The organism is Myxococcales bacterium, from assembly GCA_012517325.1.
Lineage (GTDB): Bacteria > Lernaellota > Lernaellaia > Lernaellales > Lernaellaceae > JAAYVF01.
This window is the reverse complement of sequence record JAAYVF010000113.1, coordinates 1-54,560: the sequence shown is the minus strand read 5'-3', so window position 1 is coordinate 54,560 and position 54,560 is coordinate 1. Positions and strand designations below refer to the sequence as shown.

At 63.6% G+C, this 54,560-nt stretch carries 39 protein-coding genes and 2 tRNA genes; 19 read left to right on the top strand and 22 right to left on the bottom strand.

Annotation, left to right across the window (positions count from 1 at the left end):
* Positions 1-306 precede the first annotated feature (306 nt).
* Positions 307-489, top strand: coding sequence for a hypothetical protein (locus GX444_19125; protein ID NLH50693.1), 183 nt, complete (start codon positions 307-309; stop codon positions 487-489).
* Positions 490-493: 4 nt separating this feature from the next.
* Positions 494-934, top strand: coding sequence for a hypothetical protein (locus GX444_19120; protein ID NLH50692.1), 441 nt, complete (start codon positions 494-496; stop codon positions 932-934).
* 6 nt (positions 935-940) lie between these two features.
* On the opposite strand, the gene GX444_19115 is transcribed toward GX444_19120, so the two are convergent.
* The 7 genes from GX444_19115 to GX444_19085 form a co-directional block, all read right to left on the bottom strand.
* Positions 941-1,177: a hypothetical protein gene (locus tag GX444_19115; GenBank protein NLH50691.1), complete on the bottom strand. Its 237-nt coding sequence runs from the start codon at positions 1,175-1,177 to the stop codon at positions 941-943.
* A gap of 96 nt (positions 1,178-1,273) precedes the next feature.
* Positions 1,274-3,163 carry a B12-binding domain-containing radical SAM protein gene (locus GX444_19110; GenBank protein ID NLH50690.1) on the bottom strand — a complete coding sequence of 630 codons (1,890 nt, stop codon included), beginning with the start codon at positions 3,161-3,163 and terminating at the stop codon, positions 1,274-1,276.
* Positions 3,160-5,157 (bottom strand): hypothetical protein, encoded by a 1,998-nt coding sequence (locus GX444_19105; protein NLH50689.1) that lies wholly within the window; start codon positions 5,155-5,157, stop codon positions 3,160-3,162. Before GX444_19105 ends, GX444_19110 begins: the two co-directional genes overlap by 4 nt.
* Positions 5,121-7,028, bottom strand: a complete 1,908-nt coding sequence (locus GX444_19100; GenBank protein ID NLH50688.1) for a glycosyltransferase family 39 protein — start codon at positions 7,026-7,028, stop codon at positions 5,121-5,123. Before GX444_19100 ends, GX444_19105 begins: the two co-directional genes overlap by 37 nt.
* On the bottom strand, positions 7,021-9,120 hold the full coding sequence (locus GX444_19095; protein NLH50687.1) for a hypothetical protein: 2,100 nt from the start codon (positions 9,118-9,120) through the stop codon (positions 7,021-7,023). The genes GX444_19100 and GX444_19095 overlap by 8 nt, the downstream gene beginning before the upstream one ends.
* Positions 9,121-9,122: 2 nt before the next feature.
* The gene (locus GX444_19090) at positions 9,123-11,111 is read right to left on the bottom strand and encodes a B12-binding domain-containing radical SAM protein (GenBank protein NLH50686.1); all 1,989 of its coding nucleotides are present in this window, start codon (positions 11,109-11,111) and stop codon (positions 9,123-9,125) included.
* Positions 11,112-11,801 carry an outer membrane beta-barrel protein gene (locus GX444_19085; protein ID NLH50685.1) on the bottom strand — a complete coding sequence of 230 codons (690 nt, stop codon included), beginning with the start codon at positions 11,799-11,801 and terminating at the stop codon, positions 11,112-11,114. It abuts the gene before it with no gap.
* 123 nt (positions 11,802-11,924) lie between these two features.
* Between GX444_19085 and GX444_19080 the strand changes: the two genes are divergently transcribed.
* The gene (locus GX444_19080) at positions 11,925-13,514 is read left to right on the top strand and encodes a hypothetical protein (GenBank protein ID NLH50684.1); all 1,590 of its coding nucleotides are present in this window, start codon (positions 11,925-11,927) and stop codon (positions 13,512-13,514) included.
* Between the two features lie 7 nt (positions 13,515-13,521).
* Here GX444_19080 and GX444_19075 read toward each other — a convergent pair whose 3' ends face one another.
* Positions 13,522-15,276 (bottom strand): hypothetical protein, encoded by a 1,755-nt coding sequence (locus tag GX444_19075; protein NLH50683.1) that lies wholly within the window; start codon positions 15,274-15,276, stop codon positions 13,522-13,524.
* Positions 15,277-15,457: 181 nt separating this feature from the next.
* Between GX444_19075 and GX444_19070 the strand changes: the two genes are divergently transcribed.
* The gene (locus GX444_19070) at positions 15,458-17,575 is read left to right on the top strand and encodes a hypothetical protein (GenBank protein NLH50682.1); all 2,118 of its coding nucleotides are present in this window, start codon (positions 15,458-15,460) and stop codon (positions 17,573-17,575) included.
* On the opposite strand, the gene GX444_19065 is transcribed toward GX444_19070, so the two are convergent.
* Positions 17,508-19,535, bottom strand: a complete 2,028-nt coding sequence (locus GX444_19065) for a hypothetical protein (protein ID NLH50681.1) — start codon at positions 19,533-19,535, stop codon at positions 17,508-17,510. The genes GX444_19070 and GX444_19065 overlap by 68 nt on opposite strands.
* Positions 19,536-19,776: 241 nt before the next feature.
* On the opposite strand from GX444_19065, the gene GX444_19060 reads away from it, so the two are divergent.
* A complete protein-coding gene (locus GX444_19060; protein NLH50680.1) occupies positions 19,777-21,807 on the top strand; it encodes a hypothetical protein in 2,031 nt (676 codons plus the stop codon).
* 1 nt (position 21,808) lies between these two features.
* Here the strand turns inward: GX444_19060 and GX444_19055 are convergent, their stop codons facing one another.
* Genes GX444_19055 through ispD form a run of 3 tightly spaced genes read right to left on the bottom strand, consistent with a single transcriptional unit; the run spans position 21,809 to position 24,410 of the window.
* Positions 21,809-23,233: a glutamate--tRNA ligase gene (locus GX444_19055; protein ID NLH50679.1), complete on the bottom strand. Its 1,425-nt coding sequence runs from the start codon at positions 23,231-23,233 to the stop codon at positions 21,809-21,811.
* Positions 23,230-23,712: a 2-C-methyl-D-erythritol 2,4-cyclodiphosphate synthase gene (locus GX444_19050; GenBank protein ID NLH50678.1), complete on the bottom strand. Its 483-nt coding sequence runs from the start codon at positions 23,710-23,712 to the stop codon at positions 23,230-23,232. Before GX444_19050 ends, GX444_19055 begins: the two co-directional genes overlap by 4 nt.
* A complete protein-coding gene (gene ispD, locus GX444_19045) occupies positions 23,709-24,410 on the bottom strand; it encodes a 2-C-methyl-D-erythritol 4-phosphate cytidylyltransferase (GenBank protein NLH50677.1) in 702 nt (233 codons plus the stop codon). The genes GX444_19050 and ispD overlap by 4 nt, the downstream gene beginning before the upstream one ends.
* Positions 24,411-24,523: 113 nt before the next feature.
* On the opposite strand from ispD, the gene GX444_19040 reads away from it, so the two are divergent.
* The 3 genes from GX444_19040 (at position 24,524) to GX444_19030 (ending at position 29,017) form a co-directional block, all read left to right on the top strand.
* Positions 24,524-25,366: a sugar phosphate isomerase/epimerase gene (locus GX444_19040; GenBank protein NLH50676.1), complete on the top strand. Its 843-nt coding sequence runs from the start codon at positions 24,524-24,526 to the stop codon at positions 25,364-25,366.
* The gene (locus GX444_19035; protein ID NLH50675.1) at positions 25,363-26,355 is read left to right on the top strand and encodes an NAD(P)-dependent oxidoreductase; all 993 of its coding nucleotides are present in this window, start codon (positions 25,363-25,365) and stop codon (positions 26,353-26,355) included. The genes GX444_19040 and GX444_19035 overlap by 4 nt, the downstream gene beginning before the upstream one ends.
* A 109-nt stretch (positions 26,356-26,464) precedes the next feature.
* Positions 26,465-29,017, top strand: coding sequence for a glycosyltransferase family 1 protein (locus GX444_19030; GenBank protein ID NLH50674.1), 2,553 nt, complete (start codon positions 26,465-26,467; stop codon positions 29,015-29,017).
* On the opposite strand, the gene amrB is transcribed toward GX444_19030, so the two are convergent.
* Positions 29,004-30,248 (bottom strand): AmmeMemoRadiSam system protein B, encoded by a 1,245-nt coding sequence (gene amrB / locus GX444_19025; protein NLH50673.1) that lies wholly within the window; start codon positions 30,246-30,248, stop codon positions 29,004-29,006. The two genes, GX444_19030 and amrB, sit on opposite strands and share 14 nt — an antisense overlap.
* 332 nt (positions 30,249-30,580) lie before the next feature.
* Here amrB and GX444_19020 point away from each other — a divergent pair, with 332 nt between their 5' ends.
* Positions 30,581-31,024 (top strand): hypothetical protein, encoded by a 444-nt coding sequence (locus tag GX444_19020; protein ID NLH50672.1) that lies wholly within the window; start codon positions 30,581-30,583, stop codon positions 31,022-31,024.
* Between the two features lie 102 nt (positions 31,025-31,126).
* Positions 31,127-31,867 carry a DUF1573 domain-containing protein gene (locus GX444_19015; GenBank protein NLH50671.1) on the top strand — a complete coding sequence of 247 codons (741 nt, stop codon included), beginning with the start codon at positions 31,127-31,129 and terminating at the stop codon, positions 31,865-31,867.
* Positions 31,868-31,870: 3 nt separating this feature from the next.
* On the opposite strand, the gene GX444_19010 is transcribed toward GX444_19015, so the two are convergent.
* The 3 genes from GX444_19010 to GX444_19000 form a co-directional block, all read right to left on the bottom strand.
* Positions 31,871-32,695: a hypothetical protein gene (locus GX444_19010; protein ID NLH50670.1), complete on the bottom strand. Its 825-nt coding sequence runs from the start codon at positions 32,693-32,695 to the stop codon at positions 31,871-31,873.
* A 2-nt stretch (positions 32,696-32,697) separates the two neighbouring features.
* The gene (locus GX444_19005; GenBank protein ID NLH50669.1) at positions 32,698-35,085 is read right to left on the bottom strand and encodes a PBP1A family penicillin-binding protein; all 2,388 of its coding nucleotides are present in this window, start codon (positions 35,083-35,085) and stop codon (positions 32,698-32,700) included.
* Positions 35,086-35,182: 97 nt separating this feature from the next.
* A tRNA-Thr gene (locus GX444_19000) sits at positions 35,183-35,255 on the bottom strand.
* A 298-nt stretch (positions 35,256-35,553) separates the two neighbouring features.
* Here GX444_19000 and GX444_18995 point away from each other — a divergent pair.
* From GX444_18995 to GX444_18975, 5 genes are all read left to right on the top strand, one after another.
* Positions 35,554-36,363, top strand: coding sequence for a hypothetical protein (locus tag GX444_18995; GenBank protein NLH50668.1), 810 nt, complete (start codon positions 35,554-35,556; stop codon positions 36,361-36,363).
* 111 nt (positions 36,364-36,474) lie between these two features.
* The gene (locus GX444_18990; GenBank protein NLH50667.1) at positions 36,475-37,752 is read left to right on the top strand and encodes a hypothetical protein; all 1,278 of its coding nucleotides are present in this window, start codon (positions 36,475-36,477) and stop codon (positions 37,750-37,752) included.
* A 96-nt stretch (positions 37,753-37,848) separates the two neighbouring features.
* Positions 37,849-37,921 (top strand) — tRNA-His (locus GX444_18985).
* 174 nt (positions 37,922-38,095) lie between these two features.
* Positions 38,096-39,499, top strand: a complete 1,404-nt coding sequence (locus GX444_18980; GenBank protein NLH50666.1) for a hypothetical protein — start codon at positions 38,096-38,098, stop codon at positions 39,497-39,499.
* Positions 39,500-39,696: 197 nt separating this feature from the next.
* Positions 39,697-42,495, top strand: a complete 2,799-nt coding sequence (locus GX444_18975; GenBank protein ID NLH50665.1) for a PAS domain S-box protein — start codon at positions 39,697-39,699, stop codon at positions 42,493-42,495.
* Positions 42,496-42,513: 18 nt separating this feature from the next.
* Here the strand turns inward: GX444_18975 and GX444_18970 are convergent, their stop codons facing one another.
* Both GX444_18970 and GX444_18965 read right to left on the bottom strand, forming a co-directional pair.
* Positions 42,514-43,644 (bottom strand): hypothetical protein, encoded by a 1,131-nt coding sequence (locus GX444_18970; GenBank protein ID NLH50664.1) that lies wholly within the window; start codon positions 43,642-43,644, stop codon positions 42,514-42,516.
* A 60-nt stretch (positions 43,645-43,704) separates the two neighbouring features.
* Positions 43,705-44,373, bottom strand: a complete 669-nt coding sequence (locus GX444_18965) for a PilZ domain-containing protein (GenBank protein ID NLH50663.1) — start codon at positions 44,371-44,373, stop codon at positions 43,705-43,707.
* Between the two features lie 258 nt (positions 44,374-44,631).
* Here GX444_18965 and GX444_18960 point away from each other — a divergent pair, with 258 nt between their 5' ends.
* From GX444_18960 to GX444_18945, 4 genes are all read left to right on the top strand, one after another.
* Positions 44,632-45,030 carry a hypothetical protein gene (locus GX444_18960; GenBank protein NLH50662.1) on the top strand — a complete coding sequence of 133 codons (399 nt, stop codon included), beginning with the start codon at positions 44,632-44,634 and terminating at the stop codon, positions 45,028-45,030.
* Between the two features lie 281 nt (positions 45,031-45,311).
* Positions 45,312-46,625, top strand: coding sequence for a hypothetical protein (locus tag GX444_18955; protein NLH50661.1), 1,314 nt, complete (start codon positions 45,312-45,314; stop codon positions 46,623-46,625).
* A gap of 112 nt (positions 46,626-46,737) precedes the next feature.
* Positions 46,738-47,112: a helix-turn-helix transcriptional regulator gene (locus tag GX444_18950; protein NLH50660.1), complete on the top strand. Its 375-nt coding sequence runs from the start codon at positions 46,738-46,740 to the stop codon at positions 47,110-47,112.
* A gap of 3 nt (positions 47,113-47,115) precedes the next feature.
* Complete coding sequence (locus GX444_18945; GenBank protein NLH50659.1) at positions 47,116-49,233, top strand: heavy metal translocating P-type ATPase; 2,118 nt, start codon at positions 47,116-47,118, stop codon at positions 49,231-49,233.
* A gap of 88 nt (positions 49,234-49,321) precedes the next feature.
* Here GX444_18945 and GX444_18940 read toward each other — a convergent pair whose 3' ends face one another.
* The 4 genes from GX444_18940 to GX444_18925 form a co-directional block, all read right to left on the bottom strand.
* On the bottom strand, positions 49,322-50,137 hold the full coding sequence (locus GX444_18940; GenBank protein NLH50658.1) for a histidinol-phosphatase: 816 nt from the start codon (positions 50,135-50,137) through the stop codon (positions 49,322-49,324).
* A gap of 20 nt (positions 50,138-50,157) precedes the next feature.
* A complete protein-coding gene (gene hisS / locus GX444_18935) occupies positions 50,158-51,534 on the bottom strand; it encodes a histidine--tRNA ligase (protein NLH50657.1) in 1,377 nt (458 codons plus the stop codon).
* Positions 51,521-53,107, bottom strand: coding sequence for an aromatic amino acid lyase (locus GX444_18930; protein NLH50656.1), 1,587 nt, complete (start codon positions 53,105-53,107; stop codon positions 51,521-51,523). Before GX444_18930 ends, hisS begins: the two co-directional genes overlap by 14 nt.
* A partial coding sequence (locus GX444_18925) for a histidine ammonia-lyase (GenBank protein ID NLH50655.1) occupies positions 53,104-54,560 on the bottom strand: 1,457 nt, incomplete at its 5' end. The genes GX444_18930 and GX444_18925, both read right to left, overlap by 4 nt.

Sequence of the window (54,560 nt, the reverse complement as noted above, 5' to 3'; positions counted from 1 at the left end):
TTCCTTGGACATCGATACCCCCGGGTGGTGCGGCCGTCGCGGTTGCGGCTCCCGTCGGCCTCCGGCCTCCGTCCGTCGCAACCGCAACACGACCCAACATCACTCTATCAGGTGTCTCGCCTTCAAAGGGGGTCAGTATGTTTTCATATCTATCACCTATCTGTCTTGTCTGAATATATTCACTTTAACCCGCACGGCTAAATCCCCAATTATCCTTTTACCACCTGGATGTACAATATAGTCTGTCCCCATTCCACATGGTCTAGCTTTAGTAGAAAACACGATTACTGAAAAGGGAAAATATTCTTGACAACACCAGAAATGATTGAATATGTCTTTTTCATTCGTTTCATTCAATCGATATTTCTTGCTTTTTCATCCAACACCATTGGCTATTTATCCATCCTTGGATTTGGACGTGTTTTCGTTACTATTTTTTCTGGATTTATGCTGATTAAAGATAATGTCGAAGTGAGCGCGGGAGAATAGACTAATGACCAGGAAAAGCCGGATTGAAGAAGAGCAATCGAAGTTTTTTTTCACTTCGAAACAAGACGGCATTTCCCGTATTGAAGACCGAACTAAAATGATAAGTCAAAAAGAGGAAGATCCTGATTCTAATAATGATTCTGACAACACAATATTTTTATCCAACAACGAAATTGGGCCTTATTGCAAAGAGGCCGACTATTTTAGTAAAATGCGGAAACAAATGATCTCCGATGATGTTGAGTTGATAATTGAAAATAAAAGAATTAATGATAACTTAAGTTCAATGACAATAAGTACTGAATTTTCGCCGGATAATAGAATAAGAACCGAAACGAAAGTCAAGTATTATGATCAAACATTGGATAAACGGTTCAGAAGTATCCTGTCCATTTTTAAACATTTTTTTCATTGGGTATTAAAGAAATTTAAAGCCGGTAAATGATGGCTTTTACACCACCAGATCGAGCAAAGCCTGATGCATTTCCTGGGTTTTGCGCACGACCGCAACATCCGCTTCGACGGAAGCCTTGGCGATCTTCAAGGACACTATGTCTTGCGGCATGGTATCCTGCTTGGAGCTGATGCCAAATTGAGAAATCCCACTGGCCGCTTTTTCGGCGCTGACGCCGGCGACACGAATGCCCGACACCGCATTATTGATTGCCTGAAGCAGAGACATTTTCATCCACCCCCTTCTATATCTTCTATATATTCTAATCGGAACAGGGCGGCGGATACTTTACAGAAATGATTGAAGGCGGATGAATTTATTTATAACTAGCTAAAATTCCTCTATATCATCCTCGTATTCTTCTTCCTCGGAAGGAACCGGACGGATTTTTTCCTGCTCTCGCATCGCGGATTCGAAGGCTTCCTTGCGGCGCGCCTGCAGTTCCGCCGCATACCGATCGAGCAGCTTGACGGCATCCTCGGTATGCGGAACCGGTTTGGCCAGGTCGCTGTAAGGCAATTCGCGCAGTTTGGCCGGTTCCGCGATCGCCATCTCCGGCAGGAATTCATCATCGCCGGCCACGAGGCTGAGAAACGGATCGCCGCCCAGGCCGAGCGCATTTTGCAAACGAGCCATCAGCGGAAACTCGCCGGTGCGCGATCGCACGAACGGTTTGCCGAGCAGGGTCGCGCCGAGTTTGCAGGCGCGGATGACCGCCATCGTCGCCTGCTCCGGTTCCGGCGCGAACAGCACCAGGGGCGAGTCGCCGTATTCGTCGGCCAGGCGGGCCAACTCGTCGAGAAATTCGTCGGGCCCGTATCGCAGCAGGGTCACCTCGCCCTCCGAAACCACTTCCGCGACGCCTTCCTCATCGGACAACAGGAAAATCGCCCGGACCAGCCGCGGATCGATGTCCAGATCGAGGTCGGCCTCGTCGGTCGCCAGCAACACCAACGGCCGCGCCAGCGCCGCGAAAATCCCCCGCAGGCGATGATCCCAACCGATCAGACGCGCCGCCTCCTTCGCAATCAGCGGATTGAGCAACAGCCCGCGCCACGGCGAACCCACTCGGGACCAATCGAATTTTAGCGGGTCGCCGACCAGGCCGAGCTTCACCGCGCGGTCCCAATATTCGGTGCCGGGGAACGGCGCCAGGATATTCACCTCGCCCTCGGAAAGCCGGCCGCGCACCGCCTCGTCGGCCAGGAACTGATAGGTGGCGCGGATGGATTCCAGCGTTTCTTCCGGTTCGCCGACGATGGCCGAAACGGCGCATTCGATGCCGTAACGGTCGAGCGTGGCCAGGGTCGCGCGCGCCTGGTCGACCGTCTGCCGCTTGTTTAAGCGTTCAAGGGTGTCGTCGTCGGCGCTTTCGAAGCCGAAGGTGACCGCGGTGACGCCGAGGCGAAAGAGAATCTCGCACAGGTCGTCGTCCACCAGGTCGGCGCGGACGGTGCAACTGAGTTCGGCCGCGCCCAGCAGTTCCTTTTCCTCGAGGATATCGGCCACCTGGATCAGGCGGTACGGATCGGCGACGAACAGGTCGTCGTGAATGTAGATGCGCCGGTGGCCGTCTTCGATCAAATCGATCAGTTCGGCGGCCACGCGCTCGGCGCTGAAGCCGCGATAACCGCCCCACATGCGGTTACTGGCGCAAAACCGGCAGTCGTAGGGGCAGCCGCGGCCGGTCATGAGGTGCGTCAACCGCGCCGGCGGCAGAATCGACCGGTCGGGCGGCGGGACGGAATCGAGCGGGTCGATCGGCGCGCGGTCCTCGGTGCGGACGAGGCGGCCGTCCCGCCAATAGACCAAGCCGTAAACCTCGGCCAGATCGGCGGGCGCCAGGTCGCCGGTTTTTTCCAGCACGCGCATCAGGTGATGAAACGTGTCCTCGCCCTCGCCGACCACGCCGCAATGAAACGCCGGATCCAGGCTTTCCGGCAGACAGGAGATGTGCGCGCCACCCAAAACCAGCTTCGCGCCGGTGCGTTGCCGCAAGAGTCGCGCGCGTTCGATCGCCAGGCCGTAATTCTGCGAGGCGCAGGAAAGGCCGATCACGTCCGGATTGATAGCCAGGATGGCTTCCAGATCGTCCTCGACCGTGCAGCGCGCCGCGAACTCCATCTTGTCCAGAAATGCCGCCAGATAGCCGAACCCCAGCGGGGCGTAATCCCGCAAATCGTCGGGGCCGCTGACCAGGTGAAAAACGATGCGTTTCATGGCTTCTCCCAACAAAATCCCGTGCGGTGCAATCCCAGCCGCGCCGCCAGGGCGCTCCGGGGCGTCCGGTCGCCGTCGCCCCGGACCGCCGCCGGAACGAACGTCCGGTCCGTCGTCAGGCGCAGCACGACCTCGCGCCGCTCGCGCGCGGCCGGCCCGAGCATGCCTTCCAGACAGATCAGATCGCTTTCGTCCACCCGGCGCGCCGCGACCTCCTGCTCGTCGACCCACAACCTAAAGGTCGGCGGGCCGTCCGTAAAGTACGGCCGGTGGACGTAAAAACAGGCGAACGCCAGATCCTCGCCCCAGCGGCGCGTCACCCGCACCGCCGCGCTTTCGCTCAGCCAGCGAAAACCGGGCGGGCCCGGCGACCAACCGTCGAGCGACTGCTCCGGCGTGTAATCGCCGGTTTGGAAATCGACGACGCCGCTCCGACTGTCGCGGGCAGCCGCCTCGTCGCGCGCGAACAGCCGCAACGAAAAATGCCGTCCGCGCGGATACACAAGCCGCGTCGCCTCCCGCCCGATCTCGCCGAGGGTCGCCGGCACGACCTCGCGCGGATCGAACAACCGCCAATCGTGATCGATGTACCAGACGCGTTCCGCCCGCGCGAACAGGCGCCGGGCGATCCGCGCCACCTGGTCCGGACGCGCCAGCTGCTCGTACGGCGAGTCGCCCACGATTGAAACGATCGGCCAGCGATCGGCGACCGCCAGTTCCAGCGCCAGGGCATAATAGCGATTCGGCACCGCGATCACGTCGCCCTCCCGCCCGTCGCGACCCAGCCGGTCGGCCACCTCCCGCCACGGTTCCTTGCCCAGCAGCGGATCGGTGGCCACCGCCGCGACGCCGTGCAGCGAGACGGCCGAGATCGCCAGGAACAGAAGCCATGCCGCCCATCGCCGCCGGCCGGCGAGCCGGGACAGGCCGTCGCCCGCCAGCACCGCCGCCGGGGGCAGCAGCGGCAACAGGTACTTCGGCCGGAACAGTGGCAGGAATTGAGCCGCGGCCAGAAACGCGACGAAGGTCGCCGCGACGATGAACGTCAGTTGGTAGCGCGACCGCTCCTGCTTTTCCCGCCGGATGCCCAGTCCGAGGGCAACGGCGAACGGCGCCATCAGGAGCAGCGCGACAGCCAGATAGCCGCGGTCGTCGGGTAGCCGGCCCAATAGTGAGGGCAGGCTCCATTCCGATCCGCCGAGCGTCAGGAACGCCGGCCCGAGGAAAAGCCGCTCGAACCAACCGAAAAACTGCCGCGTCGGTTTGCCGCGCGTCAGTTGCAGCGTGAATTCCGTCCACCACGGCAGGAAAAGCAGCGCCACCGCGAGCAGCGAAACAGCCAGGCGCCCGGTTGACCGCCGCCGCTCGCGATCCAGCAGCAGGTAGACGACCTCGGCCAGGACGACGAAGCCGGTGAAATACTGGACCCACAACGCCAGGGCGGTCACGGCGCTCCAGGCGATCCAGCGGCGCCGGGCGCCGTCACGGAGGCATTCGCCGAACAGCAGGATTTGCAGGGTCAGCAGCAAAGTCAGCAGCACCGGGTAGCGGACTTCCAGGCTGTAATAGAAATGCAGCGGATTGATCGCCACCAGCCACGCGCCCAGCAGGCCCGCCGCGCGGTTTTTTAGGCGGGCGCCGAGCAGGTAGGTCGCCGGCACCGTCGCCGCGCCCAGCAGGACGGTCAGCCAGCGCATCTCCTCGTTGGACCGCGCCAGGCCGAGCCAGGCCTTGAGCAACAGGTAAAAACCGGGCGGGCTGGCGTCGTAAAGCTGCCGCAAAAGCAGGCCGCCGAAGTCGGTCTTCGCGAACTCCCAGGTGATCGCCTCGTCGGTCCAGAGCGGCTGAGCATCAAACCATAAATAGCGCAGCAGCAACGCCAGGCCGGTTAAAAAAGTCACCTTCAGCGCCGCTTCGCGTTCGCCGAAAATCGCGTCGTACGGCAGCCCGCGGTCCATCAGCGGCTCCAGCCGATCGACCGGACCAGCAGGCACTTGGGCCGCCGGTCGCCGTCGTGGAACAGCACATCGGGCACGAACGTCGGACGGCAGGACAAATCGACCACCACCCACGGTTCGGCGAACGGGCCCGGAATCGGCCCGAGTCGCAGGCGGCCTTCCGGCATAACCAGCGTCGGCACCGGCCGGCTATTGATCGCAACCGTAATCGTCGGCAGCGCCGAATCGAACAAGGTCAACGGCACGGTCGCGTCGATCTCCAGGCGCGCGCCGTCGGGCGGCCGCGGCAACAACACCTGCGCCTCGCCGGCGGTCCACCATTCGGCGGCCGGATCGGGATAAAACCCTGCCGCCAGTTGCAGCGGGTGCTGGGCGCCGGCCGGGAAGCGGATTTGCGGCGCCATGCCGCCCGGTTCGAAAGGCGAACGGAAATAGATGAATTGCAGCCCGACCCGCGGATCGGCGAATCCCGGCACGGGCGTGACCGTGGCGCCTTGCCGCGCCGCCTCGCGCGCCACCGCTCCGGTCGGATCGAAACGCGACGGATAGTAGGTCACGAAAAGCGCCCGGCGATACCGCGCGGCGAGCGCCGCCATCGCCTCCGCGGCCGCCCGCGGCGCGACGATCTGCCGTCCCGGCGTACCTTGCGTCAGGTGAAACACCGGCAGCGAATCCCGCTTTTCCAGCGAGTAGCAGAGGCGCGCCGGCAGATTCGGCAGCACGACCACGTCGCCGGGCGCGGCCGCCGCGGCGATCGTCCGCGCGATCGGCCGCCACCCCTCGGGCCAATTAGGGTGCTGCCACAACTCCGCTGCGCCGCCGAGGGTGACGACCGTCACCGCCACCGCCAGCAGGCCCGCCGCCGTCTTGGAGCGCGCCCAAAGCCAGGTCAAACCGTTGCCGGCCAGCAGCGTCAGGAACGGCAGAAACGGCAGAAAATAATGCGGACTGAACAATTGCAACACCAGCGAAACGGCTAAAAACGCGGCCATCGGCCCCCATCCCAGCCACAGCAGCAACCGGCGTTTGTCCGGCTCGCGCCCGCCAGGCAACGAGCCCAGAACAAGCGCCGTTAAAAACGGCAAGGCCAAAACGAGCGGCAGATAATCGGCGCGCGGCGCGAGCCGATCGGCCCAGAAGCGCGGCAACTGCCAGTAGTGAAAACCCTGCGTCAGATAAACGAGCGTCAACGGCGACAAGAGGGTCCAGCGCACCGGTTCGCCGCCGCCGGCCGCCTCGCGCCCGATGAGCTGGCCGATCAGCACCGGCAGCCACGGCAAAATCAAGGCAACCAATCCCGCCGCCGCCAGGAAAATCTTTTTTCGCCAAGGCGAGCGCCGTGCCGCCAACAGCGCGAACGATCCTTCGGCCAGCAAGACGAACCCGGCAAAGTAGTGCACGTGGAACGAGGCCGCGCCGAACAGCGCCCAGGCGACGGCGGCGCCGGTCCGGCCGGTTTCGACGAGCCGCAGCAGCGCCAGCGCCGACGCCAGGACGACGGCGGTCAGCAACATTGGGTAACGAACCTGGGCCGACAGGAACTGCGCGAGCGGCGTCGCCAGGAAAAAGAGCGCCGCCCAGAGCGCCGCGGCCCGCCGGCCGACCCGCAATCCGAGCCGGTACAGCAACACGGTGCTGATCGCGAAACAAAGCGCCGACAACCCGCGCAGATAAAACAGCGAATCGCCGCCCAGCCGGCAGAGCCGCCACAACAAATAGCTGCCGAAGGGGTTCACGTCGTGCGTCACCGCGATGCGCCAGATCTCGCCCCACGACTTGGTCAGCAGGTAGACCGTGGCGGCCTCGTCGGTCCAGGTGCCGCGCACCGCGCCGTGATAAAGCCCGAGGCCCGCCGCCGCGCCGAACAGGCCCACGCCGATCACCGCCTCGAGCACCCGCTTATTCATCCGCCGCCTCCAAGGCCGCCGCTTTGACGAGAATGCTTTTCGCCGCGCGGTCGCCGTCGTGCCGGACATCATCGGGAACGAACACCCGATCGACCGCCAGCGACAAGCGGATCGTCGGTTCGTCGCCGGGCGGCGCCGCGAACGGCGGGCTGGTCCAGACCACGTCGCGCGTGTCGGTCACGGTCACCTCGCCGATCGGTTGCCCGGCCGCGGCGACGCGCAGGGTCAGCGGCCCGCGCAGATAATCCTGGTTGACGAAGAATTGCAGCCGCAGCCGCGCCCGGCCGGCCGGTCGCCGAAAAAGGAGTTCCGCGCGTTCGCCCATCCAGCGGCGGCCTTCGCCGGGATACCAGCCGGCGGCCAGTTGGCAATCGACCGGCGGCCGGGTTTCGAAATCGAAATCGTCAGCCAGCGCGGCCAGCCGGCGCGACTCGCCGAACACCCAGCGTTCAAGGCAATACCGCCACAAGCCGGGCAGACGGCACTCGCGCAAGAGCAGCGCATACTGCCGGGCGCGCAAGCCCTGGCGCACGTCGTCGTACGGATCGTCCATGTAGCCGTGGTAGTCGATCAACCACACCGGGCGCGATTCGCGCGCGACGCCGTCGAGCACCTGCGCGACGCGACGGCGCCGGTCGTCGAGCGGCCCGAAGCGCTCCTCCAGCACGTACAGGTACTGCACCGGCGGCCGGGCCGGCGCTTTTTCGTAATAATGCAGAAACGCCAGCGAAGTGTAAAAATTGTAAAACAGCACGGCGGCGTCCGGCTCGGCCTCGCGGGCGACGCGAGCCGCCAGGCCGCGCCAATCCTGCCGCCAATGCGCCGGCGAATAATAGTAATCCTTCAGGCTCAGCGCCGTCAGCGACAGCAGCCAGAGCGCCGCGACGACCGGCAACACCCGCCGGCGACGCCGCCACAGCTCGACCATCCCGGCCGCCGACGCGGCCAGCCAGAACGGCACCAGCGGCAACAGGTAGCGCGGATCGAAGATCGGCGTCAGGCGGCTGAGCGCCGTGACGCCGGCCACCGGTGCCAGCGCCAGCACCGGCAAGGCCAAGGGCCGCGCACCGTCGCGGCGTGCCGTCATGCCGTACAGGGCCAGTGCAATCGCCGGCAGCACCGCCGCGAACAGCAGGGCCAGATGCCTTGCCGGATGCAAGGCGAACCATGGGTTCCACGCCGCGAAAAAGGTCGGCGGCGCCGTTACACTATGTCCGACGAACGTCCAGACCGCCGCGCGCTCGAGCACTTCCGCCGTACCTAACGACTCGCGCCAATGCACGCCGCGCAACAACTGAATGGTGAAAAACTTCAGAAACGGCGCGAACGACAGCGCGGCCGCCACGAGCGCGCCGGCCGCCAGCGCGAGCCCGCGCCACTGCCGGCCGATCGCCTCGCGATAGGCCGCGCGCGCCGCCAGGGCCTCCCATCGCGTCACCGCCGACCGCGAATAATAGGCGAGCCAAACCAGCCGGGTTTCGGCCGTCGCGTTCCGCCCTTCGCAACGCCGCAACCGCGCGGCCGACAACCCCAAAAAGAGCGCCAGCGCCGCCAGCGGAAAAAACGAGAAATAGTGGCTGTACATCGCCAGCGAGGCGGCGACGGCCAGGCCCAGCGCCGTCGCGCGGCGGGGCGCGGCGAGCGTCGCCGTGAGCGCCCAGACGGCCAGCAGCACCAGCAGCGTCACCAGCGTGTTGTAGCGCGTCTCCTGCCCGCAATAGACGGCGAGCGGGTTGACGGCCAGCCAAAACGCCGCGAGGCCGGCGGCCGCGCGCCCCAAGGGCCGCCGCAGGGCCAGGTAGGCGACGGGTACGGCGATCGCGCCCAGCAAGGCCGGCAGGCTGCGCAAGGTGAACTCGCTTTCGCCCAGCGCCCGCCAGAAATGCAACACCGTGTAGATGAGCGGCGGATTCGAATCGATGAGCGGAATGTCGGTCCAGATTTGCCGGAGGGACAGCGCGGCGGCGCGGAACGTCGCGACCTCGTCGTCCCAGAGACTCTGCGCGGCGAGCCGCCAGAAACGCAGGAACAGCGCCAGGCCGAACAGCGCCGCGACGCCCCACTTTTCCGTCAGCGCCCGGCGCCCGGCCATCGTCAACTCCGACGGCCGGGACCGGTCAACCGCCGCCAGGCCGCCCGGCAGGCCGCAGCCAGCGTCGGCCGCCGGCCGGCGGCGGCGCGTTCCTGCATTTGGGCGGCGTCGGTGACGATGCGCTCCTCGACGGCGGCCCACTGCCGTTCGCGGCCCGCCCTGGGCCGATCGATGCGAAAATCGCGGGCCAGCGTAGCGGCGAAATAATGCGCGGCGAGGGAGCGCGGCGTGAACGGGTCGTCGTCGGGCCGGTACGTCTCGATCCGCAGGCCGCTTTGCCGCAATCGCTCCAGCGCGCCGGCGGCGCCGGTAAACGCCTCGAGGCCGGCGCGCAGGCCGCGCTGGTTGCCGACGGCGAGCGACCGTTCGAACGGCGAAGCCGGCGCGAAATGGCGGAAGGCGCTGTGCAGGGTCAGATCGGCGTCGCGGTCGAAATGACTCCAGACGATGCGGCGCAGGGCGTCCACGTCGATCCCTTCCTCGGGCCGCAGATAGACGAACAACAGCGCCGGGTCGTCGGTTGTCAGGTAAGGCGCCAGCAGTTCGCGCCCGCCGGCCGTTAAACCGGCGATGTCCACCGCCCGCGGATCGACGTCGCCGTGAAAGACGATCGCCCGCCATTCGTCGAGAAAACGGCTTTCCGTCAACGCTTGTTGCAGTTCCGCGAGCCGGTCGACGCCGTGCGAAATATCGATCAGGCCGACCAGCCGCCGCCGGCTCAATCCGAGCCAGCGCGTTCCGGTTTGCGTGAGGTTCTCGAAAAAATAGAAGCTGGTTTTGGGCATCGCCTCGTTGAGGTAAAGCCGTTCCCACGGCGTGCGCAGTTCGTCGAAATCCATCTCCGGGCCGACCAGCCCGCGCGCGCGCGCCAGATCCCAGACCGCCGTCCCGGGAAACGGCGTCAGGCAATGAACCTCGAAATAGTCGATGCGCCGCTCGCGGATGCCGCGCAGCAGGAAGTCGTAGGTCGCCAGCAGTTCGTCGCCGGTTTCGCCGGGCGATCCCTTGATGAAGCTGGGCCGGCAGGCGATGCCGTGGCGTTGGGCCAGGTCGAGGGTCCGCTGGTTGGCCCCGATATTTGCCGCGTCGCCCTTGAGCCAACGCAGGATGCGCGGGGCCTGGCTTTCGGCGCCGAAGGTCAGGCGGCGGCAGCCGAGCCGCGCCAGTTGCGCGAAGACGGGTTCGCTCGCCAGTTCGGCGCGGATGGCGCAGGAGAATTCGATCCGCCCCGGATAGCCGCGCGCTTCGAGCCCGGCGGCGATCGCTTCCAGGCGGGGATAATCGGCGACGAACAGATCGTCGAAAAAGTGGATTTCGCGCGCGCCGCGCCGTTCGACCAGATCCTCGACCTCCGCCAGCACCGTCGCCACTGGGAAGGCGCGCCAGCCGCCCCAGAAGCTTCGGCTCGAACAGAATCGACAGTTGTACGGGCAACCGCGGCTCGACATCAGGTGCGCCTGCGCGCCGTGATCCGGAAACACCGAACGGTCGGGCGGCGGCACGGCGGCCAGATCGGCGATCGGCGGGCGCGGCGGCGTCCGGCGGACCGTCGCGCCGTCGCGGTAGGCCAGCCCCGCGATCCGCGGCAAGTCCTCGGCGGGCCAACGGCCGCGCGCGGCGAAGGCCGTCAGCAGCTCGCGAAACGTTTCCTCGCCCTCGCCGAGCACGGCGGCGGCGAATTCCGGCGGCAGGGTTTCCGGCAGCGCGCTGATGTGCGGCCCGCCGGCCAGCACCGGCACGCCCAGTTCGTCCCGCAGCGTCCGACCGAGGCGGCGCGCGGCGCTCCAGTTGACGCTGCTGGCGCTGACGCCGATCACATCGGGCCGGGCCGCGACGGCCTCCGCGGCCGTGGCGGCGACGATCACGCGGACGGGCAGTTCATGGCGCCGCGCGTAGGCGGCCAGATAAGCAAAGCACAGCGGCTGGTAGTGGGCGCGGTCGGTGGGATGGACCGCGGTGATTCCGCAAAACAAAAGCGGCCGGGAGGGCATTTAAAAATGGAACCTCGTGCCGAGAAAGACGGTATTGCCGCCCGCGTCGCTGTCGTCCAGATCGGTTTCCGGGTCCTGGCCCTTGAAGTGCACGAAGGCGAAACGGTCCTCCAGGACGATGCCGATCCAGTCGCGCACGGAAATCTCCAGGCCCAGCAGGGCGTGGTAGCCGAGCGCCCCCTGGCTGTCGGCGTTGGATTCGCTGGTGTGGTTGCCGTACTGGTCGGTGACCTTGTACGACGAGCCCATGACACGCCAGTAGAGCCCCAGGCCCGCGCCGGTGTAAAGGTTGACGATGTTCACGGGCAGAATGAACTTCGGCGTCACGGTCAGGCCGGTGATGCTCATCGCGATGTCGCCCTGCACGCGGCTCTGGTCGGCGACCGCGTCGACGTTGACGTTGGCGCCGTACCATTGCAACCCGCCGCCCAGGGCGAAGTGCGGCGAAAACTTGTATTCGAAATCGGTCTCGAAGGTGAAGCCGTCGAACGCGCCGGAATCGATGGCGTAGTCGATTTCGCCGTCCTCGAGCGCGCCGTCGCCGTCCGGATCGTCGGTCGGGTTGTAGCGCACGAAATTGTGATAGCCGAGTTTGACGCCCAGGCCGAAATTCTTTTCCGCCGCCGAGGCCAAAGCGCCTGTCAGGCCGACCAGCAGCAACGCCGACACCACCAGCGCCAGCTTTCGCATGATCCCTCCACCGGTGCTTTGCCCGCATCCTACTCCACAGGCGACGATCACCGCAAGTTTTTATCGGCGGGCGACCGGCCGGCCTTGTCAGACGCGCCGCTTTCGGGCAAAAGCGGAAATGCCATGAAGGATCAACTGCCCGAACCCCTCGCGACCGAACGGCGGGACGCCCGGCGGCGGCGCAACCGGCTGCTGGCGGCGTTCGCGCTGTTCGTGGCCGCCTGGCCGCTGCTGACCGACGTGTCGCCGCTGCAGGACCAGATGGATTGGGTCTTGCAGGCGAAGATCATCGCCGCGCCCGCCCAGGCCGGCTGGACCGGCAATTACGAGGTGATCTGGCGTCCCGTGCCCAACATTCTGGGCACGGTGCTGATCGCCGGCCTGGCGAAAATCCTGCCCGTCTTCACCGCGGCGGCGGTGGTTTACGCGGCCTACCTGCTTTTGTGGATCGCGGCGCTGGTCTATTTCCTGCGCTCCGGCGAGCGGGATTATCCGGCGGCCGAGCTGCTGGCGCCGCTGTACGCGGCCAATCATTTTTTCCTGATGGGGTTCTTCAATTTCATCCTCGGACTGGCGCTCGTCTTCCTGGCTTTCGGCTGGTTGCGGCGCCACGGCGAAAAACCGCTTCGCCATTGGCCGCCGTTCCTCCTGCTGGCGACCGCCGTCTACCTCAGCCACTTCCTGGCCTTCGCCATTCTCGGCCTGGGCTGCCTGATTTACGCCGTCCTGACTTACCGGCGCGCCGGACGGCGCTACGGGTCGCTGGTCGTTTCCTTCGCGCCGTCGCTGCTGGGCCTGGCTTGGTACGCCCAGTCGCGCGCGGGGCAGTTCTGGTTTCACTACGCGTTTCACAATCCGCTTTATTACACGTGGTATCAGGTCGGGCCGTGGGCGATCGCCTCGAGCTATTACCCGCTGACGCCGAACTGGGCGGTGTGGATCAACGTGGCGATCAACGCCGCGACGATCCTGACCGTCGGCGGCCTGGTGTGCTACGCCGCGTGGAAGCGGCGGATCGACTGGCGCTCGCCCTGGGCCTGGACCGCCGCGGCGCTACTGGCGATCGGCCTGGCCGCGCCGACGCGCATCTACGAACTGCTGCGCCCGGGCCAACGCCTGATCTTCGCCGCGCTGCTGATTCTGCCGGCGACTATTCTGCCCGCCCGGCCGTTCGATCCGCGCCGGTTCCGCCGGTTGGCCGCCGCCCTCGGGGCGTTGCTGCTCTGGAACGCGGCGTGGTGGTTCCAGGCGGCGGCCGTGGATCGCCAGGATCTGAATGTACTGGAACGGTTGATCGGCCGGGATTCGCGCATGCTGGTGCTGGCCGATTCGCATTTTCACTTCCGCGAAAACCGCAGCTACCGCGCCAAGCTGGCCGACCCTTACGCCTACCCCAATTCAGTCAACCCGCACCGCTACCTGCCGTACTGCATCGTGATCCGGCACGGCGGCTATTTACGGGCCTTGTTCGGCACGGGCATCGTCCGGGTGCGCCGCGAGGCCGAACTGCTGCCGGAAGTGACGCGCTTGTGGCACCTGGACGATCCGCAGGCGGCGGGGCGCTATTCGCACCTGGTGGCCACCGGCCAACGGGAAAACCTCGCGGCAATCGCCGATCGCGCCGCGCCGCTCTTCGAGCAGCAATACCTCGGCGACCGCCTCTTGGTGATGAAGCGGCGACCGGCGCCGGAGCCCGCGCCCCCCGCGAATTGAATTTCTATTATTGCGCCGCGGCGTCGAGAAAAGCCGCCAGATCGATGCGGATGATGCCGGCCTGGCTGCCGAGATAGAGGCAGTCGGCCGCGCGATCGAGGTAGAGCGCTTCCGGCTTGGCCCCGATCGGCACGTGTTTCAAGGTTCGGCCGCTGTCGTAGTCGATCACCGCCAGTTTGCCGGTCGTGCGCGAAGCCGTGTAAATCCGGTTTCGTTGCGGATCGAAGGCGAGGGAAAAAACGCTGGGGTCGGCTGCGATAACGCGCCGGACTTTCATTTCCGTCGGTGAAACCTCGAACAGGCGATCGTAGTAGTAGCTGGGCAAAAGCAGCGTGCCCTTTTCCGGCACCGGCAGAATGGCGGTGCCCGCCGGCAGGCGCAGGTCGCGCAAAACGCGAAACTCGTCGAGGTCCACTTCGACCAATCCCATCTGGTATTCGCCGCCGAGCATGCCCACCAGGAGATAGAGCCGCCGGCGCGCCGCATCCACGTAAATGTCGAAGGCGCCGTCGGTGAAACGCGTATAGCCCTGCGCGTGAAAGTCGATGGTGCGCCGCAGCGTCAGCGCGCAGGGATTTTGATTCTCGCCGACGGCCAGCTCGGTCAAAATCGGAAACGTGACGTTGGAGATGTACGCCCGATCGCCGTCGAACTCGGCTTCCCAGGGAGTTTTCAGCCGAAACGGATTCAGGTCGCACGCACATTCCGGCCGCAAATTTTCGGCATTCAACAGGATAAATTTCGCTTCCTGCCAGTTCACGCCCCGCAGCGTCCGGCCATCGGGCGAAGGCTTCAAGTCGCGCACCAGTCCGGCCAGCGTCGCGCGATTCACCGCGCCGGACTTCAGGTCGAGCGAAAAAATACCGGTCATGCCCATCGGGCCGTAACTGAAAATCAGGCGCTCGCCGACCGGAAAAATCCGGCGCGCAAAGAGAAACGAGGTCCGCGCCTCTTGCGGCGTCGGCGCGTACAGTCGCGTCGCGCCGGGCAGTCGTTCGACGTAAGACTTGCCGCCGTCATGGGACGGCACCCAATCGTAAACGGAATTCACCGGCAACACGCCGATGTAATTGAGGCCGACCAGCAACAGGTGCAACATGATCGGCGCCGCGCGAAACGCCAGCCGATACCAGCGGAAAAAACAGAGAACGGCGAAGACCAGCACCGGCCCGGCGAAAAACACGAGGTACAAAACCGGATCGTCTTTTTCGGTTTCGCCGAAGGCGATCCGGATTCTCCAGGCGACCAGCAGCAGCGCCGCGAGCGGAATGACGCGGAGGTACCGGCTGCGCGGCGAGCGGACGGCGGTCCACATCAGACCGAGGATGACGGCGCTCACGGCGCCGGTAAACAACCAGGAATTTTTCGCGAACATCCGAAACCAGAGCGGCGTCTTGATGATTTCCGGGACCAGCCACGACCAGTCGGTATCGACCCCGGTGGGCGTGATCCGCGCCAGTAGGGAAACCACCCCGGCCACGCCGAGAAAAAGCGCCGCCTGCGCGAAAAAACCGCCGAGCGAAAGCCGTTTGCCCAACAGCCGGACCCGGCTCGCCAGGTACAGTTCCAGCGTGAACAAAGCGCCCCACGTTAAAACGGCGGCCGGGCCGGAATAACCCAGCGGCAAAAAGAGCAGCGACTTTAAAAAACAATAAAACAGCGCGTTGAAAGCGAGCAGATCGAAAAACAGGAAAAGCCAACCGGCCCACGGCTTCGCCGAGGCTAACTTCCGGTCAGGCATCGTCCGGGGGCTGTCGTTCAATTTTTTCTCGGTCCGGATCGGGGTGGCTGGGCGGAAAAAGTATAGAGGATCGGTCAAAATACCGTCAAGCCAAATGCGGCGCCGCCCCGCGACGATTTGCGGCTACCGGGAATCGGATGCTAGACTTGCGGCGATCGTTGGCGCGCCTCGTCCGGCCGCGCCGTTTTCGAAAGGTTGGCTGATGATCGTGACCGACGCGCCCGCCGCTACCGCCCGTTTCACCGGCTTCCGCCTCTTCTTCGCCGGTCTGGCGATCTTCGCCCTCTCGGCGGCGGTCATGAAAACGATCGAGATGCGGATGGTGGTCAACCTCTTTTCGGTGCCACTGCTGGCGCTGAACCTTGGCTTGTTGGGCAGCGGGTTCGTCGCTTGCGGACAAGTGAAAAATCCGCTGCGCGCCCGGCAAAGCCTGCTGCTGTTTTTTCTGATCGTCGCGACCTGCGGCGCCGCCATCTTCAACCGCGATTTCGCCTCCATCGCCCTGATCGGTTTCGCCTATTATCCCTATCCGCTGCCCCGGCACGGGGATTGGCACGCCGTGGCGCTGCTCGTCTTCTTCCTCGGCTCGGGAGCGCTGCATTTTTATCTCGGCCAACGCGCCGGCCGGCTTTTCACCGGCGCGAAATTCAAACCGGCCGCGCTCCTGTTTTTCTCGGGGGGCGCGCTCGGCGCGCTGGCGGCCACCGCGGCGCTGCCCGTAAGCCATCTGCTCGTTTTGGCCGCCGCGCTGGCGCTTTGCGCCGCCATTCTGCTGACCCCGCGGCTGGCGCTGGCCGGCATCGTCAGCCTGGCGGTGCTGTATTTCGGCTCCCTGCAGATCAGCGACGCCAAATTTTTCGTCTGGGGCATTCAGCCCGTGCAGCGGATTCACCACCAATGGGGTTACGACGTCAAAGCGGATTTCATCACCTTCGACCAGGACCGCTGCCTCGGCATCGTCGCCGACGGGATGATGATGAACTACCTCTGCAAGGATCTGGAAAACATCTCCCGCCAATTGGTTTACCTGATGAACGGCATTTTGGAGGGCCAGCCGGTCAAGCGCGGGCTGATCGTCGGCCGCTCGGTCGGCGATTACCCGCTGCTGGTGGAGCGACTTCAGCAACAACCCGCCGCGTGGACCGCGCTGGAATTCGACGCGGCGCTCGGCCGGCCGCTCTACGACCGGTTGACCGAATTCAACGGCGGCTTCTTCCACCGACCCGGCAACCGCGTGCTGCTCGGCGATTTGCGGACCAACATCGAACAACTGGACGAAACCTACGACCTGATCTTCTACAACGGCATCGGCACCAAGCTCTACCTACTGCCTCGCAGCGGGATTTTCGTCGAAAACTACCTGATGACCCGGGAGGCGCTGACGACGATTTTCTCCCGGCGCCTCGCGCCCGACGGTTTGTGGATGCTCGATTGGGGCAGCACGGAAGCCGACGAGGGCAAGCATTTCATCGCCAACCTGCCGGCCGACGTGTATTCGCACGTCTTCTGGGTGACCTTTACCAACTACCCGCTTTCCGGAAATCCGATTTTCATCGTCCTCGCCTCGAAAAACAAAGCGCGGCTGGACGAGGCCGTGCGAAAAATCAAGCGCGCGACGCATTTCGAAGAAATCGAGTTCACGCGCATTCACCCGCGATACGCTTTCACCGACGACAAGCCCTTGCACAACTTCGATCTCGAAACGGCGCTGCTCCTGGCGCAGATACCCGCCTTGTTGATTCTCCTTTGGCTGCTTTGGCGGGCGCTCGCGCCGCTTGGCCGTTCAACCGCCGGCGCCGGCGCGGCCGCCATTCTGGCCGGCGGCGCCGTCTGCATCGGCCAGACATTGATTGCCGGCCACGATCCGCTCCTGACCTCGCCGTTGCCGTTGCCGCTCTGGACGGCGGCGGACCTGGTTTTCCCATTTGGCCTGGTCATCGGCCTGCTCTTTTCTCCCCGCGACCGCCGCGCCGGCGCTTTGTTGGGCGCTCTGATCCTGGGCGCGGGAATCGCCGCCAATTTCACCGCGGGACAATGGCTTTGGTTTCTGCTCGCGGCGGCGCTGGCCGGAGCGGGCGGCGGCTTGTTCATGGGAACCAATTGGCGCCGCGCGGCGGCGACCAGCCGCTGGCTGGGATTGTTCTTCCTGGCGCAAGGCATCACGTTGATTCTCGCGCGTTCCGCCGTCTCGCATTACGGATTTCGCCTCGCCATGGGGTTGTTGGCGGTCTGGCTGTCGGCCGGCGTCGGCCTCAGTTTTGCGGCGGGTCGGTTTGAGGGGACGGAATCGGCACCCTCGTCCGAATCTCGGCAATCCTAAGAATCGGCAGCAAATTCCAAGTTCCATAAGCCCAATCCACGAATCGCTGGTTGAGCTTGCGATAGTTCCACCAGGCGGAAATTTCCAGCGGGCCCGCGACATCCGCGGGCAGATCGAGGGTATACTCGTCGACCGTATCGGTGTGGAACGGAATATCGCGCCGGATCGTTTTCGATTTGATCTGCCAGACCCGGTTGCGCTCGACAGGCTTGCCGTCCAAGCCCATCATGACGCCGCCGAGCCGGTGCGCGGCCGGGTCGGCCGAGAAATCCTCCTGGAGTTCGCCGATCGTGAGAAGCGCCCGCCCGGTCGCGTCCTTGACGACGACCGACTGCCAGACGTCGATCAAATCCAGCGGCGCGGCCGGGAACGGATGATCGATGCCGGCGTTCAGCGTGATGATGGAAAACCGGAAAGGCTGTCCGGCGCGGGGATCGTCCGCCGGCATGATCCGCATCTGCAACCAGACCGATTTGTCGCCGTGCGTCCGGTCGCGCAATTCCCAGAAACTTCCCCAGCCTTTGAGGGTCAGCGGCAGATCGCCCATGGCGTAGCGCTCGGTGATCTCGTATCCCTTGGGGACATTGGCCGTGGTGAACAGGGCCAGATTCGCGCCGGGGAAGAAATGGTTGCGTTGCCGGCCTTCCTCGCCGATGACGTAACGCGGCTGCATGTGGCAATCGGCGCACCGGGGTTTTTCGAACTCCTTTTCCACTTGTTGGCGGATCTGTAGGCGGTGGCAGGCCTGGCAGAATTCGTCCTGGCGGTACAGTTTTTTCGTGAAGACCGCACCGTGACCGGTCGGATTCAAGTTGATCAACAGCCGGTTCCAACCGCTGATCGCGTCCTTTTCGTACCGATCGAACATGGCCAGATGGTTCATCTGGAATTTCAGGGTAACGAAGGTTTTCCGCGGATCCTGGGGAAACTCGACCTCCGTGAACTGGTGGCAGAAGGTGCAACCCATGTCGTCCGCTTCATAGTACGACTGGACCTTCGTTTGCGGATCGAACAGCAAACCCGGATAATGGCATCCGGCGCAAATGGGAATGTTCCGTTCGCCGATCTCGTCTTCCAGCAACCGCAGGTTTTTCTGAAAATGATGCGTCCGCAAAGCAATGTTGTGGGCGGATATCCGATGGTCGTCGACGATCGCCGGGTGGCAACCCGGCACCTTGCCGCACGAGTCGATTTTTTCGACGTAGCGCCGGTATTGCGGGCCGCTTTGCGCGATCCGGTCTTGCTCATCCGCCGTCCGCTTTTCCAGGGGCAGCGTCGAAAGATGCAGGCGATTGGCCAGCTTGGGCAGACCCGCAGAGGAATCGGCGGCCATCACGAAGAAAAACAGCAGCGCCGGCCAACCGATTTGCAGGGCGCGGAGCCCTGTTTTTCCCCAGGCGCCGGGGCCACGCCGGCGTTGCCGGAACACCAAACCCGCATAACCGGCCAGCACCAACAGACTGGACAGGCGGTGCAGCAACAGAAAGACGATCAGTTTGCGCCCGCCGCCTCCGGCCATGAAAATCAGGCCGGACAACGCGGCCAGAACGTACCAACCGGCGGAAATCGACAGCAGCGTATCGACCTTGAGCACGAGGCTCCGCCGCCAGATCCAGAGCGAAATCAGAATCACCCAATAAGCGGCGGTCAGGCGCGGCGAAGGGGCCAATTTGTACCAACCGGCGAAAAACGCCGCCGCCAAAACAATCACCATTCCCCATTTTCTGATCCGGGAAGCGCGATTTTCCTCCCACAGCGGGCGCAGGGAAGCGCCCACGTTTTTGAGCAGCCAGATCGTGACGATCAGGCTGGCCAAGGGGTGAAAGAAGAGGTTGATCTTATAGAGCAGGCTCCAGGACGGCGGCAGAAACAAGATATTTCCAGAGACAAAACACACCAAAAGCAACCGGTGCGCTTTTTTCCCCGGATTCAGGGCGATGAAGTTTTGCTCGTCGTTCATTGCCGTTTCGTGCCTTCGATTTTTGCGTCCGCGAAATTTCCTAGGGAACTTCCGGTTATCGCCGCGAGTTTATCCCGGCCCGCCGAAGAAAGACAATCAGCAGATTGAATTTCCGCCGGTTCGCCGATCATCCACGCGGCGGGCCGCATTCTCGCTTCCCGCTTTCCGGCAAATATTGTAAAAGAGTTTTGTTGTTCACAGGAGTCGGAAAATCAACACCCTCAACGCCGGTCTGCCCAAAATGCTGCGCGTCAGGCTGCACGCCATGCAGCGGCAAACGACAAACGGCGTCGTCTGGCTGCAAACACACCCGACGTTCACCGTCCTTTTCCTTTCCCTTCTAGTCACCCTGATCCATCTCCGCCTGCTCTTTCTATTCCCGCCGTTTGACGGCGATGCCTTCGAATACGCTTCGGCGGCCCGCAATCTGGTCCGCGAAGGCGCCATGCTGACCAGTCACGTGCAGGGATATTTTTCCGGCTTGCCGCCGCTGGTCCGGCCGGCCTGGGATCGAGCCAACCTGTTGACGATCATTCTGGCGCCGTCGTATTTGATCTTCGGCGATACCTATTGGACGTTATACGCGCCGCTGCTCGTCGCGCTTTTTTTCCTGCCGCTGCTTGTTTTCCGCTTCACCCGGCGTTGGATCGGCGAAGGCGCCGCGTGGTTCGCCGCCGTGGCCATGATGCTTCACCCGCGACTGATCGCCTACGCGACCAGCGAGGACGCCGCCACGCCCGATTTGTGGGTGCTGCTGTTAGCGCTGCCCGCGCTCGACTGCTTTTTGCAAAAGAAATACCTGCGTTCCGGCCTGTTCGCCGGGGGCGCTTTTCTTTTCCGCCTCAATCACCTGGCGACGCCGTTTTTACTGCTGGCCGGTCTGGTTTTGGGCAAGGATCGGAAGGAGCTGCGCAATCCTCGCCTATGGGCCGGGTTGGCGATCGCGGGGTTGTTGTTTTCGCTGATCTTCATCCGCAACGCCCTGCTGTTCGGCAACCCGTTTTATTCCGATCAGTTCACCTCGCCGCGCGGCAGCGGCGCCAAAGCGGTCGAGCAGCATCGGCGCGATTTCATTTTGCAGCATATTCTAAGTTTGGAAACCAAACCGTTGGATGAAGACCTGAATCCCGCTTTCTCGCTGACCGAACGGTTGACTTTTCTCCGTTACAACCTGCCGAAAGTCCTCCGTGGGGTAAACAGCCGAGTGACCTCCTATCCGGGTTTGCCCGCCATACTATTTTATTTGTTGGCGCCTTTCGTTTTGATCGGATTATATCGACAACTAGGTTCCACGCCGGGCCGGATCCTAATCATTTGGCTGACCGGTCATCTTTTCTTCGTAGCCGCGATCCTGAGCGCTTACGAAGACCGTTTTTACCTGCTGTTTTTCCCGTTCCTGTTCGCGCTGGCCGCCGACGGCGTGTTGTGGACCGCAGAACGGCTGTCGGTCCGGCAGTTCGGACCGGCGCTGCTGGCGGTGATGCTGGCCGGCGAATCGTTCTTCGCCTTGATGAACGGGCTGGTCCGCACGCCTCGGCCGGAGGAGAAGCAGTTCCAGGCCGAATGGGCGCAGACCATCGCCTATCTGCGGGAGAACTCGCCGCGCGACGCGGTCATCATGACCTTCCCCCTGTGGTCGCCGCACTTCCTGGCCGACCGGCACACGGTGCCGCCACCGTACGGCCCGCTGGCGAATCTCGAAACCGTCGTGCGACATTACGGCGTCGGCTATTTTCTCTACGGCTTCCCCGTAGACGATTTCCGCTTCCCCGCGCTGCCGTTCCTGCACGAAATCAAGGGCGGGCGTTTCGTCCGGCTCTACGCGATCGACCGCGATCCGGCGGTACTAGCCGCCGCGCTCGAACAGCCCGAATGGCGCGATTTCAATTTTCTCGATGCCGCCCTACCGCCGGGAAAGTACAACGACCGAACCACCGCCTTTTTCGGCGAAGTCGCCTGGCGATTGGCGGGGTACGCGGGGGTTTTGCTCTGGCTGTTTCTGGTGGCGGGATTTTCACTCGCGCTGGCCTATCCGCAACGATCCATCCGCCTGCCGGCGGCGTTCGCCGGCGCGGCCGTCCTGATCGCGGTTGCGATTATCGGCCCGTATTCGGTGCCGCCGGTCCTGGCGGCGCCGGGTATCATCCTCTCGCTGACCCTACCCTTGCGACGCGGCAAGGCCTGGGTTCACGGCCTACTGGCGGTCGCGGCGTTTTCGCTGTTTTTCCGGATGGTTTACCTGGCGTCGCTCGGCATTTCCGCCGGCAATTGATTCATCCCTCGGCGGCCGCCAAAGCCCGACGAAGTCTCGTGAGGGTCTCGCCCCGGCCGAGAACCGCCGCGAGTTGCGCCAGTTCCGGCCCGTGCAAATCGCCCTGCAACGCCAGGCGGATCGGCTGATAGAGCTGCTTGCCCTTCGCGGCGGTCCGCTCACCGGCGGCAGCGATCGCGGCCGTCATTACGGCCGCGTCGAAATCGGCGGACGTTTCGATCTTCGCCACCAAGGTGTTGAGCACGTCGCGCGATCCCGTGGTCCGCAATAGCTGCAATTCGGCCGCGTCGAAATCCGGCGGCACATCGAGCGCGGCGATCTTCTCGGCCAGTTCGCGCAGCGTGCCCGCTTCCTCGGCGAACAGAGCCAGGCGATCATCCAACCCGGCCGGCTGCCGGTCGCCCAGGAAAGGCCGCAACGCCGCCGCCCGCTGGTCCGGCGTCGCCCGGCGAATCCAGCGCGCCTGGCTGTGCTTCAGGTCGGGCAGTCCCAACCGCGCCGGCTTTTTCGCCAGCGTCTCGACCTCGAAGGCCGCCGCCAGCTCCGCCAGGTTCCGCGCCTCGGCCGGCGCCGCCCAACCGAGCCGCGCCATGTGCGCGGTCAGCACCTCGGGGACGTATCCCTGGTCGCGCAAATCGAAAATGCCCAGATCGCCCAATCGCTTGGAAAGCGGTTTGCCGTCGTCGCCGACGATCAACGGCAGATGGCCGAAGGCCGGCGGCGGCGAACCCAGCGCCTGGAAGATCAGCAATTGCCGGTGCGTGTTGGTGAGGTGATCCTCGCCGCGCAACACGTGGGTGATTTTCATCAGGATGTCGTCGACCGCGCCGGCCAGGATGAAGCCCGGATCGCCGTTCGAGCGGACCATGATGAAATCGTCGAGGTTCTTCAGCGCCACTTTCACCCGGCCGCGCACCAGGTCGCGGAACTCGATTTCGCCGAACCGCGGCGTGCGGAACCGGATCGTGTGCGCCTCGCCGGCGGCCAACCGCGCCTGCCGCTCCTCGGCGGGCAGATCGCGGCAGCGGCCATCGTAGCGCGGCGGCAGTTTGGCGGCGGCCTGTTGCCGCTTCAATTCGTCCAGCCGCTCGGCCGTGCAGAAACACGGATAGGCGTTTCCCGCGGCAATCATTTTTTCGACGGCGTCCCGATAGTACGAGCGCCGTTCCGACTGCCGATAGGGCGCGAAAGGACCGCCGACGTCGGGCGCCTCGTCCCAATCCATCTTCAGCCAACGCAGGGTGTCGTAGATCTGTCGCTCGTAGCGGGCTTCGGAGCGGGTCGTGTCGGTGTCCTCGATTCGCAGGATGAACACGCCGCCGTGCCGGCGGGCGAACAGGTAATTGAACAGCGCCGCCCGCGTGTTGCCGATATGCAACGGACCCGTCGGGCTGGGCGCAAAACGCACGCGCACTGGATCGGTCATTTCACTGGCTCCAATAAAACGACGGCATGGGCGGCGATGGCTTCGCCGGTTCCCGTGAAGCCCAGGCCTTCCTCGGTTTTCGCCTTGACGTTGACGGCTTCCGGCGCCGTTTTCAGCACGGCGGCGAGGTGCTCGCGCATGGCCTCGACGAACGGCGCCAGGCGCGGCCTCTGCGCGACGACGGTGGCGTCGACGTTGCCCACCCGCCAGCCGGCCGCGTGGGCCCGCTCGACGCAAATGCTCAAGAGCCGCAGACTGTCGGCGTTTTTGTAGTCCGGGTCGGTGTCCGGGAAGTGGCGGCCGATGTCGCCCAGGCCGGCGGCGCCGAGCACCGCGTCGGCGATCGCATGCGCCAGCACATCGGCGTCGGAGTGGCCGAGCAACCCTTTTTCGAAGGGGACGGTCACGCCGCCGAGAATCAGCCGGCGCCCCTCGACCAGACGATGCACGTCATAACCGTGTCCCACGCGCAGGTTCATTTTTTCTTCTCCGCCCACAGGGCCCGCGCCAACAGCAGGTCGGTGGGGGTGGTGATTTTGATGTTGCGGTCGTCGCTTTCGACGATGACGATCCGGCCGCCGGCGCGTTCGATCAACTGGCAGTCGTCGGTGCCCACAAATCCTTCCGCGCGCGCCCGGCGATAAGCGTCGACCAGCGTGAGGTAGTGAAACGCCTGCGGTGTCTGGGCGGCGTACAGCCAGCGCCGGTCGGGCGTCAGGCGCACGAAACCGTCGTCGGTGATGGCCTTGATCGTTTCCTTGACCGCCGCGGCGACCAGGGCGCCGCCGAAATTGGCGGCGGTGCGGACGGCCCGGTCGACCAGCGCCGGTTCGACGAACGGGCGCACGCCGTCGTGCACGGCGACCACGTCGGGCAGGAGCCGCATTTTCTCGATCGCCTGGAGGCCGTTCCAGACGGACTCCTGCCGCGTTTTACCGCCCATGACGACGCGTTCGACCTTGCTCAATCCCTGGCGTTCGACGATCTCGTCGCGGCAATAGACCACGTCGCCCCGCGGCACGACCAGCACGATCCGGTGCACCGTTTCGGCGGCGCTGACCGCCTCCAGGGTGCGCTGCAGGATCGTCCGACCGCCCAGATCGAGATACTGTTTCGGCACGGCCGCCGCCATGCGCCGTCCCCGGCCACCCGCCACGACAATGGCCACGTTCAACATGCCCGATTTCTCCGCCCGCGGTTGAATACGGGCTTACTTTAACGCATTTGCCGCCGTTTGCACCCCCACTTTTTTTTGGTATCGTGACCGCCCCGAACGAGGTGCGGTCTGCCATGCAATTGGCCCTGGATTGGTGGAGTTACCATCATTCGTTGCGGCAACGTCAAATCGACTACGTGGCCATGATTCGCCGCGCCGCCGAACTGGGCGCGAGTGGCGTCGCCCTCGAATATTTCGCCTTGCCGGCCGACTGGCAGCCGCAACCCGTCAGACTGCTTTCGCTGCAAAGCGAAATGCGACTTCAATATCTGCTGTCGTTCGGCATCCCCCTGACCGCGTTACCGACCACCTGGGCTTGGTACGGCCGCCACCTGAAGGCCTGCCTGTCGCTGGCCGCCGCGCTCTCCAGCCCGTTCATCTGCCTGCCAGTCCGGGAGGTCCACCCGCTGCCGACCGGCCCCGGCCTGACCCTGCCGCTGACCGACCGCCAGCTCGTTCGCCGGTCCGTGCGGCATTTGCAGAAATTGTGCCGACTGGCCGCCGACCGGCACTTGCGCGTGGCGATCGCCGACGATCCCGGCATCGCCCCGGAAACCCTGCGGGAAATCGTCGAGGCGGCGGATTGCCCGAACCTCGGCCTGTCCGTCGGCACGCATGCCGGCGGCCGCGAGGATCCCTATCGGCGCGTTTCCTTGCTGGCGCCCTGGATCGTCTACCTGCGCTGCGGCGACATGGCGCGGGCCGGCGCCAAGGAAGGCGAGCTGCCGCTCGGCGACGGGCGAATCGATTTCAAAGCGCTGCTGCGCCTTTTGTGGCGGTTGGAATACCGCGGCTTCTGCGGCGTCCGGATCGACGCGCCGTGGCGGCAAAGCCGGCGGGAGGACGAATGGGTCCGGCGGAGTTTCGTCCACCTGGCCGCGATCCGCGAGACGTTGCAAAAGGAGGGTTCCTGGTGATTGCTATTACCGGCGCGGCGACGCCGCTCGGCCGTGAACTGATCGGAATGTTCCGTGAAAAAAATCAACCCGTGCGGGCGATCGACCGACTCGAAATGCCCTGGTTCGCGGGTTGCGAGATGGTGCTCGGCGATTGGTACGACCCGCCGACGATCGAACGCGCCGTCCGCGGCGCCCAGGCCGTCGTTCATCTGGCCGAAGCGCGCCCCGGCGACAGTCGCTTATGCGATTTCCGCTCGCCCGATTACGACAAGGAACTGTTTCGCCTGAACCTGGAAAGCACACGCCGGCTGGCCGAAGCGGCGCGCGATGCCGGCGTCGGCCGGTTTCTGTTCGCTTCGTCCGAGAGCGTCTACGGACCGCCGCCGCCGGAATATCCCTGCAGCGAACAGGCGCCGACCGAGCCTCACGGTCCCTACGGCCGCTCCAAACTGGAAGCCGAACTGATGCTGCTGGAAATGCAGCGCCGCGGCGAACTGGATTCGGTCATTCTGCGGTTGGCGCCCATTCTGGGGCCGTTTTACCCCCGGGAAGCCGTCATCCGGCGTTTCTTCGAGTTGGCGCTCCGGCATCTGCCGATTCCGGTCGCGGGCAACGGCCATCTGTTGAAACACTGCCTGCACGCGCGGGACGCGGCCGAATTGGCGGAGCGCTGCCTCGCCCGACCCCAGGCCGGTGGCCGGATCTACAACGCGGCGGGCCGCGGCGCCGCCACGATCCGCGACATCGTCCAAACCGTCATCGAAACGCTGGGCAGCCGCAGTTTTTTGACCCCGGTGCCGCCGGCGGTCCTGACGCTCGCCGATCGCCTCGGCCGGATGGCGGGCCGGCCGCTGATCGACCCCGAACAGGCCCAAAATCCGTTCCGCCACACGTGTTTCAGCACGGGCCGCGCCCTGGCCGAGTTGGGCTGGCGGGCGCGCTATGACACCCTGGAAACCTTTGCCGAAGCGGCCCGGTGGTACCGGGAACATGTCTGGAAAAAGTAAAAATCCGCTTTTTTCTTTTAGCGAACAGTGGTAACTATCCTTCATCGCTCGTCGGCATTCGGCCGGCGAGGGCGTAATACCGGACGGCTAGCTTATTCAAGGAGCCATCATGCCGACTGTTTATACCTATGAAGTAGTTCCACGACTGCCGCAAAAACTCTCGACCTTGATGGACATCGCCTACAACATCTGGTGGACCTGGAATCACGACGCGATCGCCCTGTTCCGGCGCATCGATCGCGACAAGTGGGAGGAATACAACCACAATCCGGTGTTGCTATTGGGCCGCATCAGCCAAGCGCGGTTGGAAGAACTGGCCAACGACGACGGCTTCACCTCGCACCTCGAGCGGGTCTACAAGGATCTGCAGACTTACCTGAACAACAAAGGTTGGTATCACAAACATTATGGCGACACCAACGATCTGATCGCCTATTTTTCGATGGAATTCGGCCTGACCGAATGCCTGCCGATCTATTCCGGCGGCCTGGGCGTCCTGTCGGGCGACACGATGAAAAGCGCCTCGGACCTCGGCCTGCCGTTCGTCGGCGTCGGCCTGGCTTATCAACAGGGCTATTTCCGGCAATACCTCAACATCGACGGCTGGCAACAGGAGCAGTACCCGACCAACGACTTTTTCAATCTGCCGATGAAGCCGGTCTATAACGCCGAGGGCAACCTCGTCAAAGCGCCGATCTGGTTCCCTCACCGGACGGTGATGATGCAATTGTGGCTCGTCCAGATCGGCCGCGTGCCGCTTTACCTGCTGGATACCAACTGCCCGGAAAACGATCCGGCCGACCGGAAAATCACCGACACCCTGTACGGCGGCGACCAGGAAATGCGCATCCAGCAGGAAGTCGTGCTGGGGATCGGCGGCATCCGCATGCTGGAAGCGCTGAACCTCACCCCGACGGTCTGCCACATGAACGAGGGTCACAGCGCCTTTCTGACCCTCGAGCGCATCCGGCTATTGCGCGAAAAAACCGGGCTGAAATATTACGAAGCCCGCGAAGCCATCGGTTCGGCCAACGTGTTCACCACGCACACCCCGGTTCCGGCCGGCTTCGACATTTTCGGCCCGGCACTGATGGAAAAGTACATGCGCGACTATCCCGAGCGCATCGAGTTGTCTAAAAAAGCCTTCTACGCCCTGGGCCGCAAAGACCCGGAAAACCAGGAGGAAGGCTTCAACATGGCGATGCTCGCCGGCCGGCAGGCCAGCTACATCAACGGCGTCTCCAAGCTCCACGCCGAAGTCACCCGCGAAATGTGGAAGGACCAGTGGCGCGACATCCCGCGCAACGAAATCCCGATTCACGCCATCACCAACGGCGTCCACCTGCGCGGCTGGCTGAGCCGGGAAATGGCCGACCTGCTCGACACTTACCTCGGCAGCCAGTGGCACGAGGATCCGGACGACAAATCCATCTGGAAACGGATCGAACAGATCCCCGACGAGGAACTGTGGCGCAACCACGTCCGCCGCCGCGAACGGCTCGTCGCCTACACCCGACGCCGCATGGTCGATCAGCTTCGCCGCCGGGGCGCCAACCGGACCGAACTGGACGAAGCCCTGGAAGTGCTCAGCCCCAACGCGCTGACCATCGGCTTCGCGCGCCGGTTCGCCACCTACAAACGCGCCAACCTGATCCTGCGCAATCCCGAACGCCTGCGCCGCCTGCTGTTGAGCGAGGACCGGCCGATCCAGATCATCTTCGCCGGCAAGGCACACCCGAAGGACGTGCACGGCAAGGAACTGATCAAGCAGATCATCCACTTCGCCCGCGAAGGGAACGTGCGCAAACGGTTCGTTTTCCTGGAAGACTACGACCTGAGCATGGCGCGCTACCTGGTGCAGGGCGTCGACGTGTGGCTGAACAACCCGCGCCGGCCGCTCGAGGCGAGCGGCACGTCGGGCATGAAGGTGGCGGCGAACGGCGGCCTGAACCTGTCGGTGCTCGACGGCTGGTGGGACGAGGGTTACACCCCCGACGTCGGCTGGGCCATCGGCAAGGGCGAGGACTACACCGATTACGCGACCCAGGATCACGTTGAAGGCAACGCGCTGTACAACCTGCTGGAAAACGAAATCGTGCCGCTCTACTACGAAATGTCGTCCGATCGGCTGCCGCGGCGCTGGATCCAGATGATGAAGCGTTCGCTGATGGAACTGGTGCCGTATTTCAACACCCACCGCATGGTCGAGGAATACACCGAAAAATTCTACCGGCCGGCGCTCGCCCGTTACCATCGCCTCTCGGCCAACCAGTTCGAAAAATCCCGCGAATTGGCGGCCTGGAAAGCCAAGATCGGCAAGCACTGGAAGGAAATCGCCATCACCAGGGTCGAATGGGACAAAAGCCGCATCTTCCAGGTGGGCGATCAACTCAGCGTCAAGGTGGAAATGAACCTGGGCACGCTCGAGCCGCAAGACGTCGCGGTGGAAATCTACATCGGCGCCCTGAACGAGAACGGCGAAATCACCCAAGGCCAGACGGTTCAGTTGATAAACGGCTCCCGGTTGGAAAGCGGCCTCTACCTCTATCACCGGGAAATCCCCTGCTCCGCCTCCGGCCGGCAAGGGTTCGGGGTGCGGGTGCTGCCCGCGCACGAGGATCTGGTGACGAATTTCGACCTGGGCGTGATTACCTGGGCGTAGCTTCTTTTCGTATCAGTCCTAGGACGGCGAAGCTGACCGCGCCCGAACCGTCCTCAGCCTTCCAGCAATGCAGGCTGGGTTCGCGGCCTTCGATCTCCGACAGGCATTGCAGCGCGTGGTACAACGGCGCCACGCCGCACACATTGCGCTCGTTTTCCTCGGCGATGATGGCGTTGAACAGCTCCTCGGCCCGGCCCTGGCCGATCAGTTCGAGCAGCCGCCGGTCGCGGGCCAGCGAGGTCTCGAGAGCGGCGTCCTCGATCGGTTCGGCCGCGCCGAACTGCGGACCGAGGTGGGCGAAATCGACGCTGGTCAGCACCAGGACGCGCTTCCCCTCGCGGTCGATAATCCGGCGCAGCGCCTGATGAAAGGCGCTGACGAACTCGACGTTCGCCGGATGCAGTTTTTGCTGCACGAAGCCGTCCAGGCTGCCGCAAATCACCGGCACGATCGCCGGACAACGGTCGCCGAAAGCGTGTTTCAGCGCCACCGCCGCCAGCTCGATGCTGTGCTCGTCGCGGTGACAGAACTCGTCGGCGAAGGCGTCGAACGGCAGCGCGGCCGCCAGTTCGTCCACCAGGTCGATCGCGGTGCGGACCTCGCCGAACGGCGTGTCGTAGTGTTTGCGGGTCAAGGCGAGCGGGTGGCCGTGCGATTGATGGTTGGTGCCCAGCACCACCACGACGTCGCCGGCGAACCGCCGTTTGGCCAAGGCATAGGCTTTGCCCCAGGCGGCGCTGCCGCGCAGGTAATCGATGTGCGGCGCCACCAGGCCGGCCAGATCGTCGCCCTCGTTGGCGATCGCGGCCGGCGCGGGCAAACCGGCGGCTTCGTAACCCCGGTTCAGGACCGCCGCGACCTCCTCGACGGCATCACCGAACCGGTGCGGCCGGACGGCCAGCGCCTGGAATTCCGCCCGCACGGCCGCTTCGCGGGCCTGGCTGTTGGGATTATCGAGCAGGTAGACGCGGTCGAGTTCGGCGATCACCTGTTCCAGTTGATCCATCGGCAGTTCGTGGCCCTCGGAAATCTGGCGCCAGAGATCGGCCAGGGTGGCCGCTTGGGTCTGGCCGTCGAAATACTGGAGGCAGAACAGGACCGGCCGGGAAATGGTGATCATGTGATCGGCCAGCCGTTGCGGATCGCGCAGCAGAAAGGATTCGTTTTCGTCCTCGCCGAGGGGAATGACTTCAACCGGGCGTAAGATCGGCAAAACGTCGTTCGGGTTCATCGTGGGTCCTTTGTCGGTTAATGCCCAGGCCCGGCGGCCTTGTTCCGTCGGCGGCTTTTTGATCGCCCAAGCATAGGGTATCCGCCGCCAAAAGATAGTGGGGGCCGGTGATTTTTCCATCCGGCCGCCGGCTCGTTCCCGGCTCGTTCCCGGCCCCTTCCGGTCACTGAATGGCGATTCATTCATCCCTTGCCTCCGCCCCCCCGAAGGGCTATACTGAGGGTTGGTAGTGTATGCCAACAATCCATTCCGCACCGAAGCAGGATTCGACAGTTGCGAGTGCAACCAAAAGATCAAACCGCGCATGGCGCATTACGAGGAGGCGAGTCATCATGAAGCTGAGTGAAGTCCCCATGAAGAAATTGATGGAAGTACTGCCGAAGCTCTCCCTGGGTCTGGCGGGCGATCCGGTGGTCTTCAACCTCACGACCGACGTCGAAGGCGATCGCGTGCCCTCGCCCCATTGGCACATGGCGTTCGATGCGGACGGTAAAATCTCCTGCGGCGAAGGCCACGATGCGTCCCCCGAGGCCATCACCTTCGTGCTGAAAATGGGCGGCGTGAACACGATGCTGGGCTTCATGCTCGACGGCCTGTCCGGCGGCCCGCGCAGCGCCATGATGTCGATGATGATGGGCAAAATCGGCATCGAGCCGTTCAACCCGAAAAACGTGAAGAAAACCGAAAGTTTCTTCAAGCGCGTGAAGACCGGCGAAGACGGCCTGAAAGACGTGCTCAAGACGGTCGGCCTGGACGTCACCGAATTCGACATCTAACCCGCTCGTTCGTGATTCCGGGGCGGCCGCCGTTCGGCCGCCCTTTTTGCTTGGTTGCGAATAACCCTTGCGATCGCCGAGGCTTTTTGACATCCTAACGCGGTGAAAAATCATCTCCTGATCGTCTTCTGTCTGCTGGCCTCCCTGGCTTGCGCCTCGGCCCGTCCCACCGACCGCGTGGCGACGGCGATTCCGGTTGAAGGCGTCAATGCCCGTTACGGTTTCGGCGAGGTCTACCAAGGCGAAAAAATCCGCGTCGAGTTTATGATCCTCAACCCCGCGCCTTATCAACTGTCGATCGAAGAGGTGGAAAACATCTGCGGCTGCACCACCACGATCGCTTCGAAAACCACCATCCGCCCGAACGGCTCGCTGTCGTTCTGGTTGATTCTCGACACCAGCCGCCTGTGGGGGCCGCAAAGCAAGAGCGTGATCCTCGACACCAACGATCCGCAGCGCCGGCAAATTCGCCTGACCATCGAAGGCGTGGTCCGCGAACGCCTGCGCTGCGAACCACGGCGCATCCAGGCGAAGTTGAACGAGGACGTTTACGAGACCACCGTGAAAGTCGTCAATTCCTCCGACGACTCGTTGGCGATCAACCGCTTGGAAATCGAACCGGCGGACCATCTGGCCGCCGTTTTCGTCGATCGCCAATTGCCGTTCACCCTGGCGGCCGGCGAATCGGCCGATTTGCGCTTTCACGCCGAATTGACCCGCCCGGGCGTCAAACTGGTCGGCCACGTGACGATCGGCATCTCCGCGACGGAACTGAGCCTCGAATTGCCGTTTTTCGTGGAAAGGTTGGAACCGCCGCCGCTACGGCGGCCGCGCAGTTTTTAACCGCTAACGGTTGACACCCAGCCGCGCTTCCAATTCCAGCTTCAACGCCTTTGCTTCGGCATTGCCCTCTTCGACGGCCAGCGCTTTTTGCACTTGCACGTAGGCGGGTTGCAGTTTGCCGCCGTTGGCGAACGACTTGGCGGCCAGCAGGTAGGCACGCGAAAGAAAATACGACTGTTTGCCCAGGCGCAAGGCGGCTTTGGTGGCCAGGTCCGCCGCCTGATCCCATTGTTCCCGCGAGAAACGCACCTCCGCCAGACCCAGATAGGCCTGGCCGCAACCGGCGTCGATCGACAAGGCGCGCTCGAAGCGTTTCTCGGCAAGGTAGTAATCCCGCTTTTCGACCAATTGCCGGCCTTCGCGCGCCAGCGACAAGGCGGCCTTGGCGCGCGAGCTGCCGCCCGTGCCGGCCAATGCCGCATCCAATTCCCGGCTGTCGGGTCTGTCGAGCGGTCCCTGCTTGCCGAGGGGTTCGCTCTGGCTTTCGGCCGGCGGCGGGGCGGCCGGTTCTTCCGGCAGGTCGCGTTCGCTGATCCGGTCCGCCGCTTCGTCGGCGGCTTTTTCCGGTTTCGCCGGCTTCTCCGGTTTCGCCGGTTTTTGCGGCTTGGCGCCCTTTTCGAACGGCTGCTGCATTTCCTTTTGCAACAGCCGCGCCAGCTCGTCCTCGCCGGCCGCGTCGGCCGCGGATTCCGGTTCGGGCGTCGGCGTGACCTCGTCCTCGTTGTTCAGATCGCGTTCGGCGATGTCCGGTCCGAGCGAGCGGGCGGCGCAACCGGCGGCAACGACGGTCCAGAGCGCCAAAACGGCGACGAGCCAAAAGTGACGCACGCTCAATGGTCCTTCCGGCGGAAGAAATCGATTACGCTGTCGCGGTCGGCGGAACTTTCCGCCGCGGGCTCGGTGCCCTCGATAAAGGCTTCTTCCTCGACGTCGGTGCTGTTGTAATGCGCCAGAAGACCGGTCTTCTGACAGATTTTGCGGAAAACGATGCCCGGCGGCGGTTCGAAAGCCTCGCCCTTCTGACCGCGGTAATACCCTACCATAAAACGCGCCCAGACGGGGAGGGCCGCGCCGGCGCCGGTCAGGCCGACGTTCCGTTCGCGGTCGAAGCCGACCCAGACGGCCGACAGCACCGATGGCGTGTAGCCCACGAACCAAGCGTCCTTGGCGTCGTTGGTCGTGCCGGTTTTACCGGCGGCCGGCACCGACAACCCCAACCGGCGGGCGCCGGCGGCGGTGCCGCGATCGACGACGCCTTCGAGCAGGTGCGTCACCAGGTAGGCGACCTGGGCGGGCAAGGCCCGTCGCGGCTTGACGCTGCGCTTTTCGAGCACCTTGCCGTCGCGGTTGACGACGTCGCGCACGGCGATCGGTTCGTTGTAATAGCCCTGGTTGGCCAGGGTCGCGAAGGCGCTGCCCAGTTCGAGCGGGCTCATCTCGGCGATGCCCAGCGAGAGGGCCGGATACGGCGGCAGATCGGCGGTGACGCCCATCAGGCGGGACGTGTCGATGATGCGTTCGATGCCGACCTGGAGCGCGACACGCGCCGTCGGGACGTTGCGGCTGCCCTCGAGCGCCCGCCGCACGGTGATCGCGCCCTCGAACTTGTTGTCGTAATTCTGCGGCGACCAGGGTTTGCCGCCGCTCATGATCGAGAAGGGCTCGTCCTTCTCCAGGGTGGCGCCGGTGAAGGGGAAATCCTTGTCCTCGTAGGCCCGCAAAAATGCCGCCGTATACACGAACGGCTTGAAGGTCGAGCCGACCTGCCGCTGCATCTGCACCGCCCGGTTGAACGAGCTGGTTTTGTAATCGCGGCCGCCGACCATGGCGCGAACGTAACCCGTGGAAGGCTCGATCACCACCATCGCCGACTGCAACACGTTGTCGTCGTGCACCTGCAGCGATTTGTTGTTCGTCTCCAGTTCGGCCAGCGTCTGCTGGATCGCGGCTTCCGCCAACCGTTGCGACGGCACGTCGAGCGTCGTGAAGATGCGCAGCCCCTCGCCCTGCAGCACGTCCTCGCCGTAGGTCGCCTCGAGTTGCTGCCGCAGAAAGTCGATGAAATACGGCGCGATCGTGCGCGGCGGCAAATGCTTGTTGACCGACAGTTCCTGGCTTTTGGCCTTGATCAGATCCTCTTTTTTAATGCCCAGTTCGGCCATGGCCTTGGGCATCTTCGCCAGGCGATCCAGAATGTAATCGCGGCGGATTTTCACCCGCTCGACGTATTTGCGCGGATTGTAGCCGGCGGGGCTGCGGATCAACCCGGCCAGCAGCGCCGACTCGGCCAGCGTCAGTTCCGCCGGATTTTTGCCGAAGTAAAACTGCGCCGCCTCGCCCAGGCCGCAAATCGACACCGTGCCCGATTGGCCGAAATAGATCTCGTTGATGTAGACCTCGAAGATCTTTTCCTTCGGGTAGTGCATCTCCAGCACGACCGCCATCACCGCTTCCTTGAGCTTGCGCGTGATGGTGCGCTCCGGCGAAAGATAGAGGTTTTTCACCAATTGCTGGGTGATGGAACTGCCGCCCTCGCGGAAGCTGAAATTGAACAAACCCCGCAAGCCGGCGCGGAAAATTCCCCTGAAGTTGATGCCGTGGTGCCGGAAAAACGCCGCGTCCTCCATCGCCACCACGCTCCAGATCAGGCTTTTCGGAATCTCTTCCCACGGCACGATGCGCCGCTCTTCCTGTACCTGGCCGAAGAACCGGCCGATCATCTCGGGCTCGATTTCCAGCATGACCAGCTCGTCGTTCTTGGTCAGGTCGATGATCTTGGAAATTGCGTCGCCGGCCAGCGAGAGACGCACCAGCCGCGGCGGCACCTTTTCACCCGGATAGGCGAACTCGCGCAGATAAACCTCCAGACCGTGCGTGGAGCGATAATACTCACCGGGCCGGGTCGGCGAGTGATCGACCGCTTGGTAATTCAGGCGGGTCAGGCGGTCCACCAGGCCCGAAGGCTCCAGCAGCATGCCCGGAAGAATGGTCAGCGCGTCCGAGTAGACGTGGCTGGGAAGCTTCCAGCGCTTGCCCTCGAACTTCGCCCGCAGATCCTGATCGATGGTGAAGGCGTAGATCCCGCCGGCCACGACAGCCGCCAGCGTGATCCAGATTCCGAGCTCAAAACACCACCAAAGCAGGATTTGCCACCAACGGCGGGAATGTCGGTCGCGCGGGGCGCTATCTTTTTTCTTGTTGGGTTGCCGGCCAGCCATCTGTTCTCCGTAGGCTTCGATCTCCCGAGGAGTAGACGCCGCATGTCTATCCCGGGTTCCCCCAAAACCGGCTGACGACCCGGAATTAAAAGAAAAAAGCCACCGAGGAGACTTGAACTCCTGACCTGACGATTACGAATCGCCTGCTCTACCAACTGAGCTACGGTGGCGCGGACGTGTATTATACTCATAACGTTTTACCTGTCCAGCGCTTTTCCCATCCCCCCACGCCGCGGCAACGCATCGGCGAAGGAATCGAAATAACAGTGCTTTTCAGTTTCGAACCGGTACAGCGGCCAGTGCACCCATCTGGAAGAAACGAAAAAATGGTTTTTCGGTTGCGTAATACGAAATTTAATTTCATAATACCGGCGTTCAACGTAAAAATCACTCACCCGGTTATTTGCTTTGGCCTTTCAGGTCCATAGCCGATGGTAAAAACGACAACACACGGAGGTTGCAGCGAAAATGAGCAAGACGGCCATTCGATTTTCCATCTTTTTAATCGTTTTTTTCGGATCGGCGCTGGTTGCCCAAGCCGCTGATACCATTGAAGTTTATGACGTCGGCGCCACCGATTTCGAGTGGTACGCCGGTCTGGATGGAATCAATCTGGAAAAATACGAAAAAGTGGTCTACAGCGAGTTGGCGCTCGGCTACGGCCTTTTACCCGCGCTTTCGGGTTATGCGGCCATGGCGATGGAATCCGACGAATACCTGACTTACGGCGCCGGCTCGTTCGGGTTCGGCCTGATCGGCGCGCCGGTGGATACCGATCATTTCGACCTCGATCTCTATCTCGACACCAGCCTGGGCGGTGAAACCTTCAACGAAATGACCGCGACACCCGGTCTGGAAGTCAATTTCGACCTGGTGCCCGATCTGGGCCTTTGGGGCGTTTACGGCCGCGTCGAGGAAGTATTGCAAGGCCGCGACGAATCGACGCCCGACGACCCGGCGACGACCGACGTCGACGAAACCGAAACCAAGCACGAACTGGCGCCGCAAACTCACTACGTCGCCGGCACTTATGTCACCATCGCCGAGCGGCATCAAATCCTGTTGGAATGGGATTCGGCGATCAATCACAACCCGGTCGATAACGACGAGCGCAATGAAATCGGCGGTCTGGCCGCCGGTTACAACGTGATGCTGACCGACAACCTGGAATTGATCAATCAGGCCTACTTCGATTTTCCGCAAAACGACGAGGACTTCGCCTGGGGTCTGAGCGTCGGCCTGGTTGTCACCCTTCCGGCCGTGAAAGAGAAGGAATAGCCGGTTCCGGCAAACCGGATCGGAACCGGTTTGATAATTGACTGCCCCCCGCTCGCCTTTTATTCTTCACGGCAACTTCTTTTTTCGCTTCAATCGCCCGCGGAGGTTTCGATGAGCCGCACCTACCCTTGCCTGTGGAAAAACGACGGCGCCGGCGTCGAATGCTGGCGGCCGGCCACCTTGGACCAACTGGGTAAAAAAGAAGACTTTCTGGAGGAAATCCTGTTTCAGGAACCCCGCCTGCTGGATCTGGAATCGCTGGAAAGCGGCATTCAGGGGCCATACCGCGGTTTTCGGCAGATCTCGTTTCAAACCCCGCAGGGCCGCTCGATCCGTCCCGATATCGTTTTTCTGACCGCCGGCGGGCAGGCGATCGTTGTCGAGGTCAAACGCGGCTCGAATCCGGAGTTGCGCGACCGGCAGGTGATCGCCCAGGTGGTGGATTACGCCGGATCGTTCGCCCGGCTCGACGAGGAAGAACTGCTGCGGCTTTTTCGCGACGCGAACGGGCCAGCTGGCGCGGCCGCGTCCTGGCCCGAATGGATCGCCGGACAATTCCCCGATGCCCTCGACGCCGAAGAACTGGCGCGGCTTCTGCTGGCCCGTTTTCACGACGGCGAACTGCACCTTTGCATCGCCTGCGACAAAGCCCCGCCGGGCATCCGCGAATTGGTCGAAGGCGTCGCCAGCCAATCGGCGCTGGGATTCGATTTGTCGCTCGTGGAGGTGCAGCCCTACGTTTCCGATCGCTCGCCGGACGACATTTTGTTCCTGCCGACCATTCAGACCCGGACGGAAATCGTCAGCCGGACGGCAGTCACGGTGATTTACCAGGAAGGTACGCCGAAGCCCGAGGTGGTGGTGCAGGTCGACAGCCCGCAACAAATCGCGGCGGCGACCCGCCGGTTCGGCCGCCAGAACCGAACCCCGCTGAAAGAAGCCGGACAGTTGCTCGGCGATCGGCTGGCGGATTTGATCGCCGCGCATGTCGTCGGCCAGCCGTGGATCTGGCGCGGCTTTTCACTGGGCCTGGAAATTTATCTGGAAGCCGTCGGGCGGTTGTGCATCTATCTGGAGATCGGTTTCTTTCATCCGGATGATCCCACAGCCGATTGGCTCAATATTACCTTCGGCTTGCGCGGCAAGAAGGATCGCCGCGCGCGTTTTTCCCGGTTGAAGGAAATCGTTCAGGCGGAAACCGCCGCGCTGAACGCCATTGTCGAAAAGTCCGAGGAATTCGCCAACGAGGAAAGCCAGGCTCACGCCGGTTGGTCCCTGCAAGCGTCGGAACTCTCGGCCACCGATTGGGATGCCGCGGCCATCGCCGATTTTTTTGAGAAAATCGTCCGTCATCTGCACAGCCGGCTGAAATTTCAGGCGGGCGAATAGGCGACGAATCTCCCCGCGGCGCGCTCGATCGGCGCGCCGGCGCTTCGCTTGACATCGCCCCTTGCTTCCATTAATTATGCAGCCTCGCGGAGCGGTGGGGTTGTAGCTCAGTTGGTAGAGCATCGGATTGTGGCTCCGAGTGTCAAGGGTTCGATCCCCTTCAACCCCTCAGTGCCAGGCGAACGAATCCCCGGGGATCTCACCCCGGGGATTCGTTTTTTCTGCCGGCCGCGGCCGCTCGGGCCGCCGCGACTATTTCTTTGCTTCCTGCCCTATGCTAAAAATCCCATCAACACCCGGATATTTTGCACCGTGAAAAGTTTTACCCCGTCGTGAGGCTTTCATGGATAACACCTTCAGCTATGACCTGCGTGTGTTGCTGTGCCCGCAATGCGGCGCCCCGATCGAAGCCAAGCCGGAGGGCGGCTTGTTCAAGTGCAATTTCTGCGGCGTCAACATGATGCTCGGTTCGCGTCTCGGCCAGGCGCCGGCGACTCCCACCGCGCCCTCGTCGTCGGCGGCGCCGGCCGGCGCCGCCGACGACGAGGGCCGACGGCTCGAGGCCTTGCGCGCCCAGGACGGCAAACCTTTGATGCCGCCGCCGAATCTGCGTTACCTGATGAGCCTCGGCCTGCTGTCGGAGGATCACCTCGAACTGGCTCTGAAAGAATGGCAGGCCGCGCGCGGCCGCCTGGTCGCCCAACCTACGGCGGCGGACGCGGAACAATTGTATTTTCTCACCCTGATGCTCTACCAATATTATTCGAGCAAGCGGGAAGTGTTACGGATCCGAGCGCTGCTCGAAACGGCTTCGGAACTGCTGGCGAATTCCCGCTACATGGATATCGTCCGTTGCCTGCTGTCGCGTTCCGCGGCGAATTCCAAGGATTTGGAGGCGGCCGAGAAATGGTTGAGCCTTTGCAACGACCGCTCCGCCGATCTGCAAACCGACACGGAATACCGGTTTTCCAAGGCCCACTTGCTGACCATCCAAAAACAATGGCCCGAGGTGCTGAAACTTTTGGGCGACAACCTGACCGCCATCCCGATCGCCGACTCGTCGGACGCCGTTTGCGGCATGCTGCGCGCCAACGCCCTCGAAAAAATGGGGCAACTCGATCAGGCACGACTCCAGATCGAACAACTGATCTCCAAGTCCTATATCGGCCCGCAAACGCTGACCCATATCATGACGCGTTACCAGGATTTGAATCTGCCGATCTGTGAACAATCCTTCGGCCCACTGGCCGAAAAAGTCCAGGCCGCAACGAAACCGAAAAAGTTTTCGTTGCTTCGCCTGCTGATCCGGTATCTCCTGCCGCTGGCCGGCGTCGTCGCCCTGGTTCTGCATTTCGTTTCCCTGCCGTTCCTGCCCGACAACGATTCGTTCCGCGAGGCGATGCTGACGGTCGGCATCACGTTGATCATCCTGTCGTTCTCTTTCGCCTTGCCCGGATTCTTCCTGCGAAAATTTTTGGGCCAAAGCGCCGATCGCGAACGGTTGTTGAAGGAAGGCATTGCCGGCAAAGCCGAAATCATTTCGGTTACCCCGACGGGTTGGACCGTCAATGACGTGCCGCGATACAAATTCGAGCTGCTGATCACTTTGCCGAACCAGGAACCATTCCGCGCCACGGAATTACTATTAATGACCCCGGATCAGCAGCCCAATTTCCAACCCGGCGTGACGATCGGCCTGAAGGCGGACCCAAAAAATCCGAAGAAATTCGCCCTGTTATTGGGATAACGGCCGCCGGCGCACACCGCCTCGGCCGATCCCCGCTTTTTCTCCAAATTAGTCCGATTAATGATATATTCCTTACCGATCGTCGGAATTTACGTAATCGATATCATTCGGTTCGACGATAAATATGAAGAATCCTGTATTGCCGGAAAATCGGTTAAAATAAAAATGAGCTTGCGAAGCGCGAAGCGAAAAAGAAAATGAAAACCTTCAGGACCAAAATCAACGTCGGCCGTTTGCTCCTGGGCGGCTTCACCACGCTGAGTTTCCTGATCATCGCCGCCTTCGGCTTGCTGCTTTTTTTCCGCGACGCCGACAAATTTCGCGTCGAAGCCGCTCACCTTCGTGAAAACTACCTTAATCAGCAAAAATACGAGGTAAAAAACGAGGTCGAGAAGGTAATCGACTACATCAATTACAACTGGTCGCAGACCGAGCAACGGCTGAAGGCGAACATCAAAGCCCGCACCTACGAGGCCGACGCCATCGCCGCCAACCTGCAAAAAAAATTCGCCGGTAAAAAAAGCACCGCGGAAATCCGCGGCTTGATCGTCGAAGCGTTGCGGCCGATCCGGTTCAACAACGGGCGCGGCTACTTTTTCGCCACCGGCCTCGACGGCCGGGAAATCCTCTTCGCCGACCACCCCGAATTGGAAGGCAAAGATCTGATGAATATGCGGGACACCCGCGGGGCTTTCGTCATCCGCGAGATGATCGATCTGGTCCGTCGCGACGGCGAAGGCTATTACCGTTACACCTGGACCAAGCCGGGCGAATCGGGAAAGGATTATCCGAAGATTGCCTACCTGAAGTATTCGGCCCCCCTCGACGGCTTCATCGGCACCGGCGAATACCTGGATGACGTGGAGCGGGATATTCAGCAGGAAGTGCTGGGGCGGATCGGGAAGATCCGGTTCGGCAAGGACGGTTACATCTTCGTCGTCAGCTTCGACGGCGTGACCCTGATGAACGGCGTCCAGCCGGAACTGATCGGCAAACCGATCTGGGACATGACCGATCCGTACGGTGTGAAGGTCATTCAGGAGGAGCGCCGCGCCGCCGAAACGCCGAACGGCGATTTCATCCGCTACCATTGGGAAAAACCGACCACCAGAACCATCTCGCCAAAAATTTCCTTCGTCAAAGGCTTCCGGCAATGGCGCTGGATGGTCGGGGCCGGCGTCTACGTGGACGAAGTCGAATCCGTCATCGCCGCCAAGGAAGCCGACGTCAAACACAATGCCCGCATCGACTTCTTCTACCTCTTTCTGATTTTGGTCGGTTTTTTAGCGCTGGCCTTCGCCTTGTCCTACTTTTTTTCGAACTTTATCCGCAAACAGTTCGAGATCTTCCTTTCCTTTTTTACCAAAATGGAAACCGGCGGTGAACCGATCGACACCAGCCGGCTGATCACCACCGAATTTATCAGCCTGGGCGAATCGGCCAATACCATGCTGGCCAGGCGCCGGCAGGCCGAGGATGCCCGGCAGCAGAGCGAATCGCGCTATCGGCTACTGCTGCAGAACCTCAATGACGCGGTCTACGTCCACGAAGCCACGCCGGAAAAAGCCGGCGCCATTGTCGATGTCAACGACCAGGTCTGTCGCATGCTCGGTTATACGCGCGACGAACTTCTCGCCCTCTCCGTGGCAGCCATCGACGTTCCGGAACAGGCGGCCAAACTGCCGAAAATTCTCACCCAGGTGTTCGCCGAGGGACAGGCGCTCTTCGAAACCGAACACCTGGCTAAGGACCGCCGCCGCATTCCGGTCGAAGTCAGCGCGCGGCTGTTCGAATTAAACGGCCAGCCGATGATCCTCTCCGTCGTGCGCGACATCACCGAACGAAAACGCCTTGAAGCCCAACTGATCCAAGCCCAGAAGATGGAATCCGTCGGCCGCCTGGCCGGGGGCGTGGCGCACGATTTCAACAACATCCTGACGGGAATCAGCGGTTACGCCGAATTGATCCTGGCCGGCCTGCACCCCGACGATCCGTTGGCGACCGACGTGACCGAAATCAAGCACTCGGCGGAGCGCGCCGCGGCGCTGACCTCGCAATTGCTCGCCTTCAGCCGCAAGCAGATCATCGCGCCCCGACAAATCAACCTCAACGAACTGCTGACGAATTCGACGCGGATGATCCAACGGCTCATCGGCGAGGACATCACCCTGGTCTTCGACCCCGGCCCCGACCTGGGAACGATCCAGGCCGACCCCAACCAAATCGAACAGGTGTTGATCAACCTGGCGGTCAACGCCCGCGACGCGATGCCCGGCGGCGGCACGTTGCGGATCGAAACGGCGAACGTCGAGATGCACGAAGACGCGGCGGGCGAACCGTTCGACACCCTGGCGGGAAAATACGTCCGCCTGGCCGTCAGCGACACGGGATGCGGGATGAGCGCGGAAGTCCAATCACACCTCTTCGAGCCGTTTTTCACCACCAAGGAACGCGGCAAGGGCACCGGTCTGGGTTTGTCGATGGTCTACGGCATCATCAAGCAGAACAACGGCGTGATTCGCCTGAAGTCCGCGGTCGGCGCCGGCACGACGTTCACCATTTACTGGCCGCTCGTCGCGGGCGAGGCCGAACAGCCCAAACGCCCGGTATCCGAAACCTTGCCGGTCGGCTCCGAGACCATTCTGCTCGCGGAAGACGAGGTGATGGTGCGTAACCTGGCGCGGAAGATTCTGGCGCGGCAGGGCTATCGGGTGATCGCGGCGGAGGGCGGCCATCAGGCGATTCTCGCCGCGCAAGATCCGAATCTGAAGATCGACCTGCTGTTGACCGATGTCGTCATGCCGGAAATGAACGGTTCGCAGCTCTATCAGACCTTGGCGGCTTCCCGCCCGCGACTCAAGGTGCTGTTCATGTCCGGCTACACCGAGGACGCCGTCGCCCGGCACGGCGTGCTGGATGCCGGAGTGAATTTCGTCCAGAAACCGTTTTCGGTCGAGACGCTCATCCGCCAGGTCCGCGAAGCGCTGGACAACTGACCCGCGCGATCGCGATTTTCAGCGACCGGCGGCGAAAGCGGCTTGGATTCCGAAGTGGTCGGAGCAGAAGCGGCCGTCCACCGGCTCGTCGGCGAACAGGCCGGATTCCCGCACCGCGAAAAGGCCGTCGAAGCGGCGGTAGAGCAGATAATCCAACCGTTTGGTCTGTTTGACGATCACCTCCTGCAAGACCTGCATGACCTCCGGCTCGAAACGGTTGACCGGCACGAAGTCGGCGAAGAAGTGCGTATTGGGATTGCGTCGGTAGTCCCAGGTCATCAGGAGGCGGCCGGGATCGTCGTCGGCGGTGGTGGAACGAAACCCGCGTTCGTCTCGCAACCATTTCATTTCGGGCGCGTCGGGCGAGGCGTTAAAATCGCCGGCGAGGATCAGCGGGCCGTCGGTCGGATCGAGTCGGTGGGCCAAGTCGAGCGCCTGTTGCAATTCGCCGCGCCGGCGGGCCGAGGCCAGATTGAAGGTCGCGACGATTTCGGCGGCGCGCGCGGCGGTGAGGCGCCGTTCATCGACCAGGCGTTGCAGGGCGGCGCGGATCTCCTCGTCGGCCTCGGGGCCATGGTGCAAGTGCAGGCCGATCAGCAGAACCCGCCGGCCGTTGACCACGATCGAACCGGCGATCGCCTTGCGGAATTCGGCGAATTGCAGGCAACTCCAACGGCCGGTCCAGCCGAAGGGACCGGACAATTTGCGGCCGCCCAGCGGCCGATAGCCGAGGTCCGGCTTGGCCAGAATCGCCAGCCCGGACCGCAGGTTGATCGGCAGACCGAAGGCGCCGATTTTCATTCCGGCGTTGTCGATTTCAAAGGAATAGTCGTATCCCAGGTCGCGCGCGATGCGAGCGGTCAGCGCGGGCGCCGGGTTGACCTCCTCCAGAAACATCACGTCCGGATCGAAGGCCCGGGCGTAGCGGTAAAATCCTTGCAGCCGCGTTTCGCGTTCGGCGGGCGTTTCGTATTCGCTGAACCGCCAGACGCCGGTCGGGTTGAGACCGTGCCACAGATTGTAGGTCAGCACCTTCAATTCATCGCGCCGGCCGCCGGTCGCGGACGGCTCGCCCCGGGAACCCTGGCACGCCGGATTGGCCAGCATGAACAACCCCAGCAGGAAAAGGCGGATCAATCGACCGTTCACCCGTCGCCTCGCTACACGTTCGGCGTGGATTATAACCCACCCCTGTCCGCAGTCGAATCATCAACCGTAAAAAGCGTTGGTCAGGCGGTCGATGTACTGGAAAAAGATATCCTGATTATTGCTCAGAATGCGCAGGTACCGCAGGCCGAAGCCCGGGTCGAACCCGCGCTCGAAGGCGGTTTTCTCGTCGACGACGTGCACCACCTGCCCTTCGATGTGGATCGTCTCGTCGATTTCGGAAAGCAGCAGCCGCACCTCCACCGTCGAATTGAGCGACGGCGGATTTGCGGTCATGATGAACATGCCGCGGCGGCTGATATTGTAGGCAACCGCCGCTTCCAGGGACGGCAGGTGCAGATTGAAGATTTTCTCGAAGCGCGGTTCCAGCCGGTGATCGGCCAGCGTCTTGATCATGCGATTGACGAAACCCTCCAGCAACTCGTTGTGCTCAAGAAAGCGGATTCCCATCTCGCAATGGTCGACGTAGGAGATTTCGAGCGGGAATTTGCGGCTCCACCGCACCTCGCCGGAAATCAGGATTTCGCCTTCCGGGACGGCGATGCGTATTTTCAGCGGCGTTTGCGGCGTTACCAGCTCGCGGCAGGAAATCGCCACGCCTTGCAGTGAAATATTACGGATATGCCCCAGGCAATCGGCGGTATCCGAACCGAAGTAAATCGGCATCCGCAACCCAACCCGTTTTTCGGTGCGTTTCACGGAGGAAGACATGACCCGACAACCCCTCCTTGCCTGCGGCGCCGGCCGGCGCCGAAGTACCCAGGTCTGTGCCGCTCGATTCGAGTAATTCTTTTAGCGGTTAGCGGCGGGCTTGGCAACCGGCGGCGAAAACGGCATCCGGTGTCAGACCGAAACGCGGGCCGGCCCCGGCGCTTAGCGCCCAGTAATCTACTTCTTTCACCAAATTACACTTTATTTTACAATGTCCGGAATCGGAAAATAAAAACCGCGTCACGGAAAGGATTTCGCATGGCCGACGATCGTCCGACCGTTCACCACCAATACGAATTGCCGCTCTCCATCGTTCGGCAGCGAAAAGTCCGCCGAAAAATCGCCGCCGCTTTCGGTTGGACCCTGTTCGCGGCCACGCTTTTGGGCGCTCTCGCCGCGGCTTTCTTCGGCATCTGGTGGCCGCTGGTCGCGCTGCCGATCGGCGCCGCTTTCCTTATTTTTCGCCTTTACCGAGGAACCTCGCGCTTGTTCAGCGACCGTTTTTCGCTGAACTGCGGCGGTTGCGGCGCGAACCTTCGGGTGCATATCCCGCTCGGCGTGGCGCTCGGCGACCATCCCGAACTTTTCGTTTCCTGCCCCGGTTGCGGTCAAAACACCGTCGTTGCGATCGTCAACGATCGGCCGGGACCGGCATGACCGCCGCCTCGCCCACCGCTGTCCGCCTTGAACTGGGAAAATCGCTTGCCGCTATTTCGACACTCTTGCGCGCCGAAAATCAGGGAGTCGCCGACTTGGGTCCAGAAGCCGCTGAACGATTGGCGGAACTATACCTTCCTGGGTTGAACGAGTTGCGGCCCGGCTACGCTCGCGGCCGCAAGGTCTGGGACGCCTATGCGGTGCACGCTTTCAACATTTGGGGTCATCGACATCCCGAGGAATGGCCGTCTGTCTTTCGAGGTTTTTTGGAGAACGAAGCCTTGACCGAGGAAATTTTAGGTGAAGCCTCCCGGCAAAACGACCCCGTCGCCTGGCGCACGGCTTACGAGGATCGGGTCGATTCGGAAGGCGGCGGTCGCGAGCACCAGTTTCTGGCGCACTGGGCCTGGCACGTTTTGCAGGATCGCGAAGCTGCGTTGTATCAATTGAATCGAATCCAATCATTGAACGACCTGTACCTGCGTATTCTCGCGGCCGATCTGCAATGGCGGCTCGGCTTTTCACCGGAGCAAATCCGCATCACCCTCGCCGGCGCCGAAGCGTTCGGCAAACGCCCAAACGATTGGTTGGCACTGGCCGATGCCTGGCTGGGCAATCTGGGTGACACCGCCCAAGCGGCCTATTGCCTGCGACAAGGCGGATACGATTGGAATCAGGTTTTCGGCGATGAAATAGTCGCTCATTCCAGACTGGCTTTACTGATCCAAAACCGGCCCATCGTTGAAGCCGCGCTACGAAACCTGGCAGAAGAGTCGCCCACCTTGTCGGCTGGCCTGAACCGGGCCCGGACCGCTTTGTTTTTTACCGACGAGGAATCTGCCGTCCGTCGCCGTCTGGACGCGATCGCGGAAAAAAGGCTTCATGGATTCGACGCCTATCTCGTCGGCAAGGCTTGGGTCGATGTTTTCGACGCGCGCGAAAAAGCGGTAGCCGTCCTACGCGGTTGCGCCTCGGGTTTTCGTTCCCGCGAGGAATTGTATGATTTGGCCTGGCACTGGTTGATCGAAACCGGCGACCAATCAGGCGCGCGGGAATTGCTGATTGCCGCCAAACCGCACGACGGAAGCTGCCGTCCACCTTGGCATTACCTGGAATGGGCCAAGGAAGTTCTGAGTACCCTCGGTGATCGGGATTTGGCCGTCGAAGGCATTCTCGAAGCCGAGCAGCGGGCTCGACATGACTGGTTTCACGCGGGAATGAATTGGGACTTGATCGTCACGGCCTGGATGAAAATCAATCGTCCCGACGAAGCGCGGCGGGTTTTAATCGAGGCAACCGCAACCCTGACGAATGCCGATTTAGGGCTGCTGGCCAAGGATTGGCAAGAGTTTTTCGGCGATGAACCACGCGCCCGCGCCTGTCTGGAAAAAGGTTACGCCAACCTTTCCGAAACCAAATTTTTTCGCCTGCCTGATTTGCTCTTTTACGCCCGGATTTACCTCGATTTGTGGAACGACCACGAACACGCGGAACCTTTGTTCCGCGAGGCGGAAGCATTGGCTGAAACCGATCAGGACCGAGAAGAAATCTTTGCCGCACGCCATCGCATCAACGGCCAACTCCGCTTGTCCTGATCTTTTCCCGTCTATCTCCCCCTATGTTCCGCAATGGCTCTTGACAACCTGAACGTCACGTCTAAACTATATATAGTTTTCAATACCTTTTCATATGAAAAAGGATTGTAACATGACTCAGCCCCAGGATCTCCGCTTCGGCGATCGAACCGCCGCCGTGAATCTGACCCCATTTCTCGCCGACGAACCGGTTTTTCAACGCCTGGCCGAGACTTTCAAGGTTCTGGGCGACCCCCTGCGCTTGAAAATCCTCTATGTCCTGTCACGCACCGAGCTTTGCGTCGGCGACCTGAGCCGCCTGCTCGGCGCCCGCGAATCCAACGTCTCGCAGCAATTGCGGTTGCTGCGCACGATGAACCTGGTCAAGTACCGGCGTGACGGCAAACTCGCCCTCTATTCGTTGGATGACGAGCATATCGAGCACCTGTTCCGCGACGGCCTGGCGCACGTGCGGGAAAATTCCGCCGGGCTCAACACCGCGAGGTAAGCCATGCCCGCTCCGACCACCCGCGAAGTGGAATTGATCATCCATGACCTGAGCTGCCCGGACTGCACGCAATCGATCCTCGACGCGGTGGCGGCGCTGCCCGGCGTGCAAGCGCAATCGTACCGTCTGCTCGACAGCCGCCTGACGGTTCGCTACGACCCGCGCGCCGTCGACGCGTCGAAGTTGCAGGCGACGATCGCCGGATTCGGCCACCAGACGACGCTGGCCGGTGAAAAGGTTGAACGGACTTTCTGGAAGCGCCGGCGCGGCCACCTGCTGGCGGGCGCTTCGGGTCTGGCCTGGCTGGCGGCGACCCTGCTGGGCCGGCTGGGCGCACCGCTTTTGGTCGTCGAGGCGCTGTTTCTCGCCGGCATCGTGCTGGGCGGCGCCCTGACCGTGCGCAAGACCTGGGCGGCGTTGCGCGCCCGACGGGCGGACATGAACGTCCTGATGACCCTGGCGGTGGCCGGCGCGATCGCCCTGGGCGAATGGTCGGAAGGCGCGATGGTGATTTTTCTGTTCGCGCTGGCCGAGTTGATCGAATCCTACAGCATGAACCGCGCGCAGCGGGCGGTCGCCTCGCTACTGACGCTGGCGCCGGACGAGGTGACCTGGCTCGACGGCGAAACCGAGCGGCGCGTCTCGCCGGAGCGCGTTCCGGCGGGGGCGCGCATCGTCGTGCGACCCGGCGAGCGCTTCGGCTTGGACGGCGTGGTGGAGCAGGGGCAAAGCGGGGTCAACCAGGCGCCGGTGACCGGCGAATCGTTGCCGGTCGTCAAAGCGGCGGGGGACGAGGTGTTCGCCGGATCGATCAACGGCGAAGGGGTGTTGGTGATTCGCGCCACGCGCCCGGCGTCGCAATCGACCCTCGCCCGGATCATCGGCCTGGTGCGCGACGCCCAAGCCGCCAAAGCGCCGGCCCAGCGGTTCATCGACGCCTTCGCGCGGATTTATACACTGGTGGTGATCGCGCTGGCGGCGGCGATCGTCGCCGTGCCGACGCTCGCCTTCGGCCAGCCGTTCCACGAGTGGTTCTACCGCGGCCTGGTGGTGCTGCTCATCGGCTGTCCGTGCGCGCTGGTCATCTCGACGCCGATCACGCTGGTCTCCGGTCTGGCCGCGGCGGCGCGCGCCGGCGTGCTGATCAAGGGCGGCGTCGCGCTCGAAAAAGCCGCGCGGATCCGCGCCGTGGCGTTCGACAAGACCGGCACGCTGACCCACGGCCAACCGGCGGTGGTCGACGTGGTGGCGCTCGACGGCATCGACCCCCAACAACTGCTGCGTCTGGCGGCGGCGGTGGAAAAGCACGCCGGACACGTGCTGGCGGCGGCCATCGTCGGCCGGGCGCAAGCCGCGGACCTGGCGATTCCCGAGGCGCGCGACGTGCGGCTTCTGCCCGGCCTGGGCGCCACCGGCCTGGTCGAGCAGCGGCGGGTGTTCGTCGGCAATCACCACCTCTTTCACGAGCGCGAATTGTGTTCGCGCACCCTGCACGAGCAGGCCACGCGGTTGGAAAACGGCGCGGGCAGCCTGGTGTTCGTCGGCTACGACGGCGCGCCGCAGGGGGTCATCGTCCTGGAAGATCCGCTGCGCGAGGAAGCGCCGCACCGCTTGCGGGAGGTCAAGGACGCGGGCATCGCGCACCTGTGCATGCTGACCGGCGACAACGAGGCCGTGGCGCGGCTCGTTTCCCGGCGGCTGCCGCTCGACGGTTTGCGCGCCGAGTTGCTGCCCGCCCAGAAGGTGGCCGCCGTGAAGGAGTTGCAGGCTCGTTACGGCGCGACGGCGATGGTGGGCGACGGCGTCAACGACGCGCCCGCCCTGGCCGCCGCCGACCTGGGCGTCGCCATGGGCCGGGGTGCCGACCAGGCGCTGGAAACCGCCGATGTCGCCCTGCTGGCGAACGATCTGGGCAAGCTCGCCTTTCTCTTTCGCCTCGCCCGGCGGAGCATGGGCCGCCTGCGGGCCAACATCGCCCTGGCGCTGGGCATCAAACTGGTCTTCTTCCTGCTGGCGCTCGGCGGCGTCGCGACGCTGTGGATGGCCGTCTTCGCCGACATGGGCGCTTCGCTGCTGGTGATCGCCAACGGTCTGCGGCTGCTGGGCGAACGAGCGGAGTAAAAAGGCGAATCGCGAATCAACCCGAAGGGTAAAAATCCGGCCGAGACGCGGACGGCGGGAAAAAAGTGAAATCAAATTCGCTCGGGGTTTATTCGCCGACCGGCAGTTCGTCCCAGCCGACGAGGCGGCGTTTTTCGTAGAGCGGCGTCCGCCGCAGGCCGGCCCGCCGCGCCAACGCTTCCGCCGCCGCGCGATCGCGGCCGACTTCCTGAGGCAGGTGCGCGTCGCTGTTGATCGGCATCGGCACGCCGTGGCGCACGAAAGCGCGGACGAAATCCTCGTGCGGGTACGGCTCGCCGACCGGCCGGTGCAGGCCGCTGGTGTTGATCTCGGCGGCGATGCCGTGCGCCGCGCAAACGGTGGCGATGCGGTCATACCAGTCGTCCAGCGCGAAGCTCGGGCGATGGCCGAACTTCTTCACCAGGTCGGGGTGGCCGAGAAAATCGAAGAGGCCGCAGGCCGCGCAATCGCGCAGCGTCGCGAAGTAGCCGGTAAAGATTTCATCCACCGGATGCGTCGTCCAGGGGGCGTGGTCGCGGCTGAAGTCGACCTCGTCGGCGCCGAGAAAATGCACCGAGCCGATCACGTAATCAAAATCGTAGCGGCGCAGAAAATCCTCGATGACCCGCTCCTTTCCCGGCACGTAATCGGCCTCCAGCCCGAAGCGGATGCGAATCCGCCCTTGATAGCGCGCCTGCAAATCCGCGACGCGCCGCCGGTAGATTTCCATATCGGCCAGCGACATCGTCAGACAGGGATCGGCCTGGCCCCAGACTTCCATCGGCAGGTGGTCGGCGAAACCCATTTCGGTCAAACCCAGGCGCAAGGCCTGTTCCACGTACTCTTCCATTTCGTCGGCCGCGTGGCCGCACAGCGCCGTATGAATGTGATAATCGACGGGCATGTCGTTCCCTTGCCGGCGAATCAGGCCGAAACGGCGGGTTGGCGGAGGTAAGCGAGCAATCGCTCGGCCGGCACGAATTCCTGGTTGCGGGTCGCGAGGTTTTTCACCTGCACCCCGCCCTGGGCGATCTCGTCTTCGCCGCAGATCACCAGGTGCTTCACGCCCTTGCGCAGGCCGTAGCGCATCTGCGCCTTGAAGCCGCTGTCGCTGCCCAGGTAGATCTCGGCCGAGATGCCCGCCGCGCGCAGGCGCCGCAGGTAGTCGAGGTAGGTCGCGGTGTACTTTGCGTCGAAGACGATGATCAGCGCGTCGACCTCGCTTTCGACGGTGGTCACCAGTTGCAGCCGTTGCAGCGCGTCGAACAGCCGGTCCAAGCCGATGCTGGTGCCGACGGCCGGGATCGCGTTGGCGTGGAAGCGACCGATCATTTCGTCGTAGCGGCCGCCGCTGGCCACCGAGCCGATCTCCGGCAGGTCTAAAAGACGCGTTTCGAGCACGGGGCCGGTGTAATATTCGAGGCCGCGCGCGACGGTCAGGTCGACCTCGACGCGCTCGTCCCAGCCCAGCGCCCGCAGGTCGGCGAGAATCTCGCGCAGTTCGGCGATGCCCGCCGCACCGGTTTCGCCGCGCACCAGGGCTTCGGCGCGGGCCAATTTTTCGCCGTTGTCGCCGGCGATGTCCAGAAAGCGCTCGACCAGCGCGACCTGCTCGGCGGACAGGTGCAAGGCGCGGTCGGCCTCGTATTCGGGTTTTTTCATCAATTCGGCGCGCACGCCCGGGCGGCCGATCTTTTCCAGTTTGTCGAGCACCCGCAGCAGTTCGTTGACCATTTCGCCGCGCGTCAGCGGCCCGCGCGCGTCGATCCCCACCGCGGCGGCGAGGCCGTCGTGAATCTTGCGGTCGTTGATCCGCACGACGAAGCGCTCGATGCCCAGACCCGCCATCGCGGCGGCGGTCACGGCGATGATCTCGGCGTCGGCCAGGCCGGTCTTGGCGCCCACGACGTCGGCGTCCACCTGCAGAAACTGGCGGAAGCGGCCGGCCTGCGGCTTCTCGCCGCGGAACACGTTGCCGACCTGGTAGCGCTTGAACGGCATGAGCAGGTCGGTGTTCGCCGCCACGTAGCGCGACAGCGCCACGGTCAGGTCGAAGCGCAGCGCCAGTTCCTTGTCCTCCTCGGGACCGGTCAGCCGGAAGATTTCCTTTTCGGTCTCGCCGCCGTCGCCGAGCAGCACCTCGGAGAACTCGACGCACGGCGTGTCGAGCGGCTGGAAGCCGTACAACTCGTACACACGGCGGATCGTGTCGATCATCCGGCCGCGCGCGATCATCGCCGCCGGGCCGTAATCGTTGAACCCGCCGGGTTGGGCGGGCTTCACCTTTTTATTCGTCGTCATGGTCGTTCTCCCTCGTTTCGCGGGCCAGGCGGTCGAGCCCGCCGCCGGGCCGGCACAGGGCGTCGGCCTGCTCGATCCGCCGCGACAATACCGTGTCGTCTTCCCAAACCGGAATCGTCCGGCGGATTTCGTCGTGCAACCGCAAGGTTCGCCGACCGGCCTGCTTGCCTTCCTCGAGGCGCAGCTCGACGCCCTGCGCGGCCAGCAGAAATTCGATCGCCAGCACGCGCCGGACGTTCGTCAGCAGCTTGTCGGTCACCGCGGTGGAGTGCAAGGACAGGCCCGCGTGGTCCTCGTAATCCTGCACGCTCGGAATCGAGTCGGTCGCATAGGGCAAGGCCAGCGCCTTGTTTTCGCTGACCAGCGCCGCGGCCGTGTACTGGGCGAGCATGAAGCCGCTGTTCAGGCCGTGGCGGCGGATCAGGAAGCTGGGCAGGCCGGAGTTGCGGCTGCCGTTGGTGAGCAGAAACGCGTGGCGCTCGGCCAGCGACCCGATTTCGGCCATCGCCAGGCGCAGGTTGTCGACCGCCAGCGACAGCCGCGCGCCGTGGAAATTGCCGCCGTCCAGACAGCGCGGCCCTTCCGGATCGTCGATGAGGACCGGATTGTCGCTCGCCAGGCCCAGTTCCTCGCCGATCGCCTGCCCGACGCGGTCGAGCACGCCAGCGACCGCCCCGAGCACCTGGGGGATGCAGCGGATCGAAAACGCGTCGGCGCGCTGGCGGTTGCCGGCCATGCGCGAACCGGCGGTCCAGCCGTGCAGCCGTTCGCCGACGCGGACGATCCACTCGCGACCCGGCCCGAGTCCGAGCAGGCGCGGATCGAACGCGGCGGTGTTAGCCAAAAGGGCCTCGCACGTCAACGCGCTGGCGGCCACGGCCAGTCGCCAGAGACGCCAGGCTTCCTCGATCAGCAGCGCCGCCCAACCGGCGGCGAAGCTGTGGCCGACGATCAACGAAAAGGCTTCTTTCAAATTCGGCCGCACGGGTTCGAGCCGCGCGGCGCGCATCGCCTCGCCGCCCGGCAGGATCGGCGCGCCGGCCTCGTGCCAGCCGAGGGCCGCCTGCCCGGAGCCGCTGTAATCGTCGCTTCCGGCGCACAGCACCAGGGCCAGGTGCGCGAGCGGCGCCACGTCGCCGGCCACGGAAAAATGGCCGTGCGCCGGCACGATCGGATGCACTTCCCGGTTGAGCATGTCCACCAGGCGCTCGGCCAGTTCCGGCCGGACGCCGCTGTAACCCTGCGCGAAAACGTCGGCGCGCACCAGCATGGCCGCGCGCACGAGTTCGGTCGGCAACGGCCGGCCCACCGCGACGGCGTGGTCGAGGATCACGTGCCGGGCCAGCGCCGTGAGATCCGCCGGCGCGGGTCGTTCCGCGTCATCGGTCAGATCGGCCAACTTCCACAACGGCACCGGGCCGGTCCCCGCCTCGACTTGCGCCAGCCGCGCCGCGCCCGCTGCCAACCGCTTTTCGCCCGCCGGCGACAGAAAGACCTTGGCGCCCTCGCGGGCGACCGCGACCACGTCCTCCGGCTGCAACCGGCCGCCGACGATCGCCACGACCCGGCTCATGCGCCCGCCTCCAAAAGCGGCGCGTCGAACGCCCCGGCGTGAATCAAGCGGCAGACCTCCTCCAGGCAGCGGCCCGGCGGCGACCCAGCGGCATGCCAGGCCAGCGGCTCGCGGCACAACGCCACCGCGCGCGCCGTCCCCGCGCCCAGGTTCGCGGCTTCGCGATCGCGGCGCAGCGCCAGCGCCGAGGAGGCGCACAACATTTCGCAGGCCAGCACGTAAGCAGTGTTCGCGACGATGCGGCGCGCCCCGCGGGCGGCGATCGGGCTCATGCTGACGTGATCTTCCTGATCCTCGCAGGTGGGAATGTTGTCCACCGACGAAGGGTGTGCGATGTGCTTGCTCTCGGCCACCAGGCCGGCCGCGGTGAATTGCAACGCCATCAGGCCGAGGCCCGGCCGGTCGGGCGGCGCCAGGAGCGGCGGCAAACCGAAGCTCAAGGCCTTGGTCAACAGCCGGAACACGCGCCGTTCGCTGATCCCCGCCAGTTCCGCCAGCGCGACCTTCAGGGCGTCGGCGGCCAGCGCCACCGGCTCGCCGTGGAACTGGCCCGCGCTGACCACCGCCGCGCCGTCGGGCTCGACCAGCACCAGCGGATTGTCGGTCGCGCTGTTGATCTCGACCGTCAGCGTTTCGCGGACGCGCGCCAGAGCGTCGCGGACCGCGCCGTGCACTTGCGGGGCGCAGCGCAGCGAATAGCCGTCCTGGATCCGTTGCGGGTCGGAACCGACCAGCGAGGAGCCCGCGAGATGGGCCAGGATGCGCGCCGCGCTCACCGCCTGGCCCGCGAAGGGCCGCTGGCGATGCACCGCCGGCTGGTAGGCGTCGGCCACCCCGCGCACCGCCTCGACCGTCATCGCCACGGCCAGGTCGGCGAGATCGGCGAGGCGCTCCGCGTCCAGCAGCGCCAGTACGCCCAGCGCCGCGCTGATTTGTACGCCGTTGTTGAGCGCCAGGCCTTCCTTCGCGCCCAGCACCAGGCGCGGAATGTCGGCCGCCGCCATCGCTTCCTTGCCGGGAACGCGGCGGCCGTCAGCGGCGATCGTTTCGCCGGACAACTCGGCCGGATCGTCCTCGCCGTCGGGCGGCCGCGACAGCACCAGCGCCATGTGGCTGAGCGGCGCCAGGTCGCCCGAGGCGCCGACGCTGCCCTGCGCCGGAATGCACGGATGCACGCCGCGGGCGAGCATCGCCAACAGGGTCTCGACCACTACCGGCCGCACGCCGCTCGCGCCGCGCGCCAGGGCGTTGGCGCGCAGCAGCATCGCCGCCCGCACCACCTCGACCGGCAGCGGCTCGCCGACGCCGGCGCTGTGGCTCATCAGCAGGTTGCGCTGCAGGCGCGCGAGATCCGCGCTGCCGATGGCGACGTCCTTCAAGCTGCCGAAACCGGTGTTGATGCCGTAGACGTGCCGGTCGCCGTCGCGCGCGATGCGTTCCACCGCCGCGCGGG

Bases quoted from the DNA above. Each gene is read 5' to 3' on its own strand.
- GX444_19060 (NLH50680.1), top strand. From the start codon at position 19,777: ATGCTGCGCGTCAGGCTGCACGCCATGCAGCGGCAAACGACAAACGGC.
- GX444_18950 (NLH50660.1), top strand. From the start codon at position 46,738: ATGACTCAGCCCCAGGATCTCCGCTTCGGCGATCGAACCGCCGCCGTG.
- GX444_19095 (NLH50687.1), bottom strand. From the start codon at position 9,120: ATGGCCGGGCGCCGGGCGCTGACGGAAAAGTGGGGCGTCGCGGCGCTG.
- GX444_19030 (NLH50674.1), top strand. From the start codon at position 26,465: ATGCCGACTGTTTATACCTATGAAGTAGTTCCACGACTGCCGCAAAAA.
- GX444_18940 (NLH50658.1), bottom strand. From the start codon at position 50,137: ATGCCCGTCGATTATCACATTCATACGGCGCTGTGCGGCCACGCGGCC.
- GX444_19085 (NLH50685.1), bottom strand. From the start codon at position 11,801: ATGCGAAAGCTGGCGCTGGTGGTGTCGGCGTTGCTGCTGGTCGGCCTG.
- ispD (NLH50677.1), bottom strand. From the start codon at position 24,410: ATGTTGAACGTGGCCATTGTCGTGGCGGGTGGCCGGGGACGGCGCATG.
- hisS (NLH50657.1), bottom strand. From the start codon at position 51,534: ATGACGACGAATAAAAAGGTGAAGCCCGCCCAACCCGGCGGGTTCAAC.
- GX444_18975 (NLH50665.1), top strand. From the start codon at position 39,697: ATGAAAACCTTCAGGACCAAAATCAACGTCGGCCGTTTGCTCCTGGGC.
- GX444_19090 (NLH50686.1), bottom strand. From the start codon at position 11,111: ATGCCCTCCCGGCCGCTTTTGTTTTGCGGAATCACCGCGGTCCATCCC.
- GX444_18945 (NLH50659.1), top strand. From the start codon at position 47,116: ATGCCCGCTCCGACCACCCGCGAAGTGGAATTGATCATCCATGACCTG.
- GX444_19065 (NLH50681.1), bottom strand. From the start codon at position 19,535: ATGAACGACGAGCAAAACTTCATCGCCCTGAATCCGGGGAAAAAAGCG.
- GX444_19110 (NLH50690.1), bottom strand. From the start codon at position 3,163: ATGAAACGCATCGTTTTTCACCTGGTCAGCGGCCCCGACGATTTGCGG.
- GX444_19115 (NLH50691.1), bottom strand. From the start codon at position 1,177: ATGAAAATGTCTCTGCTTCAGGCAATCAATAATGCGGTGTCGGGCATT.
- GX444_19005 (NLH50669.1), bottom strand. From the start codon at position 35,085: ATGGCTGGCCGGCAACCCAACAAGAAAAAAGATAGCGCCCCGCGCGAC.
- GX444_18995 (NLH50668.1), top strand. From the start codon at position 35,554: ATGAGCAAGACGGCCATTCGATTTTCCATCTTTTTAATCGTTTTTTTC.
- GX444_18980 (NLH50666.1), top strand. From the start codon at position 38,096: ATGGATAACACCTTCAGCTATGACCTGCGTGTGTTGCTGTGCCCGCAA.
- amrB (NLH50673.1), bottom strand. From the start codon at position 30,248: ATGAACCCGAACGACGTTTTGCCGATCTTACGCCCGGTTGAAGTCATT.
- GX444_18990 (NLH50667.1), top strand. From the start codon at position 36,475: ATGAGCCGCACCTACCCTTGCCTGTGGAAAAACGACGGCGCCGGCGTC.
- GX444_19120 (NLH50692.1), top strand. From the start codon at position 494: ATGACCAGGAAAAGCCGGATTGAAGAAGAGCAATCGAAGTTTTTTTTC.
- GX444_18930 (NLH50656.1), bottom strand. From the start codon at position 53,107: ATGAGCCGGGTCGTGGCGATCGTCGGCGGCCGGTTGCAGCCGGAGGAC.
- GX444_19055 (NLH50679.1), bottom strand. From the start codon at position 23,233: ATGACCGATCCAGTGCGCGTGCGTTTTGCGCCCAGCCCGACGGGTCCG.
- GX444_19070 (NLH50682.1), top strand. From the start codon at position 15,458: ATGATCGTGACCGACGCGCCCGCCGCTACCGCCCGTTTCACCGGCTTC.
- GX444_18960 (NLH50662.1), top strand. From the start codon at position 44,632: ATGGCCGACGATCGTCCGACCGTTCACCACCAATACGAATTGCCGCTC.
- GX444_19100 (NLH50688.1), bottom strand. From the start codon at position 7,028: ATGAATAAGCGGGTGCTCGAGGCGGTGATCGGCGTGGGCCTGTTCGGC.
- GX444_19020 (NLH50672.1), top strand. From the start codon at position 30,581: ATGAAGCTGAGTGAAGTCCCCATGAAGAAATTGATGGAAGTACTGCCG.
- GX444_19050 (NLH50678.1), bottom strand. From the start codon at position 23,712: ATGAACCTGCGCGTGGGACACGGTTATGACGTGCATCGTCTGGTCGAG.
- GX444_19080 (NLH50684.1), top strand. From the start codon at position 11,925: ATGAAGGATCAACTGCCCGAACCCCTCGCGACCGAACGGCGGGACGCC.
- GX444_18965 (NLH50663.1), bottom strand. From the start codon at position 44,373: ATGTCTTCCTCCGTGAAACGCACCGAAAAACGGGTTGGGTTGCGGATG.
- GX444_19040 (NLH50676.1), top strand. From the start codon at position 24,524: ATGCAATTGGCCCTGGATTGGTGGAGTTACCATCATTCGTTGCGGCAA.